At 70.7% G+C, this 56,725-nt stretch carries 50 protein-coding genes, 1 tRNA gene and 1 pseudogene (1 of these 52 only partly in view); 26 read left to right on the top strand and 26 right to left on the bottom strand.

Translation table 11 applies throughout. The annotated features are described in order from the left end of the window. Positions 1-560: the 5' portion of a Fic family protein gene (locus AQJ46_RS33455; RefSeq protein WP_059209117.1), read on the bottom strand. Its footprint begins 265 nt before the window's first position; 560 of the gene's 825 nt are visible here — the first part of the coding sequence; its start codon is at positions 558-560; its stop codon lies off the left edge, out of view. Between the two features lie 110 nt (positions 561-670). Between AQJ46_RS33455 and AQJ46_RS52735 the strand changes: the two are divergent. Further along, positions 671-1,258, top strand: a pseudogene (locus AQJ46_RS52735) (ATP-binding protein); the annotation flags it as partial. 40 nt (positions 1,259-1,298) lie between these two features. Here the strand turns inward: AQJ46_RS52735 and AQJ46_RS33445 are convergent. After that, complete coding sequence (locus tag AQJ46_RS33445) at positions 1,299-2,573, bottom strand: hypothetical protein (RefSeq protein ID WP_059209115.1); 1,275 nt, start codon at positions 2,571-2,573, stop codon at positions 1,299-1,301. A 297-nt stretch (positions 2,574-2,870) separates the two neighbouring features. Here AQJ46_RS33445 and AQJ46_RS33440 point away from each other — a divergent pair, with 297 nt between their 5' ends. The 6 genes from AQJ46_RS33440 to AQJ46_RS57515 all read left to right on the top strand — a co-directional run bounded on the left by AQJ46_RS33440 (position 2,871) and on the right by AQJ46_RS57515 (position 10,930). Further along, complete coding sequence (locus tag AQJ46_RS33440) at positions 2,871-5,282, top strand: bifunctional SulP family inorganic anion transporter/carbonic anhydrase (RefSeq protein ID WP_059209114.1); 2,412 nt, start codon at positions 2,871-2,873, stop codon at positions 5,280-5,282. Positions 5,283-5,583: 301 nt separating this feature from the next. Continuing rightward, entirely contained in the window at positions 5,584-7,542 is a 1,959-nt protein-coding gene (gene acs, locus AQJ46_RS33435) for an acetate--CoA ligase (RefSeq protein ID WP_059209231.1), read from the top strand. A 152-nt stretch (positions 7,543-7,694) separates the two neighbouring features. Further along, a complete protein-coding gene (gene nhaA / locus AQJ46_RS33430) occupies positions 7,695-9,113 on the top strand; it encodes a Na+/H+ antiporter NhaA (protein ID WP_059209113.1) in 1,419 nt (472 codons plus the stop codon). Positions 9,114-9,175: 62 nt separating this feature from the next. Continuing rightward, complete coding sequence (locus AQJ46_RS33425) at positions 9,176-9,679, top strand: phage holin family protein (protein ID WP_059209112.1); 504 nt, start codon at positions 9,176-9,178, stop codon at positions 9,677-9,679. Continuing rightward, the gene (locus tag AQJ46_RS33420; protein ID WP_059209111.1) at positions 9,676-10,617 is read left to right on the top strand and encodes an alpha/beta fold hydrolase; all 942 of its coding nucleotides are present in this window, start codon (positions 9,676-9,678) and stop codon (positions 10,615-10,617) included. Before AQJ46_RS33425 ends, AQJ46_RS33420 begins: the two co-directional genes overlap by 4 nt. A gap of 127 nt (positions 10,618-10,744) precedes the next feature. Continuing rightward, the gene (locus AQJ46_RS57515) at positions 10,745-10,930 is read left to right on the top strand and encodes a hypothetical protein (RefSeq protein WP_079072518.1); all 186 of its coding nucleotides are present in this window, start codon (positions 10,745-10,747) and stop codon (positions 10,928-10,930) included. A gap of 22 nt (positions 10,931-10,952) precedes the next feature. On the opposite strand, the gene AQJ46_RS33415 is transcribed toward AQJ46_RS57515, so the two are convergent. The 3 genes from AQJ46_RS33415 to nth all read right to left on the bottom strand — a co-directional run bounded on the left by AQJ46_RS33415 (position 10,953) and on the right by nth (position 14,018). Then, entirely contained in the window at positions 10,953-12,152 is a 1,200-nt protein-coding gene (locus AQJ46_RS33415) for a MarP family serine protease (RefSeq protein ID WP_057612297.1), read from the bottom strand. A 119-nt stretch (positions 12,153-12,271) separates the two neighbouring features. After that, on the bottom strand, positions 12,272-12,961 hold the full coding sequence (locus AQJ46_RS33410; RefSeq protein ID WP_059209230.1) for an NUDIX hydrolase: 690 nt from the start codon (positions 12,959-12,961) through the stop codon (positions 12,272-12,274). Between the two features lie 136 nt (positions 12,962-13,097). Continuing rightward, positions 13,098-14,018: an endonuclease III gene (gene nth / locus AQJ46_RS33405; protein ID WP_079072517.1), complete on the bottom strand. Its 921-nt coding sequence runs from the start codon at positions 14,016-14,018 to the stop codon at positions 13,098-13,100. 336 nt (positions 14,019-14,354) lie between these two features. Here nth and AQJ46_RS33400 point away from each other — a divergent pair, with 336 nt between their 5' ends. Beyond that, entirely contained in the window at positions 14,355-15,029 is a 675-nt protein-coding gene (locus AQJ46_RS33400; RefSeq protein ID WP_015658871.1) for a Crp/Fnr family transcriptional regulator, read from the top strand. A 506-nt stretch (positions 15,030-15,535) separates the two neighbouring features. Continuing rightward, entirely contained in the window at positions 15,536-16,360 is an 825-nt protein-coding gene (locus AQJ46_RS33395) for a nucleotidyltransferase domain-containing protein (RefSeq protein ID WP_059209110.1), read from the top strand. Here the strand turns inward: AQJ46_RS33395 and AQJ46_RS33390 are convergent. From AQJ46_RS33390 to AQJ46_RS54515, 4 genes are all read right to left on the bottom strand, one after another. Continuing rightward, entirely contained in the window at positions 16,353-17,183 is an 831-nt protein-coding gene (locus tag AQJ46_RS33390; protein WP_059209109.1) for an MBL fold metallo-hydrolase, read from the bottom strand. The genes AQJ46_RS33395 and AQJ46_RS33390 overlap by 8 nt on opposite strands. Then, positions 17,180-18,049 carry an NUDIX hydrolase gene (locus tag AQJ46_RS33385; RefSeq protein WP_059209108.1) on the bottom strand — a complete coding sequence of 290 codons (870 nt, stop codon included), beginning with the start codon at positions 18,047-18,049 and terminating at the stop codon, positions 17,180-17,182. Before AQJ46_RS33385 ends, AQJ46_RS33390 begins: the two co-directional genes overlap by 4 nt. A gap of 184 nt (positions 18,050-18,233) precedes the next feature. After that, complete coding sequence (locus AQJ46_RS33380) at positions 18,234-18,704, bottom strand: RidA family protein (protein ID WP_059209107.1); 471 nt, start codon at positions 18,702-18,704, stop codon at positions 18,234-18,236. Further along, positions 18,701-18,865 (bottom strand): DUF4177 domain-containing protein, encoded by a 165-nt coding sequence (locus AQJ46_RS54515; protein ID WP_007383662.1) that lies wholly within the window; start codon positions 18,863-18,865, stop codon positions 18,701-18,703. Before AQJ46_RS54515 ends, AQJ46_RS33380 begins: the two co-directional genes overlap by 4 nt. Positions 18,866-18,983: 118 nt before the next feature. Here AQJ46_RS54515 and AQJ46_RS33375 point away from each other — a divergent pair, with 118 nt between their 5' ends. Both AQJ46_RS33375 and AQJ46_RS33370 read left to right on the top strand, forming a co-directional pair. After that, positions 18,984-19,961 carry an ArsA-related P-loop ATPase gene (locus AQJ46_RS33375; RefSeq protein WP_059209106.1) on the top strand — a complete coding sequence of 326 codons (978 nt, stop codon included), beginning with the start codon at positions 18,984-18,986 and terminating at the stop codon, positions 19,959-19,961. Next, complete coding sequence (locus tag AQJ46_RS33370; protein WP_059209105.1) at positions 19,958-21,355, top strand: ArsA family ATPase; 1,398 nt, start codon at positions 19,958-19,960, stop codon at positions 21,353-21,355. The genes AQJ46_RS33375 and AQJ46_RS33370 overlap by 4 nt, the downstream gene beginning before the upstream one ends. A gap of 30 nt (positions 21,356-21,385) precedes the next feature. On the opposite strand, the gene wblA is transcribed toward AQJ46_RS33370, so the two are convergent. Beyond that, positions 21,386-21,724, bottom strand: a complete 339-nt coding sequence (gene wblA, locus AQJ46_RS33365; RefSeq protein ID WP_057612304.1) for a transcriptional regulator WblA — start codon at positions 21,722-21,724, stop codon at positions 21,386-21,388. A 506-nt stretch (positions 21,725-22,230) separates the two neighbouring features. On the opposite strand from wblA, the gene AQJ46_RS33360 reads away from it, so the two are divergent. Beyond that, entirely contained in the window at positions 22,231-24,504 is a 2,274-nt protein-coding gene (locus AQJ46_RS33360; RefSeq protein ID WP_059209104.1) for a transglycosylase domain-containing protein, read from the top strand. Between the two features lie 95 nt (positions 24,505-24,599). Here the strand turns inward: AQJ46_RS33360 and AQJ46_RS33355 are convergent, their stop codons facing one another. After that, positions 24,600-25,064 carry a GatB/YqeY domain-containing protein gene (locus tag AQJ46_RS33355; protein WP_059209103.1) on the bottom strand — a complete coding sequence of 155 codons (465 nt, stop codon included), beginning with the start codon at positions 25,062-25,064 and terminating at the stop codon, positions 24,600-24,602. A gap of 225 nt (positions 25,065-25,289) precedes the next feature. Here AQJ46_RS33355 and AQJ46_RS33350 point away from each other — a divergent pair, with 225 nt between their 5' ends. The 4 genes from AQJ46_RS33350 to AQJ46_RS33335 all read left to right on the top strand — a co-directional run bounded on the left by AQJ46_RS33350 (position 25,290) and on the right by AQJ46_RS33335 (position 29,440). Further along, positions 25,290-26,216: a metallophosphoesterase gene (locus AQJ46_RS33350; protein ID WP_059209102.1), complete on the top strand. Its 927-nt coding sequence runs from the start codon at positions 25,290-25,292 to the stop codon at positions 26,214-26,216. A gap of 95 nt (positions 26,217-26,311) precedes the next feature. After that, positions 26,312-27,097 (top strand): Pr6Pr family membrane protein, encoded by a 786-nt coding sequence (locus AQJ46_RS33345; protein WP_059209101.1) that lies wholly within the window; start codon positions 26,312-26,314, stop codon positions 27,095-27,097. Between the two features lie 34 nt (positions 27,098-27,131). Continuing rightward, positions 27,132-27,205 (top strand) — tRNA-Pro (locus AQJ46_RS33340). Between the two features lie 993 nt (positions 27,206-28,198). Next, a complete protein-coding gene (locus tag AQJ46_RS33335) occupies positions 28,199-29,440 on the top strand; it encodes a PP2C family protein-serine/threonine phosphatase (protein ID WP_059209100.1) in 1,242 nt (413 codons plus the stop codon). Positions 29,441-29,633: 193 nt separating this feature from the next. Here AQJ46_RS33335 and trhA read toward each other — a convergent pair whose 3' ends face one another. The 3 genes from trhA to AQJ46_RS33320 form a co-directional block, all read right to left on the bottom strand. After that, complete coding sequence (gene trhA, locus AQJ46_RS33330; RefSeq protein WP_208617021.1) at positions 29,634-30,422, bottom strand: PAQR family membrane homeostasis protein TrhA; 789 nt, start codon at positions 30,420-30,422, stop codon at positions 29,634-29,636. Between the two features lie 60 nt (positions 30,423-30,482). Beyond that, positions 30,483-30,815 carry a helix-turn-helix domain-containing protein gene (locus AQJ46_RS33325; protein WP_059209099.1) on the bottom strand — a complete coding sequence of 111 codons (333 nt, stop codon included), beginning with the start codon at positions 30,813-30,815 and terminating at the stop codon, positions 30,483-30,485. Between the two features lie 610 nt (positions 30,816-31,425). After that, positions 31,426-31,908, bottom strand: a complete 483-nt coding sequence (locus tag AQJ46_RS33320; RefSeq protein WP_059209098.1) for a DUF5994 family protein — start codon at positions 31,906-31,908, stop codon at positions 31,426-31,428. Positions 31,909-32,195: 287 nt separating this feature from the next. Between AQJ46_RS33320 and AQJ46_RS33315 the strand changes: the two genes are divergently transcribed. The 4 genes from AQJ46_RS33315 (at position 32,196) to AQJ46_RS33300 (ending at position 33,961) form a co-directional block, all read left to right on the top strand. Continuing rightward, positions 32,196-32,456, top strand: a complete 261-nt coding sequence (locus AQJ46_RS33315; protein WP_059209097.1) for a hypothetical protein — start codon at positions 32,196-32,198, stop codon at positions 32,454-32,456. Positions 32,457-32,616: 160 nt separating this feature from the next. Continuing rightward, complete coding sequence (locus AQJ46_RS33310) at positions 32,617-32,961, top strand: hypothetical protein (protein ID WP_059209096.1); 345 nt, start codon at positions 32,617-32,619, stop codon at positions 32,959-32,961. A gap of 39 nt (positions 32,962-33,000) precedes the next feature. Continuing rightward, complete coding sequence (locus AQJ46_RS33305; protein WP_059209095.1) at positions 33,001-33,717, top strand: DUF5994 family protein; 717 nt, start codon at positions 33,001-33,003, stop codon at positions 33,715-33,717. A 10-nt stretch (positions 33,718-33,727) separates the two neighbouring features. After that, positions 33,728-33,961: a hypothetical protein gene (locus tag AQJ46_RS33300; RefSeq protein WP_059209094.1), complete on the top strand. Its 234-nt coding sequence runs from the start codon at positions 33,728-33,730 to the stop codon at positions 33,959-33,961. A gap of 9 nt (positions 33,962-33,970) precedes the next feature. Here AQJ46_RS33300 and AQJ46_RS33295 read toward each other — a convergent pair whose 3' ends face one another. Genes AQJ46_RS33295 through AQJ46_RS33285 form a run of 3 tightly spaced genes read right to left on the bottom strand, consistent with a single transcriptional unit; the run spans position 33,971 to position 36,047 of the window. Continuing rightward, complete coding sequence (locus AQJ46_RS33295; protein ID WP_059209093.1) at positions 33,971-34,474, bottom strand: hypothetical protein; 504 nt, start codon at positions 34,472-34,474, stop codon at positions 33,971-33,973. Further along, positions 34,471-35,721 carry a putative T7SS-secreted protein gene (locus tag AQJ46_RS33290; protein WP_059209092.1) on the bottom strand — a complete coding sequence of 417 codons (1,251 nt, stop codon included), beginning with the start codon at positions 35,719-35,721 and terminating at the stop codon, positions 34,471-34,473. The genes AQJ46_RS33295 and AQJ46_RS33290 overlap by 4 nt, the downstream gene beginning before the upstream one ends. After that, positions 35,721-36,047 (bottom strand): hypothetical protein, encoded by a 327-nt coding sequence (locus AQJ46_RS33285; RefSeq protein ID WP_059209091.1) that lies wholly within the window; start codon positions 36,045-36,047, stop codon positions 35,721-35,723. The genes AQJ46_RS33290 and AQJ46_RS33285 overlap by 1 nt, the downstream gene beginning before the upstream one ends. A gap of 120 nt (positions 36,048-36,167) precedes the next feature. Here AQJ46_RS33285 and AQJ46_RS33280 point away from each other — a divergent pair, with 120 nt between their 5' ends. After that, complete coding sequence (locus tag AQJ46_RS33280) at positions 36,168-36,398, top strand: hypothetical protein (RefSeq protein ID WP_225887460.1); 231 nt, start codon at positions 36,168-36,170, stop codon at positions 36,396-36,398. 12 nt (positions 36,399-36,410) lie between these two features. Here AQJ46_RS33280 and mgtA read toward each other — a convergent pair whose 3' ends face one another. Both mgtA and AQJ46_RS33270 read right to left on the bottom strand, forming a co-directional pair. Beyond that, positions 36,411-39,005, bottom strand: a complete 2,595-nt coding sequence (mgtA, locus tag AQJ46_RS33275; RefSeq protein WP_059209228.1) for a magnesium-translocating P-type ATPase — start codon at positions 39,003-39,005, stop codon at positions 36,411-36,413. A gap of 811 nt (positions 39,006-39,816) precedes the next feature. Further along, positions 39,817-40,176: an ArsR/SmtB family transcription factor gene (locus AQJ46_RS33270; RefSeq protein WP_059209090.1), complete on the bottom strand. Its 360-nt coding sequence runs from the start codon at positions 40,174-40,176 to the stop codon at positions 39,817-39,819. A gap of 374 nt (positions 40,177-40,550) precedes the next feature. Here AQJ46_RS33270 and AQJ46_RS33265 point away from each other — a divergent pair, with 374 nt between their 5' ends. Then, positions 40,551-44,567: an nSTAND1 domain-containing NTPase gene (locus AQJ46_RS33265; RefSeq protein WP_059209089.1), complete on the top strand. Its 4,017-nt coding sequence runs from the start codon at positions 40,551-40,553 to the stop codon at positions 44,565-44,567. A 140-nt stretch (positions 44,568-44,707) separates the two neighbouring features. On the opposite strand, the gene AQJ46_RS33260 is transcribed toward AQJ46_RS33265, so the two are convergent. Both AQJ46_RS33260 and AQJ46_RS33255 read right to left on the bottom strand, forming a co-directional pair. Next, positions 44,708-45,925 (bottom strand): amidohydrolase family protein, encoded by a 1,218-nt coding sequence (locus AQJ46_RS33260; RefSeq protein WP_059209088.1) that lies wholly within the window; start codon positions 45,923-45,925, stop codon positions 44,708-44,710. Between the two features lie 126 nt (positions 45,926-46,051). Beyond that, on the bottom strand, positions 46,052-46,798 hold the full coding sequence (locus AQJ46_RS33255; RefSeq protein WP_059209087.1) for a dienelactone hydrolase family protein: 747 nt from the start codon (positions 46,796-46,798) through the stop codon (positions 46,052-46,054). A 107-nt stretch (positions 46,799-46,905) separates the two neighbouring features. Here AQJ46_RS33255 and AQJ46_RS33250 point away from each other — a divergent pair, with 107 nt between their 5' ends. Beyond that, a complete protein-coding gene (locus AQJ46_RS33250; protein WP_059209086.1) occupies positions 46,906-47,496 on the top strand; it encodes a TetR family transcriptional regulator in 591 nt (196 codons plus the stop codon). Positions 47,497-47,499: 3 nt separating this feature from the next. Here AQJ46_RS33250 and AQJ46_RS33245 read toward each other — a convergent pair whose 3' ends face one another. Continuing rightward, positions 47,500-48,210, bottom strand: a complete 711-nt coding sequence (locus tag AQJ46_RS33245; protein WP_059209085.1) for a TIGR03943 family putative permease subunit — start codon at positions 48,208-48,210, stop codon at positions 47,500-47,502. After that, positions 48,207-49,229, bottom strand: a complete 1,023-nt coding sequence (locus AQJ46_RS33240; RefSeq protein WP_057612327.1) for a permease — start codon at positions 49,227-49,229, stop codon at positions 48,207-48,209. Before AQJ46_RS33240 ends, AQJ46_RS33245 begins: the two co-directional genes overlap by 4 nt. 235 nt (positions 49,230-49,464) lie before the next feature. On the opposite strand from AQJ46_RS33240, the gene AQJ46_RS33235 reads away from it, so the two are divergent. Continuing rightward, positions 49,465-51,333, top strand: a complete 1,869-nt coding sequence (locus tag AQJ46_RS33235; RefSeq protein ID WP_059209084.1) for an NAD-binding protein — start codon at positions 49,465-49,467, stop codon at positions 51,331-51,333. 196 nt (positions 51,334-51,529) lie between these two features. Here AQJ46_RS33235 and AQJ46_RS33230 read toward each other — a convergent pair whose 3' ends face one another. After that, on the bottom strand, positions 51,530-53,353 hold the full coding sequence (locus AQJ46_RS33230) for a S9 family peptidase (RefSeq protein ID WP_059209083.1): 1,824 nt from the start codon (positions 53,351-53,353) through the stop codon (positions 51,530-51,532). Positions 53,354-53,504: 151 nt separating this feature from the next. On the opposite strand from AQJ46_RS33230, the gene AQJ46_RS33225 reads away from it, so the two are divergent. Then, on the top strand, positions 53,505-53,879 hold the full coding sequence (locus AQJ46_RS33225) for a nuclear transport factor 2 family protein (protein WP_059209082.1): 375 nt from the start codon (positions 53,505-53,507) through the stop codon (positions 53,877-53,879). A 43-nt stretch (positions 53,880-53,922) separates the two neighbouring features. Further along, positions 53,923-54,735, top strand: coding sequence for an SURF1 family protein (locus AQJ46_RS33220; RefSeq protein ID WP_059209081.1), 813 nt, complete (start codon positions 53,923-53,925; stop codon positions 54,733-54,735). A 54-nt stretch (positions 54,736-54,789) separates the two neighbouring features. On the opposite strand, the gene AQJ46_RS33215 is transcribed toward AQJ46_RS33220, so the two are convergent. Then, the gene (locus AQJ46_RS33215) at positions 54,790-55,818 is read right to left on the bottom strand and encodes a hypothetical protein (protein WP_059209080.1); all 1,029 of its coding nucleotides are present in this window, start codon (positions 55,816-55,818) and stop codon (positions 54,790-54,792) included. Positions 55,819-55,925: 107 nt separating this feature from the next. Beyond that, entirely contained in the window at positions 55,926-56,582 is a 657-nt protein-coding gene (locus AQJ46_RS33210) for a SigE family RNA polymerase sigma factor (RefSeq protein ID WP_167363050.1), read from the bottom strand. Positions 56,583-56,725: the final 143 nt, after the last annotated feature.

Below are 56,725 nucleotides of genomic sequence, written 5' to 3'. Positions count from 1 at the left end.
GGCCTGAGGGCGAGGAGCTCGCCCTGCACGACGGCGGCCGACACCAGGGCGGGGGCAGAGCTGCCCGCGATGATCAGCTCGGACAGGCCCTCCAGCCGGCCGGAGACCTCGGCCGCGCCCGGCAGGGGAAGCTCGATGAGCGGCTCGTCGACGGACTCGCCGGCCTGACGGGGACGCCCGATCTCGTCCTCGTCGGTCGCCGCGGCGACCAGGTGCAGCCGGGCCAGCACCCGCAAGGGCGACTGCCGCCAGATGGACAGCAGTTGGCCGGCCTCGGCGGTCAGCCGCAGCGCCGCACCCATGATCCGCGACTCGCCGTCGACGCCGAAGTCGGAGCGTCGGCGTACCTCTTCGAGGGCCCAGTCCGCACCGGACAGCGCGGCCGAGCCGCGGGCGCCGCGCAGGGCCGCCTCGGAGGTGATCTCATTGCTGCGGCGCCGCATGACACGGTGTCCGTAGACCCGGTCCACGGACTTGCGCACGGACTCCACGGACTCGGCCACACCGGGCAGCGAGCCAAGGGCCGCGAGCGGATCGGCGTTCGCGCCTGTCGTACTCATGAGTACGACCCTACGCAACCCAGCCGCATACCCCTCGATGGAGTGGTCTTCTTCACGCATGCGTGTCACATGCAGCTACCTGATGACTACTCTTCGCGAACATGGTGATCGCCCTGGGTGAGCGGCTGCCGTCGATCAAGGAGTACCTGCGCGGCCGGAACCCGCGGATCGCCTCGGCCGCGGAGATGATCAAGACCTTCACGGACGCCGACCTGGGGGGGCGCCTGCTGCCACTCCAGGACGGGAGCGGTGGAGCTGTGCCTGAACCCCCTCGCCCTCCGGCATGTTCACCCGCTTCGACATCACGTTCCTCGTCGCCGAACCGACCCGGATGGGAGTCTCCGTCTATCGCCAGTACAAGGAATACGCCCGCGACTTCGGGGTCGTCCTGAAGGTCGTCGGCAACAAGGTGCAGGGCCGAGACGATTTCGACTTCCTCCGCGCCGAAGTTCGGGACGACCTGCTGGTGACGGTCGGGCACTCCGACTGGGTGCGTGCCCTGGAGCAGGGCCGGCCACCCCGGTTCGCGCTCCTGGGTGCGCTACACCCGGCAGATGGCGCTCTTCCACCTGAAGAACGCCCAGTCCTGGGGCAATGAGCGCACGGGGGCCGACCTGGCCGCGCAGATCGACCCCTCATTCGTGCTCGGCGAGAGTGCGGTGGCGGACACGACGGTCCGAAGCTGCCGCACCGCCTGAGGCGGCGGCACCGTCCGAAGTGACGGCAACCGGCCGACGCCTACTGCCGCTTGGCAGCCGGCGCCCCCGGCACGCCCTTCGGTGCCGGGGCCGGTCGGCCCGACAGGAAGGCCGGCCAGCCCTGCTTCGGTGCCTCGCCGACGCCCAGGGTGCCCAGCTTCTCCAGGATCTTCGGGTCCTGGGCGTCCAGCCAGTCGGCCAGCTGCCGGAAGGAGACACAGCGCACGTCGGGCTTGTTGCACACCTGCTCGACGGTCTCCTTGACGGCGCGCATGTAGGTACCGCCGTTCCAGGACTCGAAGTGGTTGCCGATGATCAGAGGCGCGCGGTTGCCGTCGTAGGCCCGGTGGAAGCCCTTGAGCAGGCCGTCGCGCATCTGGTCGCCCCAGAACTCGTACTTGCGCGGATTGCCCTGGGTCGCGGTGCCGGACTGGTTGACCATGAAGTTGTAATCCATCGTGAGCTGCTCGTAGGAGTGCCCCGGGAAGGGCACGAGCTGCATCGACAGGTCCCACAGACCCTGCTTCTTCTTCGGCCAGACCTGGTCGTTGACACCGCTGGTGTCATAGCGGAAGCCCAGCTCGCGGGCGGCCTTCATGAAGTTCCTCTGGCCCTCCAGGCAAGGGGTGCGGGCGCCGACGAGCTCCTTGTCGTAGTCGAAGGGCAGCGGGGAGGCCTTCGTCATCCCGGTGTTGGTCTTCCAGGACTTCACGAACTTCTTCGCCTGGGCGATCTCGTCCTTCCACTCCGCGACCGACCACTGGCCGACCCCGCCGCCGCTGCCGCAGAAGTGGCCGTTGAAGTGGGTACCGATCTCGTTGCCCTCCAGCCACGCGAGGCGCAGCTGCTTGACGGTGTCGGCGATGCCCTGCTCGTCGTTGAAGCCGATGTCGGAGCGGCCCGGGGAGTGCTGCGGCGGCTTGTACTCGTCGCGCTTGTCCTCCGGCAGCATGTACACGCCGCTCAGGAAGTACGTCATCGTCGCGTGGTTCGCCCTGGCGACCGCACGGAAGTGGGAGAACAGCTTCTGGCTGTCCTCGCCGGCGCCGTCCCAGGAGAACACCACGAACTGCGGGGGCTTCTCGCCGGGCTTGAGGCGTTCGGCTCTGGGCAGGTGAGGCTGCGCTCCGGTGTACGCGGTGGAGCCGTCGCCGATCAGGCGGAACACCCGCTTGGGCGGAGCCTGTCCGGGCTTCGCCTTCTGCGGGCCGGCGGCTCCTCCCTCGAGTTCGGTGCCGGTCCCGCAACCGGCGAGCGAGGCGGCGCAGACCGCGGCGACCACGGCTCCCGCGGCAATCCTGTGGGTGGCGGCCATGTTCCGCCCACCTTCTTCCTTCTCTCGGGGCCAACGACAGCGCCGCCAAGGTCGCATGGGCTCGAGAAGGAATTAGTACGACAAGCCGATGAAATTGCCACTTCACCCATCTAGGTGAGTTGTTAACCCATTTGCCCGTAATGTCTATGCCTGTCCTTTACTCTGCATTACGATCCATTTACAAAGCGTTGAATCATCCCGCCGCTGCACGCCGTGACCCACGGCCGCGACCCGACCCCCGCCATCGACGGGGGACCACCTGTTCCGCGACCGCGCTGCCCCGGAGGAGACGGGAAAATGTCAGCCTGTGTTCCCACCCGCGCCACCGACCCGAGCGACTCGAACCCGACGAGGTGCGTCCACCCACCTCACAGCCCCCCGCCGACCCCGCCCCGCCGCTTCCGCATCGCGGGCGCCGACGTGTCGGCCTCGATCGCGGTCTTCCTGATCGCCCTGCCCCTGTCCCTGGGCATCGCCCTCGCCACCGGCGCGCCCCTCCAGGCGGGCCTCGTGGCCGCCGCCGTCGGAGGGATCGTCGCCGGCCGGCTCGGCGGATCCCCGCTCCAGGTCAGTGGCCCCGCCGCCGGACTCACCGTGGTCACGGCAGACCTGATCCATCGCTACGGCTGGCGTACCACCTGCGCCATCACCGTCCTTGCCGGAGTGGTCCAACTCGGCCTCGGCTGCCTGCGCGTGGCCCGCACCGCACTCGCCGTCAGCCCGGCGATCGTGCACGGCATGCTGGCCGGCATCGGCGTGACCATCGCCGTCGCCCAGCTGCACATCGTCCTCGGCGGCACCCCGCAGAGCTCCGTCCTCGACAACCTCCGGGGCCTGCCCGCACAGTTGGCGCGCGTGCAGCCCGCCGCGGTGTCGGTGAGCGTGCTGACCCTGGCGCTGCTCTTCCTCTGGCCACGCGTCCCCGGCCGGACAGGACAACTCCTGCGCAGGATCCCGGCCGCGCTCGTGGCCGTCGCCGGAGCCACCGCCGCCGCCTCGTTCGCCGGGCTGACCCTGCCCAAGGTCGATCTGCCGTCCTGGAGCAGCCACGCCCTGGCCGGGCTGCCCGAGGGGCCCCTGCTCGGCCTCGTCGCCGCCGTGCTCACCACCACGCTGGTGTGCAGTGTGCAGTCGCTGCTCGGCGCGGTCGCCGTCGACAAGCTGGTGGCCGGACGTCCCGACCTGATCTCCGGCACCCCCGGATCCGGTCGCGGCGCCCGCGTCGGCCGCTCCGACCTGAACCGCGAACTGCTCGGGCAGGGCGCCGCCAACATCGTCTCCGGCACCCTCGGCGGACTGCCCGTCGCCGGCGTGGCGGTGCGGAGTTCGGCCAATGTCCAAGCCGGTGCCGTCAGCCGGAACTCCACCGTGCTGCATGGCGTTCTCGTAGTGATCGCCGCACTGCTGATGGTCCCGGTCCTGGAGTTCATCCCGCTCGCCTCGCTCGCCGCCCTGGTGATGGCCGTCGGCATCCAGATGGTGTCCCTGCACCACATCCGCACGGTGACCCGACACCGAGAGGTCCCGGTCTACGCCGTCACCACTCTCGGCGTGGTCCTGTTCGGCGTCCTGGAGGGGGTGACGCTGGGCATCGCCGTCGCCGTCGGAGTCGCCCTGCACCGCCTCACCCGCACCCGCATCACGCACCATGAGAGGGATGGAGTCCATCACGTCCATGTGCGAGGGCAGTTGACGTTCCTCGCGGTACCCCGACTGAGCCGGGCCCTGCATCTCATCCCCCACGGAGCGGACGCCGTCGTGGAGCTGGACGGGTCGTTCATGGACCACGCGGCGTACGAATCGCTGCAGGACTGGCAGAAGACGCACACCGGCCAGGGCGGCTCCGTCGAGCTGACCGGGCGCAGACCGGGCACGCGCATCGCCGAGCCGTCCGATTCCGCCCACTGCCGCTGCCGTCCCTGGACGCCCTGGCGCAACCACCAGTGTGAGCGCCCGTACACCGCGTCGGCCGCCGGACATCCCGGTGCGTCCGGCGAGCCCGGTGCGGCCCGGGGACCCGGCGCGGGCCGCGAGTCGAGCGGGCACGAACTGGCCCGTGGCATCAGCGCGTTCCAGCGCAACACCGCGCCGATCGTGCGGGGCGAGCTGGCCCGGCTGGCGCGCGAGGGCCAGCAGCCGGACCAGCTCTTCCTCACCTGCGCCGACTCGCGGCTGGTCACCTCGATGATCACCTCCAGTGGTCCGGGCGACCTCTTCGTGGTGCGCAACGTGGGCAATCTCGTTCCGCTGCCCGGCAAGGAGAGCGGGGACGACTCGGTGGCCGCCGCGATCGAGTACGCGGTGGATGTGCTGAAGGTGCGCTCCATCACGGTGTGCGGGCACTCCGGTTGCGGGGCCATGCAGGCGCTGCTCAACTCCGAGCCCGGCGGCACCCGGACCCCGCTGCAGCGGTGGCTGCGGCACGGACTGCCCAGCCTGGAGCGGATGGCCGAGGGCACCCGGTCCTGGGCGAGACTCGCCGGGCGGGCACCCGCCGACGCGGTCGAGCAGCTCTGTCTGACCAACGTGGTGCAGCAGTTGGAGCATCTGAGCGCCCATGAATCGGTCGCCCGGGCCCTGCGGGAGGGGGAGCTGGAGCTGCACGGGATGTACTTCCACGTGGGCGAGGCGCAGGCGTATCTGCTCACCGGGGCGGACGGGGACGGGCTGTTCGACCATGTGGAGGCGGCGACGGACCTGCCGGCGTGAGCCTCGGGGGTGTGCGGCCCGTCGTGGAGGGGCCGCACACCCGCGGAGGGACACCAGGAGCGCCGGGACAGGCCACAGTGTGCGGTCCGCGACAGTCGACGCGCCGCCGCGGCGGGAGTGTGAAAGGCGTTACAGACCCTGAACTCCGCCTGGTCGGCGTACGTGGGTACGGATGACCCGGGCCGCCGGACTCGACGCCCAACAGGTCTAAACCAATTTCAGGTCGACCCTTGTCATCACGCCCCCGGGGTGATGAGCTGTGGCCTGGGACACAACGGACACCCTGGGAAAGGCAGATGCCGTGAGCAACGAAAGCCTGGCCAACCTGCTCAAGGAAGAGCGCAGGTTCGCACCCCCCGCCGACCTGGCCGCAAACGCCAACGTCACGGCGGAGGCGTATGAGCAGGCCAAGGCTGACCGACTCGGTTTCTGGGCCGAGCAGGCCCGTCGACTGAGCTGGGCCAAGGAGCCGACCGAGACCCTGGACTGGTCGAACCCGCCGTTCGCCAAGTGGTTCAAGGACGGCGAGCTCAATGTGGCGTACAACTGCGTCGACCGGCATGTCGAAGCGGGGAACGGCGACCGGGTCGCCATCCACTTCGAGGGCGAGCCCGGCGACAGCCGCGCGATCACTTACGCCGAGCTCAAGGACGAGGTCTCCAGGGCCGCGAACGCCCTGCTGGAGCTGGGCGTGCGGAAGGGCGACCGGGTCGCCGTCTACATGCCGATGATCCCCGAGACCGCCGTCGCGATGCTCGCGTGCGCCCGGATCGGCGCCGCGCACTCCGTGGTCTTCGGCGGCTTCTCGGCGGACGCGCTCGCCACCCGCATCCAGGACGCCGACGCCAAGGTGGTCATCACCACCGACGGCGGCTACCGGCGCGGCAAGCCGTCCGCGCTCAAGCCCGCCGTCGACGAGGCGGTCGGCAAGGTCGACAACGTCGAGCACGTGCTGGTCGTACGCCGTACCGGCCAGGAGGTCGCCTGGGACGACAGCCGTGACGTGTGGTGGCACGAGATCGTCGAGCGGCAGCCGGCCGAGCACACCCCCGAGCCCTTCAACGCCGAGCAGCCGCTGTTCATCCTCTACACGTCCGGCACGACGGGTAAGCCGAAGGGCATCCTGCACACCTCCGGCGGCTACCTCACCCAGACCGCGTACACCCACCACGCCGTCTTCGACCTCAAGCCGGAGACCGACGTCTACTGGTGCACGGCCGACGTCGGCTGGGTCACCGGGCACTCGTACATCGTCTACGGCCCGCTCGCCAACGGCGCCACCCAGGTCATGTACGAGGGCACCCCGGACACCCCGCACCAGGGCCGCTTCTGGGAGATCGTGCAGAAGTACGGGGTGACGATTCTCTACACGGCGCCCACGGCCATCCGTACGTTCATGAAGTGGGGCGACGACATCCCCGCGAAGTTCGACCTCAGCAGCCTGCGGGTGCTGGGGTCCGTGGGTGAGCCGATCAACCCCGAGGCGTGGATCTGGTACCGCAAGCACATCGGCGCCGACCGGACGCCGATCGTGGACACCTGGTGGCAGACCGAGACCGGCGCGATGATGATCTCCCCGCTGCCTGGTGTGACCGCGACCAAGCCCGGATCCGCGCAGACGCCACTGCCCGGCATCTCCGCGACGGTCGTCGACGACGAGGCCAACGAGGTCCAGAACGGCGGAGGCGGCTATCTCGTCCTGACCGAGCCGTGGCCGTCGATGCTGCGCACCATCTGGGGCGACGACCAGCGCTTCCTCGACACGTACTGGTCCCGCTTCGAGGGCAGGTACTTCGCCGGTGACGGCGCGAAGAAGGACGACGACGGCGACATCTGGCTGCTCGGCCGTGTCGACGACGTCATGCTGGTCTCCGGCCACAACATCTCGACCACCGAGGTCGAGTCGGCGCTCGTCTCCCATCCGTCGGTCGCCGAGGCGGCCGTCGTCGGTGCCGCGGACGAGACGACCGGCCAGGCCATCGTCGCGTTCGTGATCCTGCGCGGCACGGCGAACGCCGAGGACGAGAACCTCGTCGCCGACCTGCGCAACCACGTCGGCGCCACCCTCGGCCCGATCGCCAAGCCCAAGCGGGTCCTGCCGGTGGCCGAGCTGCCCAAGACCCGTTCCGGCAAGATCATGCGCCGTCTGCTGCGGGACGTGGCCGAGAACCGCCAGCTCGGTGACGTGACCACGCTGACGGACTCGACGGTCATGGACCTCATCCAGGCCAAGCTGCCGGCAGCGCCCAGCGAGGACTGACCGACTCGTTCATAAAAGGGGGGCGCCCGGCGCGAGAACGCGCCGAGCGCCCCTTTTAGCTAAAGTAAACAAACCAGCGTGACCCTCAAGGTGTGCCGGGAAGTCTGGTCGGCGAACAGCTCAGCCCTGCCCACCGACCGGAGGTCTCCCCCATGTCCGCGCCCCCTCGTAAGGTCCTCGGACGCCTCTCCCTCCCCGAGCGGACCTTCGTCGCGGACGCACTGCGCACCGAGACGGTCGGCGGTGTGCTGTTGCTCATCGCCGCCGTCACCGCTCTGATCTGGGCGAACGTCCCCGCGCTGCACAGCAGTTACGAGAGCGTCAGCCACTACCATCTGGGCCCCGCGGCCCTCGGACTCGACCTGTCGGTCGAACACTGGGCCGCCGACGGACTCCTCGCGATCTTCTTCTTCGTGGCCGGCATCGAGCTCAAGCGCGAACTGGTCGCCGGTGACCTGAAGGACCCCAAGGCGGCCGCGCTGCCCGTGGTCGCCGCCCTGTGCGGCATGGCCGTACCGGCGCTCGTCTACGCGCTCACCAACCTCACCGGCGGCGGCTCCCTGGCCGGCTGGGCCGTACCCACCGCCACCGACATCGCCTTCGCGCTCGCCGTGCTCGCCGTCATCGGCACCTGGCTGCCCAGCGCGCTGCGCGCCTTCCTGCTGACCCTCGCCGTCGTCGACGACCTCTTCGCGATCCTGATCATCGCGGTCTTCTTCACCGCCGACATCGACTTCGCCGCGCTCGGCGGGGCGGCCGCCGGCCTCGCCGTCTTCTGGATCCTGCTGCGCAAGGGCGTGCGCGGGTGGTACGTCTACGTCCCGCTCGCGCTGGTGATCTGGGCGCTGATGTACAACAGCGGGGTCCATGCCACCATCGCGGGCGTCGCGATGGGCCTGATGCTGCGCTGCAGCACGCGGGAGGGCGAGAAACACTCCCCTGGCGAGCACATCGAGCATCTCGTACGGCCGCTCTCGGCGGGCCTGGCCGTCCCCCTGTTCGCCCTCTTCAGCGCGGGTGTCTCCGTCTCCGGCGGCGCTCTCGGCGACGTCTTCAGGCAGCCGGAGACGCTCGGCGTGGTGCTCGGGCTGGTCGTCGGCAAGGCGCTCGGTATCTTCGGCGGGACGTGGCTCACGGCTCGCTTCACCCGGGCCTCGCTCAGCGACGACCTCGCATGGGCCGACGTGTTCGCGGTGGCGACCCTGGCCGGCATCGGCTTCACCGTGTCGCTGCTCATCGGGGAGCTCGCCTTCGACGGTGACGCCACACTGACCGACGAGGTCAAGGCCGCCGTACTCCTCGGCTCGCTCATCGCGGCCACCCTCGCGACCGTGCTGCTGAAGCTGCGCAACGCCGAGTACCGCAGGCTGTACGAGGCCGAGGAGCGCGACGAGGACCACTCCGGCATCCCGGACATCTACGAGGAGGACGACCCGGCGTACCACCTGCGCATGGCGGCCATCCACGAGCGAAAGGCCGCCGAGCACCGCCGGATCGCCGAGCTCAAGACCGCCGAGCGGCTTGCCGAAGTAGCGGGCGGGGCAGGCGAGGAGGACGACCGTCGGGCATGATCTGACGGGACGGTACAAAAGACACGCCACACACAAGAGTCCCAGTGAATAGGGAGACCGCGATGAGCGCACCCGACGGCAGCCCGGTCGGCGCCGAACGCAGCATCGGCCAGCTGTTCGCCTCGGCGACGACCGAGATGTCTGCGCTGGTGCACGACGAGATCGCGCTGGCGAAGGCGCAGCTCAAGCAGGACGTCAAACGGGGCGCGGCGAGCGGCGGCGCGTTCAGCGTGGCCGGCGCCGTCCTGCTGTTCTCCCTGCCGATGCTGAACTTCGCGCTGGCGTACGGCATCCGGACCTGGAGCGATTGGAACCTCGCGGTCTGTTTCCTGCTGTCCTTCGCGGCCAACGTCCTCGTCGCGCTCGTCCTCGCGCTGATCGGCGTCGTCTTCGCGAAGAAGGCGCAGAAGAGCAAGGGCCCGCAGAAGGTCGCCGCGTCCATGAAGGAGACGGCGGGCGTGCTCCAGAACGCCAAGCCCCACCCGCGACCCGACGACACCAAGGTCCTGGAGGAGCGGGTCCGAAACACGAAGGCCATCGAGGCTGTGGCACGCTCGTCGTCATGACCGACCCCGCCACCCCTTCGGCGCAGCAGCCCGCCTCTCTCGTGCGGCCCGACGGTCCCTGGACGCACCGGGACGTGGCCGCCAACGGCGCGCGCTTCCACATCGCCGAACTGGGCGACGGACCGCTCGTGATGTTCCTGCACGGCTTCCCGCAGTTCTGGTGGACCTGGCGCCACCAGCTGGAGGCACTCGCCGACGCCGGCTTCCGGGCCGTGGCCATGGATCTGCGCGGCGTCGGCGGCAGCGACCGCACCCCGCGCGGCTACGACCCCGCCAACCTGGCCCTCGACGTCACCGGCGTGATTCGCTCGCTCGGCGAGCCGGACGCCGCCCTGGTCGGCCATGACCTGGGCGGCTATCTGGCGTGGACGGCGGCCGCGATGCGTCCCAAGCTCGTACGACGGCTCGCGGTCGCCTCGATGCCGCATCCCCGGCGCTGGCGCTCGGCGATGCTGTCGGACGTCAAGCAGACGCGCGCAGGCTCCTACATCTGGGGGTTCCAGCGGCCCTGGGTCCCGGAGCGGCAGCTGACCGCCGACGACGGCGCGCTGGTCGCCGAGCTGATCCGGGACTGGTCCGGCCCGCGCCAGCCGGACGACATGGCGGTGGAGACGTACCGCAGGGCGATCTGCATCCCGTCGACGGCGCACTGTTCGATCGAGCCGTACCGCTGGATGGTGCGTTCGATGGCCCGTCCCGACGGGATCCAGTTCAACCGGCGCATGAAGCGGCCCGTCCGCGTGCCGACTCTCCACCTGCACGGCTCGCTCGACCCGGTGATGCGCACACGCAGCGCCGCCGGATCCGGGGAGTACGTCGAAGCGCCGTACCGCTGGCGGCTGTTCGACGGTCTGGGGCACTTCCCGCACGAAGAGGATCCGGTCGCCTTCTCGACGGAACTGATCAACTGGCTGAAGGATCCCGAACCCGATCGGTGACCGTTTCGTCGCATCCCGCACCTGGACCTGAACACCTGTCCTACGAACGGCCACTTGCCCGGCGCATAGGCCAATTGGGGGGCGTGGGGGCGGTTATCGACCTTGGGGCGGGGGCACACGTCCGGGTATGGGCTGGACGCACGACTACAGTGACGCAGCACGCAATCGACGCTCCGGCGGCGGCCTGAGCTCCCACCATCAGGGCGGTGCCCCGCAACTGCCGGGCGGCACGGACCTGAGGGTGGGCATTCCGCGCATCCTGCGCCGCCGGGCCCGCTGGGTCTCGGTACGCCTGCGTCACCCCCGAGGCTGACGCGCCCTCGTCCTGACACCCCTCACAGCGCGCAGCTGTCGCTGTCCACCTGCTGGTTCGCGGTGCGCCCCTTGACGATGTCCTCCTGGATCTCGTCGGCGGTGAGCGCGTACCCGGTGTCGGCGTCGTCGAGCGACTTGGCGAAGACCACGCCGTACACCCTGCCCTCCGGGGTCAGCAGCGGGCCGCCGGAGTTGCCCTGGCGGACGGTCGCGTAGAGGGAGTACACATCGCGGCTGACGGTGCCGCGGTGGTAGATGTCCGGTCCGTGGGCGTCGATGCGCCCGCGCACCCGGGCGGAGCGGACGTCGTACGAGCCGTTCTCCGGGAAGCCCGCGACGATCGCGCTGTCCCCGCTGGCCGCGTCCTCGGACGTGAACTGCAGCGCGGGCGCGTCCAGATCGGGGACGTCCAGTACGGCGATGTCGCGCTCCCAGTCGTAGAGGACGACCGTGGCGTCGTACTTCCGGCCCTCGCCGCCTATCTGGACCGTGGGCTCGTCGACGCCGCCGACGACATGGGCGTTGGTCATGACGCGGCGGTCGCCGAACACGAAGCCGGAGCCCTCCAGGACCTTGCCGCAGCTCTGCGCGGTACCCATGACCTTGACGATGGAGCGCTGGGCACGGGTGGCGACGGCGCTGTTCGCGAGCTTGGGGTCGGGCGGCTGGACCTCCTTGATGGGCTCGTTGGAGAACGGGCTGAAGACCTGCGGGAAGCCGTTCTGCGCGAGGACCGAGGTGAAGTCCTTGAACCAGGTGTCGGCAGCGCCCGGCAGCGCCTCCTGCACGCCCAGGAGCACCTTGGAGCTACGGACCTCCTTGCCGACCGTCGGCATGGTGGTCTGGGCGAGGGCCGAGCCGATGAGCCAGGCGACCAGGAGCATCGCGAGGACGTTGACGAGGGCGCCGCCGGTCGCGTCCAGGGCGCGGGCCGGGGACCAGGTGATGTACCGGCGCAGCTTGTTGCCGAGGTGGGTGGTCAGTGCCTGGCCGATGGAGGCGCAGACGATGACGACGACCACGGCGACGACGGCGGCGACGGTGCCGACCTCCGAGTGGTCGGTCAGCGCGTCCCAGATGACCGGGAGGGTGTAGACGGCGACGAGACCGCCGCCCAGGAATCCGATCACCGACAGGATGCCGACGACGAAGCCCTGGCGATAGCCGACGATCGCGAACCACACGGCGGCGACCAGCAACAGGATGTCCAGCACGTTCACCGGTTCGAGCCTCGCCTCATCACTTCGCGTTCACCACAGGTCGGCCGGGGGTCCGGCCCGCCGCGAAGCGGCAATCGGATACAGCGCCCCCGAAAAGACACAACACGGAGTTCACCCTGTCATGCGCGCCAGTCGAGCGGGACCTGCTTCTCGCGGTCCCAGGGGCGCTCCCAGCTCGCGAAGTGCAGGAGTCGGTCGATGATTCCGGCGGTGAAGCCCCAGACAAGGGCCGATTCGACCAGGAATGCCGGACCTCGGTGGCCGCTGGGGTGCACGGTGGTCGCACGGTTGTCGGGGTCCGTGAGATCCGCCACGGGAACGGTGAAGACGCGGGCGGTTTCATTCGGATCGACGACCCCGACCGGGGTCGGCTCGCGCCACCAGCCCAGCACCGGGGTCACCACGAAGCCGCTGACCGGGATGTACAGCTTGGGCAGCACGCCGAACAGCTGGACGCCGGAGGGGTCGAGGCCGGTCTCCTCCTCGGCCTCGCGCAGGGCGGCCCGCAGCGGCCCGTCACCATGGGGATCGCCGTCCTCCGGGTCGAGCGCGCCGCCGGGGAACGACGGCTGCCCGGCGTGCGACCTGAGCGAGCTCGCCCGCTCCATCAGCAGCAGCTCGGGGCCGCGCTCGCCCTCGCCGAACAGGATCAGCACGGCCGACTGCCGGCCCGCGCCGTTCGCCGGCGGAAGGAAGCGGCTCAGCTGCCGCGGCTCGACCGTCTCCACGGCGTGCACCACCGGGTCCAGCCAGCTCGGCAGGCCGTCCTTGCTGAGCGTCACGCCCTTCGTATGGCTCGCCCGTGTCATCGCCACCCCCGTCGTCCTGCATCGCTCAACGCCTGACGGGCCCTAGATCGTTCCGGCCGCACCGCACGGGCAGCACCGGCCTCCCGATCCGGCCCGCCGACCCGCTCCGGTTCTCCCGGCCGCACCGTCCGCATCCTCACTCGGTGGCCCCCAGCGGCGGTGCGGCCTTGCCGCCGGCGTCCAGATAGGCCTGCGGCGGATTCAGCCGCTGTCCGGGGAAGCCGCCCTTCTCGTACTTGAGGAGCTTCTTCGCCTTCTCCGGGTCCGTCTCGCCCTCGCCGTAGGCCGGGCAGAGCGGGGTGATGGGGCAGGCGCCGCAGGCGGGCTTGCGGGCGTGGCAGATGCGGCGGCCGTGCCAGATGACGTGGTGCGACAGGTCCGTCCAGTCGCTCTTGGGGAAGAGCGCGGTGACTGCGGCCTCGATCTTGTCGGGGTCGGTCTCGTCGGTCCACTGCCAGCGCCTGACCAGCCGCATGAAGTGCGTGTCGACGGTGACGCCGGGCCGCCCGAAGGCGTTGCCGAGGACGACGAAGGCGGTCTTGCGGCCCACACCGGGCAGCGTGACGAGGTCCTCGAGCCGCCCCGGGACCTCACCGCCGAAGTTCTCCACGAGGGCCTTGGACAGCCCTATCACCGACTTGGTCTTGGCCCGGAAGAACCCGGTCGGCCGGAGGATCTCCTCGACCTCCTCGGGGTTGGCCGCGGCCAGGTCCTCGGGGGTCGGGTACGTGGCGAACAGCGCGGGGGTCGTCTGATTGACCCTCAGGTCGGTGGTCTGCGCGGACAGGACCGTCGCCACGATCAGCTGGAAGGGGTTCTCGAAGTCCAACTCGGGGTGGGCGTACGGAAACACCTCCGCGAGCTCGCGGTTGATGCGCCGGGCGCGGCGGACGAGGGCGGTCCGCGACTCGTTCCGCGGGGACTTCGCGGCGACCGTCTTCGTGGCCGAGGCCTTCTTCACCGGGGCCGCCGCCTTCTTGGGAGCGACAGTTGCCTTTTTCACGGCGGCGGCCTTCCTCACGGGAGCCGCCTTCTTCGCCGAAGTCCTCTTCTCCACCGGAGCCTTCCCTGCCGCTTTTGCCGTTTTCTTTCCGCCCCCAGTGTCCTGTTCGCCCACAGCGGAATCTCGACGTGCAATCACCCGTCCAGCCCCCTTGGCCTGTGCTCTCACCGGCGTTTTGGACACCCGGCCAGCCTAGGGCCCGGCACTGACATCCGCCCCGGACCTCGAAGACCGGCCCCCAATTGGACCCCTGCCGCTTACCCCGGGACATGTGTGCGGCATCCTTGTGACAGATCACACTGTTTGGACCGTCCGGCAAAATGGGCACCGGGTTCCCCTGGTACCAAGGGGGAACAAGATCCCCTGAGCAGGTCGACAAGGAGAGAACTCGTGGACGACGTCCTCCGGCGCAACCCGCTCTTCGCGGCACTCGACGACGAGCAGTCCGCGGAGCTCCGCGCCTCCATGAGTGAGGTGACCCTCGCGCGCGGCGACTCGCTGTTCCACGAGGGCGACCCGGGAGACCGGCTCTACGTCGTCACCGAGGGCAAGGTCAAGCTCCACCGCACCTCCCCCGACGGCCGCGAGAACATGCTGGCCGTGGTCGGCCCCGGCGAACTCATCGGCGAGCTGTCGCTGTTCGACCCGGGCCCGCGCACCGCGACCGCCACCGCGCTGACCGAGGTCAAGCTGCTGGGCCTCGGCCACGGCGACCTCCAGCCCTGGCTGAACGCCCGCCCCGAGGTGGCCACCGCGCTGCTGCGCGCCGTCGCCCGCCGTCTGCGCCGCACCAACGACGCGATGTCCGACCTGGTCTTCTCGGACGTCCCCGGCCGCGTGGCCCGCGCCCTGCTCGACCTCTCCCGCCGCTTCGGCGTGCAGTCCGAGGAGGGCATCCACGTCGTCCACGACCTCACGCAGGAGGAGCTCGCCCAACTGGTCGGTGCCTCGCGCGAGACGGTCAACAAGGCCCTCGCCGACTTCGCCCAGCGCGGCTGGCTGCGCCTGGAGGCCCGCGCGGTGATCCTCCTGGACGTCGAGAGGCTCGCCAAGCGCTCGCGCTGAGGCGCGGATCGTCGTACGACGTCGAAGGGCCCTGCCGCGCGGCAGGGCCCTTCTCGTACCGCCAGGGGTGGGCATCCACGAGGGCAGGGCGCCGGGTCGGTCCGGCGGCGCGGGCGGTGGACTTCGCAGGGGGAGGGCGACCTCCGCGACAAGCCGTCGGCCCGTCATGGACGTCCGCTTCGACCGTCCTCCAGAGGAGCACGCTCGGCGAGGACGTGGTCGCGGTGGCGCTGCCGACGTCCGGGGTGGGCTCCCAGGGCCTGGCCATGGGCTCGGTCGCCTGAACAGGACCCAGCACCGGGACCGGCCCACCGCCGGCCGCGCGGTGTCGGACCCGACCTGACGGCCGCCGTGTCCGGCGACGTGATCGCCACCGGCTGCCGCTCCCACGGCGCCTCACGCCGCCTGCGCGTCCTGCACCGGCGCTGACCACGTTCGGCCCCACACGGTCCGTCCAGGGCCATAAATGAGCTGTCCCCGGGACCGCCCCCGGGCACAGTGATCCCATGGCCGCCGAAACCGTTCCCCCCATCGCCCGCAAGGGCCTCGACGCCCAGGGCTACATCGAGCGCGAGGGTTCCCTCGGGCGGATCCCGCAGCCCTTCCGTCCGGTCGTCGCCGCCGCCCGCGACCGGGTGCTGGACCTGTTCGGGCCGAGGCTGCACAGCGCGTACCTCTACGGCTCGATCCCGCGCGGCACCGCGCGTGCGGGCCGCAGCGACCTCGACCTCCTGCTCGCCCTGCGGGACGAACCGACCGACGCGGACCGGGAGGGCGTACGGGAGCTCGGGGAGGCGCTCGACAAGGAGTTCCCGCAGATCGACGGCGTCGGAACGCTGCTGTACAGCCGGGATCTCCTGCTGAGCGAGCTGGAGCGGCACGACCTGGGCTGGTTCGTGGCCTGTCTGTGCACCCCGCTGCTCGGCGACGACCTGGCGGAGTACCTCCCCCGCTACCGCCCCGACGCCCTCCTGGCCCGTGAGACGAACGGCGACCTCGCCCTCCTGCTCCCCCGCTGGCGCGAACGGATCGAGGCGGCGGACTCGGACGAGAGCCGGACCCGCCTCGTCCGTTTCATGTCCCGCCACCTGGTCCGCACCGCGTTCACCCTGGTCATGCCCCGCTGGAACGGCTGGACGAGCGACCTGACAGAGATGGCGGAGGTCTTCGGCGCGTACTACCCGGAGCGCGCCGAACAGCTACGGCCGGCAGCCGTCCTGGGGCACACCCCGACCGCCGACACGGCCGTACTGCGCACCTACGTCGACGATCTGGGCCCGTGGCTGGCGGACGAGTACACGCGCGTGCACGGCACGAAGACCCCTAGATGAGCCCGTGCTCCTCCAGATACTCCAGCTGGGCCCGCACCGACAGCTCGGCTGCGGGCCAGAGCGCCCGGTTCACATCCGCGTACACATGTTCTACGACGGCGCCGGGCGTGCGGTATCCGTTCTCCACGGCCGTCTCGACCTGGGCGAGCCGATGGGCCCGGTGGGCGAGATAGAACTCGACGACGCCCTGGGCATCCTCCAGGACGGGCCCGTGGCCCGGCAGGACGGTGTGGACGCCGTCGTCGACCGCCAGGGACCTCAGCCGCCGCAGCGAGTCCAGATAGTCGCCCAGGCGGCCGTCGGGATGGGCCACGACGGTCGTGCCGCGCCCCAGCACGGTGTCACCGGTCAGGACGGCCTGATCGGCCGGGAGATGGAAGCACAGCGAGTCGGCGGTGTGCCCGGGAGTGGGCACCACCCTGAGCTCGAGCCCACCGACGCGCACCACGTTCCCGGAGCCGAGCCCTTCGTCCCCCAGCCGCAGCGCCGGGTCGAGGGCGCGCACCTTGGTGCCGGTCAGCCCGGCGAAGCGGGCGGCGCCTTCGGCGTGGTCGGGGTGGCCGTGGGTGAGCAGGGTGAGGGCCACGCGCTTGCCTGCGGCCTCGGCCGTGTCGACGACCGCGCGGAGGTGCCCCTCGTCGAGCGGACCGGGGTCGACGACGACCGCCAGCTCGGAATCCGGCTCCGACAGGATCCAGGTGTTGGTCCCGTCCAGGGTCATCGCGGAGGCGTTGGGCGCGAGGACGTTGACGGCCCGCGGGGTGGCGGGGCCCGAGAGGACCCCGCCCCGCGGTCGGCCGGGGAGGGCTGCGGCGTCGGTCATGCGGTGGCTCCACCGGTCGGGATGTGTTTGGTGAACTCGTCGTGCCCCGGCCAGGAGAGCACGATCTCGCCGTCCACCAGCCGGGCCTGCGCGAGCACAGGGGTCAGGTCACGGTCGGGCGCGGCGGCCAGCGCGTCGGCGGCGGTGCCGTACGAGGTGAGCTGCCGCAGCGTGGCGATGGTGGGCGGCATCATGAGCAGCTCGCCCTTGTCGTAGCCGTCCGCCGCGTCCTGGGGCCGGATCCACACCGTGCGGTCGGCCTCCGTGGAGGCGTTGCGGGTGCGCTGCCCGTCGGGCAGGGCTGCGACGAAGAACCAGGTGTCGTAGCGGCGGGGTTCGAACTCGGGGGTGATCCAGCGGGTCCAGGCCCCGAGCAGATCCGACCGCAGGACCAGCCCCCGGCGCTCCAGGAACTCGGCGAAGGAGAGATCCCGGGCCACGAGAGCGGCACGGTCCGCCTCCCATTCGGCGCCCGTGGTGTCACCGACCACCGACTCGGGCGTCGGCCCGGCGAGCAGGACGCCCGCCTCCTCGTACGTCTCCCGCACGGCCGCGCAGACGATCGCCTGGGCCGTCGTCTCGTCCACCCCGAGCCGAGCCGCCCACCACGCGCGCGTGGGGCCCGCCCAGTGGATGTGGTGCTCGTCGTCACGGGGGTCGACTCCGCCGCCGGGATAGGCGTAGGCGCCTCCCGCGAAGGCCATGGAGGCCCGTCTGCGCAACATGTGCACAACCGTTCCGGTCGGCCCGTCCTTCAGCAGCATCACCGTTGCGGCGCGTCTGGGCACGGCCGGCTGAAGCGAGCCGTCCGCGAGCGCGCGGATGCGGTCCGGCCATTCCGCTGGGTACCACTGCCCGTTTGCCATGGGCGGAGGCTAACTCCTGGGGAGCGGATGTTCGAGGGCCGGGCGCCCTGCGGAGGTGCAAGGTCAGGTGCGGGGCAGTGGGGGCCGGCCGCGCCCGCGCGGCGGGAGGCGCACATGACCCTCGCCAACCGCGGGCGCCAAGCGCACCCCCACCGACCCCGCAGCGGCGCCGCAGGCATCCGCATCAAGCGGAAACCAGCTCCACCTGCACCTCGACCTCGACCGGCGCGTCCAGCGGCAGCACAGCGACACCCACCGCACTGCGCGCGTGCACGCCCTTGTCGCCCAGCACCTCGCCCAGCAGCTCACTCGCGCCGTTGATCACACCCGGCTGACCCGTGAAGTCCGAGGCCGACGCCACGAACCCCACGACCTTCACCACGCGCGCGATCCGGTCAAGGTCACCCGTGACCGACTTCACCGCCGCCAGCGCGTTCAGCGCGCAGGTCCGGGCCAGCGCCTTGGCCTCCTCGGCCGTGACCTCCGCGCCCACCTTTCCGGTGACCGGAAGCTTGCCCTCGACCATGGGCAGCTGCCCCGAGGTGTACACGTACACACCGGACTGAACGGCCGGCTGGTACGCGGCCAGCGGCGGCACGACCGACGGCAGCGTCAGCCCCAGCTCCGCGAGCCGCGCCTCGACCGCCCCGCTCACGCCGCCTTCTCCCGCTTCAGGTACGCCACCAACTGCTCGGGGTTGTTCGGCCCGGGCACGACCTGCACGAGCTCCCACCCGTCCTCGCCCCAGGTGTCCAGAATCTGCTTCGTGGCATGGACGAGCAGCGGCACGGTCGCGTATTCCCACTTCTTGGTCATGCGGGCGACTTTAGCCGCTGCTCACCCCCGGCTTTCAGCCGCTGCTCACCCACAGCCGGTGCCGCGTTATCCACAGCCTCCTGCTTAGCTTCGCCGCCGACTGGTTACGCTCGAATACGTGAGCAGGCTCCAGGTCGTCAGCGGCAAGGGCGGGACCGGAAAGACCACGGTCGCCGCAGCCCTCGCGCTGGCCCTCGCCACCGAGGGGAAGCGGACGCTTCTCGTCGAGGTAGAGGGCCGCCAGGGAATCGCGCAGCTCTTCGAAACCGAGGCGCTGCCCTATGAGGAGCGGAAGATCGCCGTCGCTCCGGGGGGCGGGGAGGTGTACGCACTGGCCATCGACCCCGAACTGGCCCTTCTGGACTACCTCCAGATGTTCTACAAACTCGGCGGGGCGGGGCGCGCCCTGAAGAAGCTCGGCGCCATCGACTTCGCGACCACCATCGCGCCCGGCCTCAGAGACGTCCTCCTGACGGGCAAGGCGTGCGAAGCGGTCCGCCGCAAGGACAAGTCCGGCCGCTTCGCCTACGACTACGTCGTGATGGACGCACCCCCCACCGGCCGTATCACCCGCTTCCTGAACGTCAACGACGAGGTCGCCGGGCTCGCCAAGATCGGCCCGATACACAATCAGGCGCAGGCCGTGATGCGGGTGCTGAAGTCCAAGGAGACGGCCGTCCACCTGGTGACACTCCTGGAGGAGATGCCGGTCCAGGAGACCGCGGACGGCATCGCGGAGTTGAGAGCCGCCCACCTTCCCGTGGGCCGGATCGTCGTGAACATGGTGCGCCCGGAGGTGTTGGACGGCGCCGACCTGGAACTCGTACGGACCACACAGCGTTCAGCCGTGGCGAAGGCGCTGTCCTCTGCCGGACTCGGCGGCGCCCGCCGTGGGGGCAACGCCGAGAAGCTGGTCGACCCACTGATCCGGCAGGCCGAGGAGTACGCCGAGCGGTACGACCTGGAGCACGAACAGCGCTCGGCCCTCGGCGAACTGGGTCTGCCGCTGCACGAACTGCCCTTGCTGACCGAGGGCATGGACCTGGCGGGTCTGTACGAACTGGCCACCGAGCTGCGGAAGCAGGGGATGTCATGAGCCCGGACGCCGACGCGCACGACCGGCACCGCCGTCTTTCTCCCGCCCCCGTGCTCGATCTCGATCCGCTGATCGACGATCCGGGCACCCGCATCGTGGTCTGCTGCGGCTCGGGAGGCGTCGGAAAGACCACGACCGCGGCGGCTCTCGGCCTGCGGGCCGCCGAGCGGGGCCGCAAAGTCGTCGTGCTCACCATCGACCCGGCCCGCCGGCTCGCCCAGTCGATGGGCATCGACTCGCTGGACAACGTCCCACGCCGGGTGAAGGGTCTCGACGACTCCGCGAGCGGCGAGTTGCACGCGATGATGCTCGACATGAAGCGCACCTTCGACGAGATCGTCGAGGCGCACGCGGACGCCGAGCGGGCGGCCACGATCCTGAACAACCCCTTCTACCAGTCGCTCTCGGCGGGCTTCGCCGGCACGCAGGAGTACATGGCGATGGAGAAGCTCGGGCAGCTGCGGGCCCGGGACGAGTGGGACCTGATCGTCGTCGACACACCCCCCTCCCGCTCCGCCCTCGACTTCCTGGACGCGCCCAAGCGGCTCGGTTCCTTCCTCGACGGAAGGCTCATCCGGCTGCTCACCGCCCCGGCCAAGCTCGGCGGACGGGCGGGGATGAAGTTCCTGAACGTCGGGATGTCGATGATGACCGGCACCCTCGGCAAACTGCTGGGCGGTCAACTCCTCAAGGACGTCCAGACGTTCGTGGCCGCGATGGACACCACGTTCGGCGGGTTCCGCACGCGCGCGGACGCGACGTACAAGCTGCTCCAGGCCCCCGGGACGGCGTTCCTGGTGGTCGCGGCCCCGGAGCGGGACGCGCTGCGCGAGGCCGCGTACTTCGTGGAGCGGCTGGCCGCGGAGGACATGCCGCTCGCCGGTCTGGTGCTCAACCGGGTCCACGGCAGCGGCGCCGACCGGCTCTCGGCCGAGCGGGCGCTCGCCGCCGCGGAAAATCTCGAGGCCGTGGAAAATCTTGAAGAGCCCCGCATTGTCGATCAGGAGGGCGGGAAAGCTGGACTTCGTAACTCTCCCGACACGTACGGAAGTTCAGAATCTCCCGCTTCCGAGGCACCGGCTCCTGACGAAGGCTCCCCCGCCGACCCGAAGAACCCAAGCTCGGAGCGCACGGAGAAGGGGCGGTCCGCCGACCCCGCTGACCGGTCCGTCGACCAGCTCACCGCAGGCCTGCTGAGACTGCATGCCGACCGTATGCAACTGCTCTCCCGAGAGCAGCGCACGCGTGACCGCTTCACGGCGCTCCACCCCGAGGTGGCGGTGGCCGAAGTGGCCGCGCTGCCCGGCGATGTGCACGACCTCGCAGGGCTGCGGAACATCGGAAACCGGCTCGCGGCCGGACGGCCCGAGCTGCCCGAGGCTGCCGTGGACTGATCGGAGGACTGACCCCGAGGGGTGTCCTCCTCAGCTCACCGCCGCGTAGTTCTCGTAGAGTTCGTCGTCCTCGAGGGGCAGGATGCCGATGCCCCTCTCGTACTCCGTGCGCGCGGTCTCCAGCAGCCTGCGCCACGAAGTGACGGTCGGCCGCCGGCGCAGCAGTGCGCGGCGCTCGCGCTCCGTCATGCCTCCCCACACGCCGAACTCGACGCGGTTGTCCAGCGCATCGGCAAGGCACTCCGTGCGCACCGGACATCCGGTGCACACCGCCTTCGCCCGGTTCTGCGCTGCTCCTTGAACGAACAGTTCATCCGGATCGGTAGTGCGGCAGGCCGCCTGCGCACTCCAGTCGACTACCCAGCCCATACCGGCGCCGTCCTCTCCCGAATCGAGGCTCCCCCACGGCGGCAGCGGCATATTCACCGCCGCCAGTTGAGGACGTTACGGAAGGGAGGCACAGCGCAACACCCCCTTCGGGCCCAATCTTGAATGGCCCGAACGGACTATGCGTAAGCGGCAGATCACCCGGGGGAGTGAGCCCGCGACATACATGACTATCCCGGCAAACCAGGACACTTGTCTTGCGTCACAACGGGCACCTGATGACACACGAGGCGGATTCGGACACGCCCCCATCAAAAAAGTTGGGGAACCTCCGGAACGATTCGGGGTCGCCGGACGTATTGATACGTGGCCCTACTGCTGTGACAGTTGAGAGCAGCTTAGGCCAAGGCCTGTGCGCGTGTCCGGCGAATGAGAAGGTAGGCGCTCCTGTCGCCATGCCCGCTCGACGCGGTCGTGCCCGCTTCCGTCGCCATGCCGTGACATGGGCTCCCTCTGAACGCTCATGAGTACGGATTAGGCTGCCCTCTATGTCGAAGAAGCGCTCGGGCGGCGGTCTGTCGCCCACGCAGCAGGCCGCCAAGTTCCTCGGTGTCAGTGTTCTCGCGGGAGCGGTGATGGCCGGCATCGCGCTGCCCGCCGCCGGCGCGCTGGGGCTCGCGGCCAAGGGGTCGGTGGAGAGTTTCGACGAACTCCCGACGAACCTGAAGACCCCACCGCTGAGCCAGCGCACCACGATCCTCGACAGCGAGGGCGGCACCATCGCCACGGTGTACTCGCGCGACCGCACGGTGGTCGACCTCAAGAGCATCTCGCCGTACATGCAGAAGGCGATCGTCGCCATCGAGGACTCGCGCTTCTACCAGCACGGCGCGGTCGACCTGAAGGGCGTCCTGCGCGCGCTCAACAAGAACGCCCAGAGCGGCGGTGTCTCCCAGGGCGCCTCCACGCTGACGCAGCAGCTCGTGAAGAACGTCGCGGTGGAGGAGGCCGGTGACGACCCGACGAAGGTCGCCGAGGCCACGCAGCAGACCATCGGCCGCAAGATCCGCGAGCTGAAGTACGCGATCCAGCTCGAAGAGGAACTCGGCAAGAAGAAGATCCTCGAGAACTACCTCAACATCACCTTCTTCGGCCAGCAGGCCTACGGCGTCGAGGCCGCCTCCCAGCGCTACTTCTCCACGCACGCCAAGGACCTCAACCTCGAGCAGTCGGCCCTGCTCGCGGGCATCGTCCAGTCCCCGAGCCGCTACGACCCCGTCAACGACGAGGCCGAGGCGACCAAGCGGCGCAACACCGTGCTCCAGCGCATGGCCGAGGTCGGTGACGTCTCCCAGGCGGACGCCGACAAGGCCAAGGAGCAGCCGCTGGGCCTCAAGGTCAGCAAGCCCAAGAACGGCTGCATCACGGCGGTCAAGGGCGCGGGCTTCTTCTGCGACTACGTCCGTGAGGTCTTCCTGACCGATCCGGTCTTCGGCAAGACCAAGGAGGCCCGGGCCAAGGTCTGGAACCAGGGCGGTCTGACGATCAAGACCACGATGGACCCGCAGGCCCAGAAGTCGGCGCAGAAGTCCATCAAGGAGCACGTCTACCAGGACGACGACGTGGCCACCGCCGCGACCATCGTCCAGCCCGGCACCGGCAAGATCCTGGCGATGGGCCAGTCGCGGCCGTACGGCATCAACAACAAGAAGAACGAGACGACGCTCAACCTCTCGGTCAACGCGGCCATGGGCGGCGGGGCCGGATACCAGCCCGGTTCGACGTTCAAGCCGATCGTGGCCGCGGCCGCCATCGAGGGCGGTATGCCGGCGACGAAGATGTACCCGTCGCCGTACAAGATGGACTACCCGGCCCCGGTCCAGGAGTGCAACGGCAACACCTGGAACGAGAAGGGCGTCCCGGTCACCAACGAGAACACCTCCGAGCACGGCCCGTACGACATGAAGACCGCGACCGCGAAGTCGGTCAACACCTACTACGTGTCGTTGATCAGCGACATCGGCATCTGCCCGGTGACGGAGATGGCCGCGAAGATGGGCGTGGCGCGCGCCGACGGCGGCAAGATGCAGCAGGCTCCGTCGATCGCCCTGGGCACCCAGGAGATGTCGCCGCTGACCATGGCGAACGCCTACGCGACCTTCGCCTCGCGCGGTATGTACTGCACGCCGGTCGCCATCGAGTCGATCACCCAGCGGGTCGGCGAGAAGTCGAAGTCGCTCCAGGTGCCGAAGTCGACCTGCTCGCGGGCGATGTCGGAGAACACCGCGGACACCATCAACACGCTCCTCAAGGGCGTTGTCGAGGACGGCACGGGTTCGGAGGCGGGCCTCGGCGCAGGCCGTCCCAGCGCCGGCAAGACGGGTACGACCGACGAGCGCTACGCGGCCTGGTTCGTGGGCTACACGCCGAACATGTCCGGCGCGGTCTGGGTGGGCGACCCCGCCCACAAGCGCCAGATGAAGAACATCACCATCGGCGGCGTCTGGAACGAGAAGGTGTTCGGTGGCAAGGTCCCCGGTCCGATCTGGCGCGACATGATGAGCGGCGCGCTGGAGGGCAAGGACGCCCCCAACTTCAACCTCGTCTACATCCCGGACCCGCCGAAGAAGAAGGACGACGGCGACGGCAACGACGACGGTGACAACCGCGGCAATGACAACGGCGGCAACGACAACGGTGGGAACAACGGCGGAGACGACGGCAACACCACCTTCCCGACGCCGACCTTCTCCATCCCGGAGAACTTCATCCAGGGCACGAGCAACGGGAACGGCAACGGGGGTGGGGGCGGGCGCGGCTGACGCCCGGAGGGGTACACACAGATGAGAGCCCGGTCCCGCTGAATGCGCGGGACCGGGCTCTCGTACGACTGCCGGGTGACTGCCAGGTGCTGGTCTCAGCCGGCCAGGAGCTTCTTCACGACCGCGGCGACGCGGCCGCCCTCGGCCAGGCCGGCCACCTTCGGGTTCACGATCTTCATGACGGCGCCCATGGCCCGGGGCCCCTCGGCGCCCGCTGCCCTGGCCTCCTGGACCGCCTGGGCGACGATGTCGTTCAGCTCGTCGTCGCCGAGCTGCTTGGGCAGGTACCCGGCGAGGACCTCGCCCTCCGCCTTCTCCCGCTCGGCGGACTCGGCGCGACCACCCTGGGCGAAGGCGTCCGCGGCCTCGCGGCGCTTCTTCGCCTCCTTGGTGATCACCTTCAGCACCTCGTCGTCGGAGAGCTCGCGCTTCGTCTTGCCCGCGACCTCCTCCTTGGTGATCGCGGCGAGCGTCAGCCGGAGCGTCGAGGAGCGGAGCTCGTCGCGCTCCTTCACGGCGGCGGTGAGGTCTTCCTGCAGCTTCGACTTGAGCGTGGTCATGCGTTTGATTGTCGCAGGTGCGGGGTGGGGGGTGCCCGCGCATTTACGGGACGGCGGGCGCCCCGGGCTCTGTGGGAAGGCGGGCGGGGGCTTTGTGGGGAGGCGGGTGTCGGGCCTTACGGGGGAGCGGCGGGCGCCGGGCTTGACGGGCACGGCGGGCACCCTGCTTCAGGGGACGGCGGGCGCCCGGTCAAGGATGCCTTGGTGATCTGACACGATGGAGGCATGCGCGCGCGATACGGAGTTCCCCTGGGGATCGCGGCGGTTGGCGCCGCCGGTCTCGTCTACTCGGCTGGTTTCGAAGCCCGTTCCTTCCGGCTGCGACGAGTGACGGTCCCCGTCCTCCCGTCCGGCATGCGCCCGTTGCGGGTGCTCCAGGTCTCCGACATCCACATGGTCGGCGGCCAGCGCAAGAAGCAGCGCTGGCTGCGCTCGCTGGCGGGCCTGCGCCCGGACTTCGTGATCAACACGGGCGACAACCTGTCGGATCCCGAGGCCGTGCCCGAGGTCCTGGACGCGCTGGGCCCGCTGATGGAGTTCCCGGGCGCGTACGTCTTCGGCTCCAACGACTACTACGGCCCCAAATTCCGTAACCCCGTCCGCTACCTGTACGAGAAGACCCAGGGCCGCCACGGCCTGAACGGCAACGCACCCGCCGTGGGGGTCATCCACAACCCGTGGGAGGACCTGCGGGACGGTTTCGAGGCGGCCGGCTGGCAGAACCTCACGAACACGCGCGGCATGCTGAAGATCGAGGGCGTGTCGGTGGAGCTGACGGGGCTGGACGACCCGCACATCAAGCGGGACCGCTACGCGGAGGTGGCCGGCGGCCCGTCGGGCGCGGCCGACTTCTCCATGGGCGTCGTACACGCCCCGTATCTCCGCGCCCTGGACGCCTTCACGGCGGACGACTACCCGCTGATCCTCGCCGGCCACACCCACGGCGGCCAGGTCTGCCTCCCCTTCTACGGCGCCTTCGTCACCAACTGCGACCTGGACACGGACCGCGTGAAGGGCCTGTCCACGCACGAGGCGGAGGGCCGCAGGTCGTACCTGCACGTGTCGGCGGGATGCGGGGCGAGCCGTTATACGCCGGTGCGGTTCGCGTGCCCGCCCGAGGTGACGCTGCTGACGCTGGTGGGCCGGGAGTAGGGGCCGGCCGCCGTACGACGGGTGCCGTGCCGGGAGATTAACCCGCACGGCTCGCCCGTATCGCCCCTTTTGCCGGTTCTGCCTAACGTGAGGGCATGACCGCGCCGATACCGAGGGACATGCCGGATCTCCCCGCTGTCCCGGGCATGCCCGTATTCCTGCGCTCCCCTGTCCCCGCCACGGCGGTGGTGGCTCCCGTACGCCACCCCGTGGCCGCCGTCTACCGCGTACTGGTGGCCCTGACGGCCGCGGCGGCCGTGACCATCGAGCTGCTCCTGAGCAGCTCGATCCGCACGCTGAGCCACTTCTCGGTCCAGAGCACGATCCTGCTGGTGATGGTGCTCCTGCTGTCGGCCCGCAGGGCGTGGACCGCCCGCCGCCCCCTGCCGTCATCCGTGACCGGCGCGGCCCTCCTGTACGTCACGATCACAGGCCTCGTGTACCACCTGCTGCTGGCGAACGCGGCGAGCCCCTTCCCCCTCACCGGCGCGGCGGCGAACCCGACGGGCTGGCACGCGGTGACCACCCACCTCCTGAACACGGTGATCCCCGCGGCGGCACTTGCGGACTGGCTCCTGCTGACGGCCCCCGGCCACCTGCACCTGCGCCAGGCGGCGTCGTGGCTGCTGTACCCCCTGGCGTACCTGCTGTTCTCCTTCACCCGAGGCGAACTGATCCCTCCGGGCACGGGCGGCCGCTACCTCTACCCCTTCCTGGACGTGGACCTCCACGGCTACAAGAACGTCCTCGGCAACGCCCTCCTCCTCGGCCTCTCCTTCTACGCCCTCGCGATCCTCCTGATCGCCCTCGACCACGCCCGCCCGAACCCCATCCGCCACCGCGGCAAAACCGGATTTCGTCTCAAGCCACCGGTGGGCTAAAGTAAACGACGTCGCCGCGACGAGCAGCGACGATCGGGGTGTAGCGCAGCTTGGCAGCGCGCTTCGTTCGGGACGAAGAGGTCGTGGGTTCAAATCCCGCCACCCCGACAGTGAAACACCAGGTCAGGGGCCTGATCCGTGAGAGCGGATCGGGCCCCTGAGTGGTTTCCAGGGCCCCTTGGGAGAGATCTGGAGAAAGTCTTGGAATTCCGTCTCCCAGACCGCCCTTACCGACGGACTCTCACGGGCTCCTGCCAGAGAGTGTTGAGCACTGCAACCGGAGATGTGGGGCACATTGCCAACCGGGCGTCGAGAGTCGAGAGTTGGCTCCCACTCCGTGGTCAGGTTCGCCATGAGCTCTTCCTGTGCTCCCCTCCCCCGCGCTGGGACACCGGGCCAGCGGAATCCCCTCACGGTTGGTCGTCCCAGGAACGGCCGTGGTGAGGCCGTGACGTGTGCACTGCTCCCCGAGAACCGCGAGAACCGCGAGACACCGGATGCCCGAGATGTGCACCAGGCATAGCATTAAAGCGGGTCGGCACACTCTCACGTGCGACCGGCCCGGAAGGGCGACCCCGGTGTGTATACGCCGGGGTCGTTGCAGCACGGCGTGATCGTTCCGTCGATGTCCGGAGTGGCGGGGCCACGGCGTCCTCGGCCCGACATGGCGCAGGATCGGCATTCTGGAAGCGGTCTGCGCGAACACCGCGTCCGGTGGCCCAGACCCGGCCCGCTGACCTGTCGGCTTCCCCCTGTCTCCGTAGGCCCAAGCTCCTTGGGGTGAAGGGAATGCGGGGGCGACATGCTGCCCATGGCGCAATCGGCTCGTTGGGCCGGTCGGCGATGCGAGCCTGTGCCGGTCGACTGCGTCGTCCCAGCTGATCGCGGTTGCCTGCTGGTGGATCCGAGAGGGGCAGGGTGTGCGTTGCCACGGGCATCGCGTCGGGATACGCCGTCGGGTGCCGGCTCCGTTCCGGCCGCCACCGCCGCGCATCGGCTGTGGTGCAACGAGGCCGGGGCACCGGGCCGCCCGGCGAACACCGCGTGGACGCAGCCACCTCGCTGAGTTCCCCATGTCAGAGGACGAAGGAAGCAGAAGCTATGACGGACCGTGGGCGCAGGCCGGACAGGGTCGGGGTGGACCGGTCCGAGGGGTTCGGCGAACGGCTGCTCGGGGTGCTGCTGGACCGCGCACACGAGATGCCGCCGGAGCTGATCGCCCCGCTCGTCGCGGAAGAGGTGGCCAGGGTCGGGGGGCGGGAGGTCTCCATCCTCCTGCAGGACTACGAACAGGTGCTGCTGGTGCCGTTGCCGGGCCGGCGGCTGAAGGTCGGGGGCCCCGAGTCGGTCGAGGACTCCCCCGCCGGCGAGGCCTTCCTGAGCCGCAGAACCGTGGAGGTGCCGAAGGACGGCAGTGTGCGGATGTACCTGCCGCTGCTGGACGGAAGCGACCAGATCGGGGTGATGGCCGTCACCCTGGACCGCGTCGATGACGACGACCGGCGACTGCTGCGCAGACTCGCCGGCCTGGTCGCGGACATGATCGTCACCAAGGACGCCTATACCGACCAGTTCTTCCAGGCCCGCCGCAGCGCCCCGATGAGCGTGGCCGCGGAGATCCAGTGGTCGTTGCTGCCCCCGCTGTCGATGACGATTCCGCAGGTCGAGGTGGCCGGGATCCTGGAGCCCGCATACGACGTGGCCGGCGACAGCTTCGACTACGCCCTCAACGGCGACATCCTGCACATGGCCATGATCGACGCGATGGGCCACGGGCTGGACGCGGCGACCATGGCGACGGTGGCCATCGGCGCCTATCGCCACACGCGGCGGGCCCACACCGATCTGTCCCAGGTGTACGCGTTCATGGACAAGGCCATCAACGAGCAGTTCGGCCCCGACCACTTCGTCACCGCGCAGATGATGATTCTGGACATCACCACCGGCCGACTGCAGTGGGTCAACGCAGGCCACCCGGCTCCCTTTCTGATCCGGGACCGTGCCGTGGTGGACCGGCTGGAGAGCCCCACCACGTTGCCGGTCGGCTTCGGCGGTGAGGAGCCGGTGGTCACCGAGCGGATGCTGCGACCCGGCGACCGGTTGCTGTGCTTCACCGACGGCCTCATCGAGGAGCACCACACCGGCGGGGAACAGTTCGGGGAGGAACAGCTCGTCGAATGGACCAACCGGATCCTCCGCGACCGCACGGAGGTACGGGCGGTGGTGCGAGCGCTCTCCCACGCCCTGAAACACGAACGCGGCGGCACCACGACCGACGACGCGACCATCTTCCTCGTCGAGTGGCGAGGCGGCGACGCCGATCACCTCGCCACCGTCGACTGAGCGCGACCATGCACCGGCCCTCGCTGAAGCCTGCCGCCGACGCGAAACGGCGGGAACCCGATGTGAGGACGGTCAAGCGGACAGGCGCGCGGCGATCTCCTGGGTGCGGAAAAGGCGGTGGCGGCGGATGCGAGGCACCCTGGTCAGACCCGTGGCACCTGACACGGAGACTTGGACCTTCCTCCGCAAGCGGTCATGTGGCTGCCAGGAGGATGGCCGTGTAGTGCGCGGTGAAGGCCGCGATGGTCAGGGCGTGGAAGACCTCGTGGAAGCCGAACCAGGCCGGTGACGGGTCGGGGCGCTTGAGTCCGTAGACGACGGCGCCCGCGGTGTAGAGCAGACCGCCGACGATGACGAGTACGACGACCGCGGTGCCGCCGGTGCGTGCGAAGTCGGGCAGGTTGAAGACGGCGACCCAGCCCAGCGCGATGTAGCACGGGGTGTACAACCACCGGGGAGCCCCGATCCACAGGACGCGGAAGGCGATGCCGGCCAGGGCCCCCGTCCACACCACGGCCAGCAACACCCGCTGCTGACCCGCGGACAGCAGCAGTACCGCCAGCGGGGTGTAGGTGCCGGCGATGATCAGGAAGATGTTCGCGTGGTCCAGCCGCCGCAGGACCGCCTCCCCGCGCGGACCCCAGGTTCCGCGGTGGTAGACCCCGCTGGTGCCGAACAGCAGACAGGCCGACAGCGCGTACACCGCGCAGGCCGCCACTGCCGCCGCCGAGCGCGAGACGGCGATGAGGACGATGCCGCCGATGAGAGCCAGGGGGAACACGCCGGCGTGCAGCCAGCCCCGCATCCTCGGCTTCAGCACAGCCGCCACACGCTCCGCCCCGCCTTCCAGGCCGGCGGCAGTCGGCAGGCAGGTTGGGCCGGCAGGCGCATCGACCGCGGGCCGCAGGACGTCGGGAGTGGTGCCGGGGCGAGGTTGGGGATCGCGCCCGTGTGCCGGCGGCTGTGTGTCTTCGGCGGTCATGCGCTCGTTTTCTGAAATCGACGGATCAGTGCGGCCTGCCAACTCGCTGCGGACTGCGGGTCAGATGCCGACTGTGTGCCTGGAGGCCGCGCGGCGGTACTCGGCGTTGATGCGCTGGGCTTCTTCGAGCTGGTCTTCGAGGATGATGATGCGGCAGGCAGCCTCGATGGGGGTGCCGTGGTCGACGAGTTGCCGGGCGCGGGCGGCGATCCGCAGCTGGTAGCGGGAGTAGCGGCGATGTCCGCCCTCGGAGCGGAGCGGGGTGATGAGGCGGGCTTCGCCGAGGGCGCGGAGGAAGCTGGGGGTGGTGCCGAGCATCTCGGCAGCTCGGCCCATGGTGTAGGCGGGGTAATCGTCGTCGTCGAGACGGCCGAAGGAATCGTCTGCTGTCATCTCACCTCTCTGTGGAACGCGTGGAGGGGTCCTGGTGCCGTACGGCACCAGGACCCCGGAGGAACTGCTACACCATCTGCCGGCCCTGGTACTGCGCCGGCCTTCTGTTTCCGCAGACCCGATCGAGATGCTGTCGGGGCTGCTGGGATCGCGGTTGCCTGACCGGAGACCACCTCACTATCGATGTCCTGCGGTACCCGGGCTCAGCACTTCCGCCCGGGCGATCCTGATGGCGCTCGGCTCCTCCGTTCTTCCCTCTGAACCAATCACTTGCCAAACGGGGTACTGCGAATGGTGGCCCCTGATCACTGCGGGCCACCCGGTCCGGTCGTCAGCCCCGTCGCCGTCCTGCAACAGCCCTGGCTTCGGAACTCCACCACCGCACCGTCCTGCGCACTGCAACTACGTACTGCTGCCAGGCAGTTCGTGTCTGCCGGGCCCTTCTGTCTCTCTGGGCTACGAGAGAAACCATAACCATGGCGGCACCCAATGTCTACTTCAGCCACGATAGATTTTAGCGCGCTTGACGGTGAGAAAATCCGCCTCGAACGGCGATCGTCGCCAACCGCTCACCACAAGCTGAGATCAGCACTGCGGTGCGACCCGCCACCTACTCACCCGATCGCCCATGGGTGCCGGTGTCGATGAGGATCTGAGCGGCAGGCGAGGTGTTGTCGAGCCGGACGGCTCTGGCCATGGCGGCATGTGCGGCATCGGGTGTCGTGTGCGGTGGGACCACGAGAAGGGAGAAGTGGTCCTGGTCGCCCCGGGTGATCAGGACGGTGTTGTCACCGACCGGGAAGGAGTCGATATGGACCACCCGGTCGTCGATGACCAGGCGCGTGGGAAGTTCGTCCCATGCGGTGGTGTCCAGGCCGACGCGAGTGATGGGGCCGAGGTGTCCGGTCAGCACATGGATGAGGTCGGGCAGCTCCGCGCCGATGTCGCGGGAACGCGGCCACCACGCGCCGTCGAGACTCCCTTCCCGGGATGGCGTGGTCTCCAGCCGCAGAAGAACTGTCCCGGGTTTCGCGGCCCGGTGGATCGCGTCCGGCAGGAGACCGGGCACGCGCGAGTGGTCGGATTCGGTCATGGTGTGTCCGCCTGTCTGCGGGATTCGGTGTCGCCACCGAACGCGGGACCTCGTCCTCTCGGTCGTCCTCTCACCGTAAGTCGTACGGCGCGCACCGGCCAGGCCCGCCGACCGTGCCGGGCTCGTGGTCTCTCGGTAAAAGGCCTGCTCACAAGCACGGCCCGGCACCCGGGACCGCCGAGCGGCGTAGAGTGAAACGAGCCCGGAGTACTGCGCACACCGGCCGCCCACGTCGGGACAGATCCGCGTCAGGCTGCCCATGGTCCACAGAGCTGCAAGGGGTCGCCATGAAGTCACCGGAACTGCCGTCGGCCGGGCACGCGGAGGTTCGTATCGTCGCCGCGGATCCTGAGGCGGCTCGTCATGTCGCGGAGATTCTCCGCGGTTGCTTCGCCACCACCGAAGCGCGCAGCTACCCCGCGGGCGCTGACGGCGGAACACGTCTCCAGCTGACCGTGGACACCACGCGCATCGCGGAGCCGGTGCGTTCCTGGCTGTTGACCAGCCAGTCCTCCCGGGACGATCACACGCAGCCGGACGACAGGTGAGGAGATGTCCCTGACACCGCACGAGCAGCAGCACTACCGTGAGGCGAACTCCGACAGTGAGGCCTGCCATGACCGTTTCACGGACCATCGTCTCCAGAAGCCTGAAACCGGCTGTCCAGAGGACTAGAGACGCCTTCAGGCGGAACGGAAGCGGCCCCCGATGATGTACGACCAGTCACGCGCCCAGCAGCCTGCGAGCCAGCCGCGCGGCGGCGAACGCCGTACTGCGGGCCCGGAGCCGCTGCTCCCGTCGACCGAGCGGGACGCGATCGCCGTACGCCTCGGGCACGCCCTCAACACGTTCGCCGACACCCCGCGCGAGGCGCTGGAAGAGGCCGAGAGTGCGTTCGACGAAGCCACCGCCCAGCTGGCGAACGCCCTCGCGGAACGGCGGCGAGTCCTGCGCGCCGGCTGGCAGGACCAGGACCCCGACACGCAGTCCGACGAACTCCGGCACGCGCTGAGGCAGTACCGGGAGATCACCCAGCGGCTGCTCCACCTCTAGGCAGTCACTGCTCCGCGTCGCGGTGGGGCGCGGAGTAGTGTGGAGGGTACCGAGGGCATTTCGCACACCGGCTTTCACGCCGGGTCGTTCTCGGCGAGAGATGAAACCCGGGCCGCCGCAGAGGCGGCCCGGAGACGGGTCCGCATCATGACGGCGACCTTGTACCCCACCCTGCCGCACCCCGAGCCCGTCGCCGCCCCGGCCGCGCGTCTCGCCCTGAAGACCGACGGCGCATCGCGTGGGCTCCTGGACGGTGCCTGGTGGCCCCGCTCCCGGGATCTGCTGAGCGAACTGCCCCTTCTGACCGACGTGTTGGATCCCTTGTGGGGGCGCATCACGCGCATCGCCGTCAATCCGAGGTACTGGCCGGTCATCCCCCGCAAGGTTCCCGTGAACGGCCACGTCGTCAAGGTCGGCTGGTTCACCCCGGAAATCGACCCGCACAAGCTGTTGCTGCTCTCCTACGGCACCGGCCGCTGGGACCTGCTGATCATCCCGCCGGAGACCGGGGCGGAGTCGGCGGCCCGGCTGATGGCCGCCGCGTCCGACCACGACGGCCCGCCCCTGACCGCGAGCGCGCTCATCGCCGCGGAGGAGGCCCGGCACGGCGTCGCCGCGACCGAGGAGCCACTGGAGCCGGACGAGGCATGGGAGTACGAAGGCGGCGCCCCCGCCGTGTTCACGGCCGTCCCGCGACAGCCCGGTCGAGCCGGTCGGACGGCCGATCAGTCCAGCCGCTTGATCGTCGGTATGTGAGGCGGCCGCCATGAACACCTTCCTGACAGTCGCCGCCTTCATCGTCCTCATCGCGGCCGCGGCATACGTGATCCACCGGCTCAACATCGAGCACGCCGACAGAATCGCCGTGCACCGGTACAGCACCCCCCGGCCCCGCCGCAGCGGACGCGTCAGCCCGCAGCCCCCGGTGGGACCTCGGTCCGAGTCGCCGACCGCCGGCGAACGACGCAGGCACCGCAGCCGTACCCCTCACCACAGGTGACCGGCCGCGCTAGCCGAAGACCGACGTCGCCGGAGTCGTCCAGAACGTCACCGTCGGCCCGTAGGCGCCGTCCTCCTCGTCGCTCACCTCGACCGTGATCTCGCGGTCGGGATAGCGCGTGGAGAGGATGCCCTGCCAGGACTCCCCCAGGGCCAGGGCGAGTTGGGGGAGTTCTTCGCCCAGGTGGTCGTCGGCTGTGAGGGGGGTGTTGCCGAACAGGGCCCAGAGTTCGACGTGGTTGGCCACCGCCTCGATGCGTTCCCGGTCGCCGTCCAGGGTCGTGAACCAGTTGTCGATGTTGTCCTGGCCGAAGCGGTCCTTGAGGAACACACCGCCCCGGTACTCGACCGTCTCGGGGCAGAACAGCCAGGCCGCGGCCAGGACGAAGCGCAGGCCGCCCTCGAAGTCGAGGTAGTTGGCCGGGGTGAGCTCCTCGTCCTTCCATTCCGCACGCCACCGGGCGAAGAACGCCGGCAGCTTCCGGTCGGACCACGACGGCCTGCTGCTGCTCACGGGATCTCCCAGGGGAACGCGGCGCGCACGTCGTTCGATGGGCGCACGAAGACCTCGCCGGTCTTCGGGTTGGTGTTACGCACGTACTCTACGACGTGCGGTGTGTCCACCCCGCCGTGCGGACGGCCCTCCAGGTCCACGCGCTTGACCGCGCGGCCCTCGGAGTCGTACGTCGTGTAGTTGGTGACTTTTCCGGTCTGCGGGTCCGTCTTGTAGAGGGTTCCGTCCTTGGGACCGTTCTCCACCGGCAGGTTGTTCCCCGCGCGACCGCCGGTGCCCTTGTACTGCTGGCCGTTCTTGATCAGGTCGGACGCCGGCTGCTGGGTGGAACCGCCGGTTCCCGACCCCTCGCTGTTCATCCGGAGGGGTTCGACCTTGGAGTCGTTCGTGGCGTGCTGGGCCAGGTCCACCGCGCCGGCGCCCGCGAGGCCGACGCCCGTGGCGATCCCGGCGGCGGAGACGACGTTGAGCGGTACGCCGGCGACCGCTCCGACGCCCGTGGCGTCCAGGGCCACGCCGAGCCCTTCACCTCCGGCGCTGACCCCGGCCAGGAGCATGCCGCCGAGCATCGCCGCGCTGTCGCCCGGGTGCTGGACCATGGCGTTTCCGAAGGAGGCGAGGTCGTTGACGACGGTCTTGCCGCCGTCCAGCAGGTCCTCACCCACATCGCCGAAGAAGTCGCCGACCTTGGACCAGAATCCCGGGCGCTCGGGGGCGGCCTCCGTGGCCTTCTTCACCAGCGCGGCAGCGGTGTGCCCCGCGCTGTCCACGTTTCCGCGAGCCGTCTCGAGAGTCCCGCGGGCGGCGGTGCGGTCGGCCTCGCCGGGATCGTTGAAGGGGATCTCGGTGGTGTCCCCCTTGCCGCGCGCTTCGTTGACCTGCTGATCGTGGGCGTTCTTGGCGGTCGCGGTGGCCGACTGACCGCGCGCGTACTGCGTGATGGCCTCGCCCGCACGCTGCTGGCCCGCGCGCAGGGCGGCGATGTAGTCGTACAGGGCGTTCGCGGCGGCGTGGAAGTTGTTGCCCGCCTCGACCCACCGGGCCGGCTGACCGTGGAAACGGTCACGGAAGGCGTCGGCGGCGTCGCCGCTCCAGCCGTTCTCGGTGTCGATCTTCGCGAGTCCTTCGCCGGCCTCGACGAGGACGTCACCGTAGGCGAGCAGGGACTGCGCGGTCGGGGTCAGGGCGTCCGGTGCGCCCGGGACGAGCTCGCGGGGGTCCGACGTCTCTCCGAGCCCCGCCGCCATCAGGACGCCCCCGGGTCGGTTCCGGACGAGGACTTCAGAATGCCCTCGGCCGAGAGCTGGATGTGCTTCTCGGCCGCCTCGTAGCTCTGGACGCAGTGGTTCAGCCGGTCGGAGACCTCCGACCCGTCGGTGGCCAGGTGGGAGACGCCGATGTTCCACCGGTCGCAGAAGTCGACGACCGCCGAGGCCAGCGAGTCGTGTCCGAAGGCGTCCTTGGGAGCGTCGATGTCGCTCACCTTCTTGGTGGCCATCGCGTCCAGGGTGGTGCTGATCCCGGAGGCGGCCTTGCGGAGCGCGTCGAGGTCCACGGAGAACCCGTCCGTCATGCTCAACACCCTCTCCTTGCTCAGTGCTTGGAGCGTAGCAACGGGCACCGTGACCCAAAGAGGGCACGGATCGGATGATTGCGCAAGCTTTAAACTGTCGACGTGGAAGCAGCGGAGACAGTGGAGACGGCCGACGTGACCGGGTGGGAAGTAGCCGTTCTCGATGGCGGTCCGGCCGACGGCATGCGGGTCAAGGTTGCCGATCGGCCGCGGGTGGTGCAGGTGACGTACCCCTGCAAGGCCGACGGCGCGCCGCCCGGAGTGCGGGTGGAGGGGGTCTACGTCTACCGGCTCGATCACGGAGTGACGGACGAACCCCTGCGGTACGGGTTCGACATCGCCTGCCCCTGAGGCCCGTCAGTCTCACGGTTGCGCAACTGCGGATGCCGAGACGCGCTCGTGGCGTGTCCTCGCCGCCGTCAGGGCCACGGCGTACAGGGCCAGGACGGCAGCGAGCAGTCCGTAGTACACGCCGGGCAGGGGACTCAGGCCCAGGCCCGCGCCCACCGGGGACGCGGGGAGCAGCAGACCGACTCCGGCCAGCCCGGCGGCCGACCAGGTCACCGGGCCCGGCTGCCTGCCACCCCTGCCGAAGGACAGCAGCACCATCACCACGGCCTGCGTCAGCAGGTTCTCCGTGAACCAGCCCGAGTGGAACAGCGCCTCGTCGTCACCCGGGCCCCGCAGTGCGAACGCCAGGACGCCGAAGGTCGCCAGGTCCGCCACCGCGTTCAGCGCGCCGAATCCGATGATGAACCGGAGCAGCGCCCGGGGGTCCAGGACGCTCGGCCGGCGCAGGGCGGACGGGGCGGGACGGTCGTGGGCGAAGGCCAGTTGGGCCGCGTCGAAGCACAGGTTCTGGACGAGGACCTGGGCCGGGAGCATCGGCAGGAAGGGCAGGAGGAGGCCCGCGGAGAGCATCGCGATCACGTTGCCGAGGTTGGAGGAGAGCGTGATGCGCAGATACGTGGCGATGTTGCCGCCCGCGTGACGGCCGGCGGCGACCGCGTGGCCGATCGCGGTGAGGTCCTTCCCGGCGAGGACCAGGTCCGCGTTCTCCCTGCTCACCCCGGCCGCGTCGCGTGGGGCGATGCCCACGTCGGCGGTGCGCAGGGCGGGCAGGTCGTTGACGCCGTCGCCGAGGAAGCCGACGGTGTGGCCGCCGGCCTGGAGGGCTCGGGTGATCCGGGTCTTGTGCTCGGGGGTGCAGCGGGCGAAGACGGTCGTACGGCGGGCCAGTTCGGTGAGTTCCGGGTCGGTGAGCGTGTCGAGGCGGTCGGCGGTGAGGACACCGGCCACCGGGACCCCCAGATCGCGGCAGGCCCGGACCGCGGTGCCCGGGTGGTCCCCGGTGAGGACCTTGACGGTGACGCCCCGTGCGGCGAGGTGGGCGAGGGCCTCGGCGGCGGTGGGGGCGAGGGCGTCCCGGAGGGTGACCAGGCCGCGGAAGGTGAGGCCGCGTTCCTGGGGGCGGGCCCCGGCCTGGCGGGCGGTGATGGCGACCGCGAGGACGCGCAGCCCGTCCGCGGCGTGCGTGTCGGCGAGGTCGCGCAGGCGGGACCGCTCGTCGTCGGACAGGGCACAGCGTTGCAGTACGGCTTCCACGGCGCCCTTGGTGATCTGGGTGTGCGTGCCGAGCCGGCCGGGGGTGCGGACGACCACGGTGGCCAGGCGGCGGGCCGGGTCGAGGGGGCGGGCCGTGACGCCGTCGTACGACATGAGGGCGTCCTCGTCGGCGGCCGCGAGCAGGGCCTCGTCCAGGGCGTCGGGGGCCGGGAGGTCGGCGAGCTGGAGCGACCACCAGGCGGCGGCCACCGCCCAGCGCAGTACCTCGGGGTCGTCGCGGCCCTCGGCGTCCAGCGCGCGGTGGACGACCGGGCGGTCCTGGGTGAGGGTGCCGGTCTTGTCCACGCACAGGACGTCCATGGCGCCGATGTCGTGCAGGGCGGGGAGCCGTCGCACGATGACGCCGTGGGTACGGGCGAGGAGCGCGGCGCCACGGGCCAGGCAGGTGGTGACGAGGACCGGCAGCATCTCCGGGGTGAGCCCGACCGCCACGGCGACGGCGAAGGGGAGCGTCTCCAGGCCGCGGCCGCGGAGGGCGGCGTTGGCCATGAGCACCAGGGGCGGGGTCAGCAGGGCGAAGCGGATCAGGATCCAGGAGACGCCCTGGACGGAGCGTTCGAAGGTGGTCGCCGGGGGTTTTCCGGTACGGCGGTGGGCGGCGGCGAAACGGGTGTCGCCGCCGGTCGCGGTGACCACGGCGGTGGCGCTGCCGGACGCGACGCTGCCGCCCTGGAAGCAGAGCCGGGGGTCCTGGAAGACGCCGTCGTCCCCCGGGTCCTCGACCGCGTACTTCTCCACCGGCGCGGACTCTCCGGTGAGTGCGGCCTGGTGGACCGTGAGTCCGGTCGACCGCAGCAGTCGTACGTCCGCGGGGATCAGGTCGCCGGGGCCGAGCCGTACGACGTCGCCGGGGACGAGTTCCTCGACCGGGATCTCACGGGTGACCGGGGCCGTGTCTTCGTACACCCGGCGCTGGACCGTGACGGTGGTCGCCACCAGGCGGCGGAGTCCTGCCGTGGAGCGGGCGGCCCGGTGTTCGCCGGAGGCGCGCAGGACGCAGCTCACGACGACCAGCAGGAGGATCACCGAGGCGGTGCCCCAGGCGAAGACGGCGGCCGACACCAGTCCCAGACAGAGCAGCACCGCGGTGAACGGGTCACGCACACTGCGGGCGAACAGGCGGGGCCAGGAGGGATCCCGGGCGTCCGGAATCGCGTTCTCCCCGAACCGCACCAGCCGCCCCTCCGCCTGCGCCTCGGTCAGTCCTCGCGGGCCGGTGTCGAGCCGGCGGAACACTTCGAGGAGGCTCGCGGCGGGGGCGGCGGTGCCGGGACCGGGGTCGGCCGTGCCGCCGCCCTCGTCCGCGCCGCCGACGGAAGGGAGAGCGCGCAGGAGGGGAGGGGCGAGCGAGGTGGGAGCGGCAGGAGCGCCGGGGGCGACCGGAAGGACGGGGGGCACGGGCGCGGGGGGCGAAGGGGTCGGAGCAGCGGGGTCACCTGACGGCCCGGCCCGAAGGACCGGCGCGGGGGACGGAGGATCGGCAACAGCAGAGTCGCCCGACGACCCGCCACCAAGAACACGCGCGGGGGACGAAGAATCGGCAGTGGGACGACCAGCCGTCAGCCCGCCCCCAAGAACTGGCGCAGGCGTAAGCGGAGCCGGAGCGAAGGCCCCGGGTGTCGGCCTGACCGGAACCGCAGTCGCAGCCGGACCAGTCGGCCCAGTCGTCGCCCGATCCGGACCAGTCGGCCCAGTCGTCGCCCGATCCGGAGCAGCAGACGCAGACATCGGCCCGTCCACCGCACCGGGCACAGACGCCCGCCCGGCGGAACCGTCGGACCCGGACGACAGCCGTACGTCACCCGCAGACGCCCGCCCAGCAGAAGCAACGGCCCCCGGCGACAGCCGCCCCTCACCCACAGACGCCCGCCCGGCGGAACCAGCGGCCCCAGCCGACGACTGGCCGTCAACAACGCAGGCCGCCCTACCCGCCCCACCGCGCCCAGACATCGCAGCGGAATCAACAGACCCGGACCTCGAGCAACCCGGAACCACAGACGCAGTCGCAGACGCACGCGCAGTCGCAGAAGAACCGTCGGCTCCGGATATCGGCCCACCCGGAACGGCACCCCCAGCCACCGCCCCATCCGACGCGGCAGGCGCGGCAGACGGTGCTCCGTCCTCCCCCCGCGCCTCCGGCGCCTCAGACACCGGCCTCGCGCAGTCGGTCCGAGGGTGCGGAGGACGTTTCGCGGGCCGTGAGCTGGCCGACCATGACGCGGACCACGGTCACGATGTCGGGGTCGTCGACGTAGTAGACCTGTCGGCGGCCCTCACGGCGGGAGCGGACGAGCCCGGCGAGTTTCAGTTTCGCCAGGTGCTGGCTGACCGCGGGCAGCGCGCCGCCGACCCGGTCGGCGAGGTGGGTGACGTCGCTCTCGCCCTGGGACAGCGCCCACATGATGTGCAGCCGGGCGGCGGAGGCGAGGAGTCCGAAGGCGGCGGCCGCCTCGGCGAGCACCTCCGACGACGGGTCCTGGAAACCGCCGACGATCTTCGCCACAGCCCTCTCGTCCTCCCGGGTCACACCGCATCGATCACACCGAACCGCCCGACCAAGTGTAGGGGCGGCGCAGTGATCGTCCCGCTTCGTCCGGTACCGGTCCCTCCCCTCGTGGGGACCGGTACCGGAGGAAGCGAGTGACCGTGGACGGAAATTGACCGAGCAGGTGCGGCGCGCCGGGTGGAACGCGGAGCGCCGGACCGGTGGCCTGTCCTGGCGTCGCCCGACGGCTGGGCCGCAGGGTCAGGATCCTGCCAGCCAGGGGGCCCGCAGAGGAGGTTCCGGTGCCGGAAACAGTGCGTTACCGCAGGTCAGCCGTATAAAGTGACTTTTCCGGTCCGGATTCAACCGCGAGGGAAGTAAGGGGTGGAACCTTGAGTTCCGACTCAGGGGCACGCACGGCCTTCGCGGAACGTCTCGCCCTGCTGTACCGAGAGGCTGGAAATCCGCCCCTCAAGCGGGTGTCCGAAGGCGTCGGCCGGCTCCAGCGCGTCGACGAGCGGGGACGCCCCGTCCGGGTGTCCGCGCAGCGGATCAGCGACTGGCGGCGGGCCCGGAACGTGCCCGCTCAGTTCACCGCCCTCGCGGCCGTGCTGCACATCCTCATTCCCGAAGCACGGCGCATCAGTCCCACCCCCGTCTCGGCCGGACTGTACGACCTCGGCCAGTGGCAGCGCCTGTGGGAGCGCGCACTGGCTCCGGACGAGGACGAGGGGCCCCAGCCGGAGGCCCCCGCCGGCGTCTGCCCGTACCGGGGCCTGGCCTCCTATCGGCAGGAGGACGCCCGCTGGTTCTTCGGCCGGGAGCGGAGCACGAAGGCACTCGTCGAGCTTCTGCGCTCGGCGTCCGAGACCGGCACGGGCGGTCTGGTGATGCTCGTGGGCGCCTCGGGCGCGGGCAAGTCCTCGCTGCTCGACGCCGGTCTGGTGACGGCCCTGGAGGAGGGCGCGCTCGACGGTGACGGCGAGGCCGGCGACCGCCCGATCCTGCAGCTCGTGCCGGGTGCCGATCCGCTCGCGGAACTGACACGTCGTATACCCGGGCTGAAAGCCGTTGTGGCCGGCACAGACGGCACAGACGGCACAGACGGCACAGAAGCCCATGGACCCGACCACCCTCCTGAATTCGCGCCCGCCGTCCGGGAAGCGGTCGCCTCGTGGGCTCAGCGCGAGGCCGCCACCGCCCGGCCGGTGGTGATCGTGGACCAGTTCGAGGAGGCGTTCACGCTCTGCTCGGACGAGGCGGCCAGGCGTACGTTCGTCCAGGTGCTGCACGCCGCCTGCACGCCCGCCGGCCCGGACACGGCCGCGCCCGCCCTCGTTCTCCTCGGCATCCGCGCCGACTTCTACGAGCGCTGCCTCGACCACCCCGAGCTGGCCGACGCGCTCCAGCACCGGCACATGGTGCTCGGGCCGCTGACCGGCGGGGAGCTGCGCGAGGCCGTGACCGGTCCGGCCCGGGCCGTGGGCCTGGAGCTGGAACCGGGGCTCGCGGAGCTGATCATCCGCGAGGTGAGCGCCGACGGTCCGCGCGGCGGGGGCACCTCCCACGCCTTTCGGGCCGTGGGGGAGCACGGCGCGGGCGTGCTGCCGCTGCTCTCGCACGCCCTGCTCGCGACCTGGCAGCGCCGCAAGGCGGGCCGGCTGACCCTGGCCGGCTATCGCGCTGCCGGTGGTATCCAGGGCGCGGTCGCGGCGACCGCGGAGCGGGCCTGGTCCGCTCTGGACCCGGCGGCGCGTACGGCGGCCCGGCTGCTGCTGCTCCGCCTGGTACGTCTGGGCGAGGACACCCAGGCCACCCGCAGGCGCGGCATCCGGCGCCAGCTCGCCGCGGAGTCGACGGACCCCGGCAAGACGGAGGAGTCCCTCGAAGCGCTGGTACGCGCCCGGCTGGTGACGCTGGACGCGGAGACCGTGGAGATCACCCACGAGGCCCTGCTGACGGCCTGGCCGCGGCTGCGCGAGTGGATCGACGAGGACCGCAGCGACCATCTGCTGCGCCAGCGCATCGAGGAGGACGGCCGCTCCTGGGAGGGCTCGAACCGCGACTCGTCGCTGCTGTACCGGGGGTCGCGGCTCGAACAGGCGCGCACGTGGGCGAAGTCCGCCGGGGACACCTACCTGACCCGCAGTGCGGTGGAGTTCCTGGCCGCCTCGGTCCGGCTGCGCCGGCGTACGGTCCTGATCGCGCGGGGCGCGGTGTCGGCCCTGGTGGTCCTCGCGATGGTGGCCGTCGGTTCGGCGGTGGTCGCCTGGCAGCAGCGCAACGACGCCCTGTTCGAGCAGGTCGTCGCGGAGGCGGACCGCGTCCAGTACACGGATCCGTCGCTGTCCGCCCGCATCGACCTGGTCGCCCACAACCTCAGGCCCGACGACGAGGGCACCAACACACGGCTGATCTCCATCGTCAACGCGCCGCTGGCCACCCCGCTCACCGGCCACACCGGGGCCGTCTACCTCACCTCGTTCAGCCCGGACGGAAAGCTCCTCGCCACCGCCGGCTACGACCGGACCGTGCGTTTGTGGGACGTCGGCGACCGCACCCGCCCCAAGGCGCTGGGCAAGCCCCTCGCCGGTGGCACGAGTTGGGTGAGCAGCGCGGTGTTCAGCCCCGACGGCAGGACGCTCGCCGGTGCCGGGGACGACGGGACGATCCGGCTGTGGGACGTCAGCGACCCGCGCGCGCCGAAGTCGCTCGGCGCTCCCCTGACCGGGCACCGCGGCACGATCTACCTGATCGCCTTCAGCCCGGACGGGCGCACCCTGGCCTCCGCCGGTGAGGACAGGACCGTGCGGCTGTGGAACATGCGGGACAGGAAACAGCCTCCCGCCGAGCTCACCGGGGCCGGGGCCGCCGTGCGGTCCGTGGCGTGGAGCCCGGACGGGCACATGCTGGCGGCCGGGGGCGACGACCAGACCATCCGGCTGTGGAACACCACCGATCCGCGCAGGCCACGGCCGTACGACCGGGTCCTGGCCGGTCACACGGGCCTGGTGCACTCGGTCGCCTTCAGCCCGGACGGGACCGTGCTCGCGAGCGGCAGCGCGGACGACAGCGTCCGGCTGTGGGACGTGCGCAGCCCGCTCGATCCACAGCCTGTGGGCTCGCCGCTGACCGGCCACACCGGTCCCATCTGGTCCGTGGCCTTCAGCCCGGACGGGAGCATGCTCGCCGCCGCCAGCGCGGACAGCACGGCGAGCCTGTGGAACGTGACCGATCCGGCGTACCCCTCGCAGATCGGCGAGCCACTCGCCGGGGCGAGCGGCGAGATGTACGCGCTGGGCTTCAGCCCCGACAGCCGTACGCTCGCGACCGGCAGCGGCGACAGCAAGGTGCGCCTGTGGTCGATCCCGGCGGGAGACCTGGTGGGCGGCAGCGGGGCGTTCCGGCGGGACGGCGAGGTGCTCGCCACGGCCGGTCGGGACGGGCGGATCCGGCTGTGGAACGTGACGGACCCGGCCCGGCCCGTGGCTCTGGGCAAGCCGTTCACCCCCGTGGCGCGCGACCCCGACTCCCAGGTGCTCTTCTCCCCCGACGGCCGCACCCTCGCGGTGCTCACCACCGGCCGGGTCCACCTGTGGAACGTCACCGACCCGGCCCACCCCGTCCCCTACGGTCCGGCGCTCGTCCTGCGCTCCCGGTTCATGGGTCCGGACGCACTGGCGTTCAGCCCGGACGGACGCACCCTGGCCACCGCCTACGACAGCCGCAACCTCCAGCTGTGGGACGTCACCGACCCGGCCCACCCGGTGTCCCACGGCCCGATGGCCGGCCACAAGGGGTACATCGACGGCCTTGCCTTCAGCCCGGACGGCCGGACCCTGGCCAGTGGCAGCGCGGACGGCACGATCCGGCTGTGGAAGGTGACGGACCCGGTCCGTCCGACCCTGCTCGGCAGGCCGCTCACCGGGCACACCGGGCCCGTCAACGTGCTCGTCTTCAGCCCGGACGGGCACACCCTGGCCAGCGGCGGCGACGACGCCGCGGTCCGGCTGTGGGACGTGACCGACCCCACGCACGCCGAGCGGACGGGCGCGGCGCTCACCGGGCACACCGAGGCGGTCGTGTCGCTGACGTACAGCCGTGACGGCTCCACGCTGGCCAGCGGTGGCAATGACAACACGGTCCGGCTCTGGGACGTGGCCGATCCGTCCGCGGCCGGCCCCATCGGGCAGTCGATGAGCCCCAGCGCCAAGACCGGCAGCTTCCTCTCCTTCAGCCCCGACAGCCGCATGCTCGGGGTCTCCAGCGGCGCGGACACCATCCGGCTGTGGGACCTGGACGTCGACGACGCGATCAGCCGTATCTGCGCGACGACTTCGAACGTTCTGACCCGCCGGGCCTGGGAGGAGTACCTGCCGCGGCTCTCGTACGATCCTCCGTGCGACTGAAGCGCATCAGGTGATCCCGATCACAACTTCTCCCCGCAGCCGAGCAGTCCGCTCCCGCTGTTCCTGCGGCCTTGTTAGTGTTGGCCACAGCCCGACCGCTGGTGCATCCCCCGTCGCCAGCGGTCGGGTCTTTTCATAGGTCACTTGTCGAAGCCGAGCTCCAGCATCCGGATCGCGTTCCCCCGCAGCAGCTTGTAGGTCACGTCCTCGGACAGCCCGGCCACGTGTTCCCACGCGACCTGCTTGGTGTGCGGCCAGGTCGAGTCGACGTGCGGGTAGTCGGTCTCGAAGGTCGCGTTGTCCACGCCGACGGTCTCGATGGCCTCGATGCCGTGCTTGTCGCGGAAGAAGCAGCAGAAGATCTGCCGGTAGTAGTACGTCGACGGCGGCTCCGGGATCAGGTCCTTGACCCCGCCCCAGGCCCGGTGCTCCTCCCAGACGTCGTCGGCGCGTTCCAGGGCGTACGGGATCCAGCCCATCTGGCCCTCGCTGTACGCCAGTTTGAGCCGCGGGAACTTCACCAGGACGCCGGAGAAGAGGAAGTCCATCATCGAGGCCATGGCGTTGTTGAAGGAGAGGGATGCCTGCACGGCCGGCGGGGCGTCGGGGGACGCGGCCGGCATCTGGGAGCTGCTGCCGATGTGCATGTTGACGACCGTCCCGGTCTCCTCGCAGGCCGCGAAGAACGGGTCCCAGTAGCCGGAGTGGATCGACGGCAGCCCCAGGTGGGTCGGGATCTCGCTGAAGGTGACGGCCCGTACGCCCCGTGCGGCGTTGCGGTGGATCTCCGCGACCGCGAGGTCGACGTCCCAGAGGGGGATCAGGCACAACGGGATCAGCCGGCCCCCGCTGTCCCCGCACCACTCCTCGACCATCCAGTCGTTGTAGGCGCGCACACAGGCGAGCCCGACCTCCTTGTCCTTGGCCTCGGCGAAGGTCTGTCCGCAGAAGCGGGGGAAGGTGGGGAAGCACAGGGAGGCCTCGACATGGTTCATCTCCATGTCCTCCACCCGGGCCTTCGGATCCCAGCAGCCCCGCCGCATCTGCTCGCGGGTGATCCCGTCGAGGGTCATCTCGTCCCGTGAGAATCCGACGGCCGCGATGATCCGCTTGTACGGGAAGAGGTCGCCCTCGTACTCCCACCAGTCCGTCATCTGGCCTTCGGGATCGGTGGTGAACCGGTACTTCCCGCCGACGTACGCGAGGTCCCCGATGCCGGCGGTGAGCGGCTTCGGCCCCCTGTCCCGGTACTTCGCCGGAAGCCAGGTCTCGAAGAGGTGCGCGGGCTCGATCACGTGATCGTCCACGCTGATGACTTTGGGGATGTCCCGGGTTCCGCTCTCGGTGGTGACGGCCATTGCCTGCCCCCTAGCCGGTATCTGATGGGTCGTCAGATTGCAGGCTAGGGGGAGGTTCCCGCAGGGGCAAGGGCCAGGCGGGTCGGCCTGACACCGCCGCACCCGCGGCCGTGGCCCGGGTATGGGTCAGCTGGAGAGCCTGCGGGCGAACAGGTCCAGCAGCGCACTCCAGTGACGGTCCGTCGGCTCCGCGCCGTACATCACCGTGTCGGCCTGGGTGAAGCCGTGGCGGGCCCCTTCGTAGACCTCGCTGCGGTGCTCGACGCCCGCCTCGGTGAGGGCCTTCTCCAGGCGGGCGATCTGGTCGGCGGGGTTGGTGGAGTCCTGGTCGGCGTGGCCGAAGTAGAGCTCGGCGGTGATGTGTCCGGCGAGGAGATGCGGGCTGTCGGGGGCGTCCGTGGCGAGGCGGGCCCCGTGGAACCCGGCAGCGGCGGCGATCCGCTCGGGGTGGGTGCCCGCGGTGCGCAGGGCGAGGCCGGCGCCCATGCAGTAGCCGGTCACACCGACCGGACCTCCGGTGGTCAGGGGCGATGCGGCCAGCCAGTCGAGGTAGACGGCGGCGTCCCGCATGGCGCCCTCGGGGGTGAGGGTGCGCGCGGCGGGACCGAGGTTCTGGATGATCTCCGGCCGCTCGGCGGGGTTGATGAACTCGGGGAGTTCGACGACCGGGGCGGGGCCGTACCGGTAGAAGACGTTGGGGACGAGGACCGTGTATCCGGCCCCGGCCAGCCGGTCCGCCATCGACTTCAGGTGAGGTCGCAGGCCGAAGGCGTCCATGTAGAGGAGGACGGCAGGGTGGGGGCGACCGTCGTCGGGCAGGGCGAGGTAGGCGTCGGCGGTGCCGTCCTGGGTGGTGATCTCGATCATCGTCATCCGGGTTCTCTCCTACGACGGTCCAGTCAGTGTGAAACTGAGTGTCACATTAGTGACTGAGATCTACAGTTGCCAGTGCGGTCCGGCGCGGGCGATACGATCGGCGGGTGACCGGAGCCGCGCGTACCACCACGAGAGACATCGCCCGGGCCGCCGTACGGGCCGAACTCGCCCAGGTGGCCTTCGAGTTGTTCCGCCGCGAGGGGTTCGACAAGGTCACGCTCGACGACCTGGCGGCAGCGGCCGGGGTCTCCCGCAGCACCTTCCTCCGGTACTTCGGCACCAAGGAGGACGCCGTGCTCGGCGCCTTCGAGGGCCAGGACCGGAAGGTCGCCGACGCGCTGCGGGCCCGGCCGGCCGACGAGGACGACTGGACGGCGCTGCGGCGCGCCCTGGACGCGGTCATCGGGCGCTACCACGAGGACCCGGCCGGCGCCCTGGCCACCACCCGGCTCGTCTACGACACACCGTCCCTGTGCGCCCGCCACCTGGAGAAACAGCACAGCTGGCGGCCCGCCCTGGCCGAGGCCCTGGCCGACCGCGCCGGCGCCGGCGGGCCGCCGGCCATCGCCCTGGCCGTTCGCGCGGGCGCCGCGCTGGGCTGCCTGAACATCGCCCTGGAGTACTGGACGGCCTCCGACGGGCGCCTCGACCTCGTCACGCTGCTGGACGAGGCGTTCGCCTCACTGATGGGCTGAGCGTCAGTTGTTCCAGGTCTCGTCGTACGGGTCGCGCGGCGTCGGGACCGGCTTCGCCTGCGTGATCTCGAGGTAGGGGATCGGGCCGCCGTTCACCGTGTCCTTGGTCCGCTTGGCCGTGTAGGTGCCGGTGACCTGGAGCCAGCCGTCCGGCTTGAGGACCGGTGGGATCTGTCCGGTCAGCCCGACCTTGACCGGCTGGGCGTCCGCCGCACAGCAGTTGAGGGCCATGCGGACCAGGTAGGGCGCGCCGGAGTGGTCCAGGGCGACGAACCCGGTGATGACGATCTGCCGTCCCTCGAGTCCCCGGCCGTGCTCGTAGACGGCGCGGCCCGCGTAGTCGGCGAGGCCGAGCCGCAGGGGTCCGCTCTGCGGGAGCTTCGCGTAGCCGTACGACTGCTGCAGAGCCGTACCCGTGCGCATCGCGCTGTAGGAGCCGAGGGCGGGCGGGGCGACGAGAATCAGGGCGAACAGGGGCAGGACCAGCAGCCAGGAGACCCGGGGTTCGCGGTGGGCGTGTTCCTGCTCCTTGGCTCTGGCCCGCCACTCGTACCAGGCCGTCGCCAGCGCCGTCGCGATGAGGACGACACCGGCCGCGAGGACCAGCGGGCGCAGGCCCGCCTTGACGTAGCGGAGGTAGAGGTCGGTGAGGCCCGCGTGCAGGAGGGCCGCGCCGAGGACGAACAGGACCGCCGACTGTGCCTGCCGGTTCACAGCATCACCAGCCCGGTCAGGACCGAGACCACGATCGCCAGCGCGAGGGTGGCGGGCGCGAACCGCAGGGCGAAGGCGCGGCCGAAGGTGCCCGTCTGCATGGCGAACAGCTTGAGGTCGATCATCGGGCCGACGACCAGGAAGGTCAGCCGCGCGGTGAGCGAGAACTGGGTGAGCGAGGCCGCCACGAACGCGTCCGCCTCCGAGCAGATCGACAGCACCACGGCGAGGGCGGCGAGGGCCAGCACGGCGATCACCGGGTTCTCCGCCGCCGTACGCAGCCACGTCTGCGGGACCACGGCCTTCAGGGTCGCCGCCGCCATCGCGCCGACGACCAGGAAGCCGCCCGCGTGCATCACGTCGTGCCGCACCGATCCCCAGAACGCGGCGCCCTTGCCCTGACCCTCGTACGCGTGCCGGGCCGGAGACTTCAGCAGGTCGGTGCGGCCGAGGCGCAGCCAGAGCCAGCCCATCGCACAGGCCACCAGCAGGCTCGCGACGAGCCGGGCCACGACCATCTCCGGGTTGCGCGGGAAGGCGACGGCGGTCGCCGTCAGCACGATCGGGTTGATCGCCGGTGCCGAGAGCAGGAAGGCGAGCGCCGCGGCCGGGGTGACACCCCTGCGCACCAGCGCTCCGGCCACCGGCACGGACGCGCACTCGCAGCCCGGCAGCACCACGCCCGCCATCCCGGCCACCGGCACCGCGAGGGTGGGGTTCTTCGGCAGGGCGCGGGCAAAGAACGACGGCGGCACGAACACCGCGATCGCCGCCGACAGCAGCACCCCGAGCACCAGGAAGGGCAGCGCCTGGACGAGCACGGCGACGAACACCGTCATCCAGCTCTGCATGACCGGCGCGCCCAGCGCCCCGCGGATCGGGCCCTGGCACAGCACCACCAGGAGCATCAGCAAGGTCAGCAGGAGAGGGGAGTTGAGGCGCCGCGCCTCCGGGTCCGGTGCCGGGCGCGGGTCCTCGCCGGTGTCCCGCGTGCGCGGAGGTGCTTTGGTGACGGCCACGGCCGGGATCCCTCCGGTGGTGAGGTGCTGGTTCCCCTGCTGGTGCGTACGGCGGTGAAGGTCCGTTTGCTCAGCGTGCGCGTAGGTTTGGGGATTTCTTGGGGAAGCTTGGCCACCACATGACATCACCCGGGACCCCGGCCGTGGCACCTCCCGTCACGGTGGGGCACTCTTCTCCCTTGTGGGGAGCGTTCCGAACCAGAGTCCAGGGCTGCCGGGCGACGCGGCCGCGCACATGGTGGTGTGCGGGGACGACGGGCTCGCGCACCGGCTGGCGGCCGAGCTCAGAGGGGTCTACGGCGAGCAGGTCACGCTCGTCGTGCCGGCCTCCGAGCGGTCCGTGCGGCCACCGGTGGTCGTGCGGGCCCGAGCCGCGTCCGCACTGCTCGACCGGGTGGTGACGGCGGCCGCCGGCCTGACCGGCAACGGGGGCGGAGGCGGCAACAGCGGTACCGCCCCCGCTGCCGAACCCCCGGGCGGCGTACGGCTGATGGAGGCCGCCGAACCGAACGAGGCGGCGCTCGCCGAGGCGGGCGTGGAACGGGCGCACGCGCTCGCGCTCGTGTACGACGACGACGAGACCAACATCCGTGCCGCCCTCACCGCCCGCCGCCTCAACCCCCGGCTGCGGCTCGTGCTGCGGCTCTACAACCGGCGCCTCGGCCAGCACATCGAGGAACTCCTCGACCAGGCCGCCGCGTTGGCCTCCGGCGAGGGGGCGGGCGGCCCGGCCGACGGTTCCGGGTTCGACGCCTCCACGACCGTGCTCTCCGACGCCGACACGGCCGCGCCCGCGCTGGCCGCCACCGCCCTGACCGGCACCAGCAAGGTGCTCCAGACCGGCGGCCTGCTGCTACGGGCGGTCGAACGGCCGCCGTCCGGGGCCGGGACGAGCGCCGACCCGGGTCTTGCCACGCTCGCCCTGCTCTCACCGACCGACAGTGCCGGGCCCGGCGGCGACCAGGGGCCGACGCTCCTGCCGGACGCGGCGGCGGTACGGGACGGCGGTGGGCGCGCGACCGTCGTGCTGGAGCAGGTGTCGTACGCCGGGCCCTCCTTGCCCGACGGGCGGGGTGTGATGCCGTGGTTCGCCTCGCTGTTCTCGCGACGGCTGCGCTGGTCGCTGGCGGGGATGGTGGGATGCGTGCTCGCGCTCGCCGTCGCGCTCTGGCTGGTGACCGGGATCCACCCCCTGCGTGCCTTCTACCTGACGCTGCTCGATCTGTTCGCGATCGACGACCCCGCGATCGGGGAGTCCGTCGGGCGACAGATCCTGCAACTGCTGTCCGGGCTCGCCGGGTTGCTGCTCCTTCCGGTGCTCCTCGCGGCGGTCCTGGAAGCGCTCGGCACCTTCCGCACCGCGTCCTCCCTGCGCAAACCGCCTCGTGGCCTTGGCGGACATGTCGTGCTGCTCGGGCTCGGCAAGATCGGCACCCGGGTGCTGACGCGGCTGCGGGAACTGAACATCCCCGTGGTCTGCGTCGAGTCCGACCCCGAGGCCCGCGGACTCGCCACGGCCCGACGGCTGCGGGTGCCGGTGGTGCTCGGCGATGTCACCCAGGAAGGAGTCCTGGAGGCCGCCAAGATCCACCGTGCCCATGCGCTGCTCGCGGTGACCAGCGCGGACACGACGAATCTCGAGGCCGTGCTGTACGCCCGGGCCGTGCGGCCCGATCTGCGAGTGGTACTGCGGCTGTACGACGACGACTTCGCGACGGCGGTGTACCGGACCCTGCGGGCCGCCCACCCCCGGGCATCCACCCGAAGCCGGAGTGTCTCCCATCTGGCGGCTCCCGCCTTCGCCGGGGCGATGATGGGGCGGCAGATCCTGGGGGCGTTTCCGGTCGAGCGGCGGGTGCTGCTGTTCGCGGCGGTGGATGTGGGCGGGCATCCACAACTGGAGGGGCGGACGGTCGGCGAGGCGTTTCGGGCGGGGTCCTGGCGGGTGCTGGCGCGGGAGGAGTCCGGGGACGCTCCGGGACTGGCGTGGGACCTGCCGGACACGTATGTGCTGCAGGCGGCGGATCGGGTGGTGCTGGCGGCGACTCGGCGGGGGCTCGCGGAGTTGCTGGGGCGCAGGGGACGGGAGCGGGCGGGGACATAGCCGTTCGTTGCGGGGTGCGGGGTGGTGGGGGCTGGGCGCGCCCCGCGGCGGAGCCGCTGATGTCACAGCCCCGCGCCCCTGGCTGGGTACAGCTCTGCCGACTTCAAGTGCACCGACCCAGGGGCGCGGGGCTGTGTCGATGTGCGGCTCCGCCGCGCGGGCGCGACCAGCCCCCACCACCCCGCAGACGAAGTTCCTACCCCCGCGACCCCAAATGCCTTGCCGCGAAGTCCAGTTCCAGCTTCACCTGCTTGATCCGCTCGTCCACCACCAGCGACCCGTGACCCGCGTCGTACCGGTACACCTCGTGCACCGCCCCCCTCGACTCCAGCCGCTTCACATAGTTGTCGACCTGACGGATCGGGCACCGCGGGTCGTTGACGCCCGCCGAGATGTACACCGGAGCCTTGACCTGGTCCACGTACGTCAAGGGAGACGACGCCTCGAAGCGCTCCGGCACCTCCTCCGGCGTACCGCCCAGCAACGTACGGTCCATCGCCTTCAGCGCCTCCATCTCGTCGTGGAACGCCGTGACATAGTCCGCGACCGGCACCGCCGCGATCCCCAGGGCCCACGCCTCCGGCTGGGTGCCCAGGCCGAGGAGCGTGAGGTAGCCGCCCCAGGAACCCCCGGTGAGAATCAGCCGCTCGGGGTCGGCGAGGCCCGAGCCGATCGCCCACTCCCTGACCGCCGCGATGTCCTCCAGCTCGATCAGACCGACCCGGTGCTTGAGCGCGTCGGTCCACGCGCGCCCGTACCCCGTGGAGCCGCGGTAGTTGACCCGCACGACGGCGTACCCGTGGTCCACCCACGCCGCCGGGCCCGCCGCGAACGAGTCGCTGTCGTGCCAGGTCGGACCGCCGTGGATGTCGAAGACCGTCGGCAGCGGCCCTGTCGTGCCGGCGGGCTTCTGGACCAGGGCGTGGATCCGGCCGCCCGGGCCGTCCACCCACACGTCCTCCACCGGCACCGAACCAGGGGACTTCAGACCCGGCGGGTCCAGAACCACCTCACCCGTCGTCGAGCGCACCGCCGACGGCTCGGCGGCCGAGGACCACAGATACTCCACGCTGCCGTCGGGGCGGGCCGTCGCCCCGGAGACCGAACCGGGCGGGGTCGGGACCTTCTCGAGCTTGCCGCTCGCCAGGTCGTACCGGAAGAGCTCGCTGCGCGCCTCGAAGCTGTGCGCGATGAGCAGGCCCGTGCCGTCCGGATACCACTCGGCGCCCACGTCACCGGGGAGGTCCAGGTCGAGGTCGGTCTCCTCGCACGTGGCCACGTCCCACACCAGCGGCTCCCAGCGGCCGCGCCGCTGATGGCCGATGAGCAGCCGGGTGTCGCCGTCGACCGGGGCGAAGCCCAGGACCTCCAGGCCCAGTTCCTCGGTGCCGCCCTTGGTGTCGTCGAGCTCGGCGACCGCCGTGCCGTCGGCGCGCAGCACGCGCAGTGCCGAGTGCATCGCGTCGCCGTGCTCGGTGTGCTCGACCGCGATCAGCGAGCCGTCGTGGGAGAGGTCGCCGACGCCCGCCGACTCGCGGTGCCGGTAGATCTCCACCGGGTCCTCGCCGGTGCGCACGAGGTGGATGGAGGTGCCCTCGTCGTCGGTCGAACAGCCCACGACCGCCGTACGGCCGTCCCGGCCCAGGGCCACGCCCGCCGGGTAGGAGGCCTCGAGACCGGGCGCGGCGAGCTCGTCCGCGCCGCCCTCGAAGGGCTGGCGGCGCCAGACGCCGAACTCGTCACCGTCCTTGTCGTCGAACCACCAGATCCAGGCGCCGTCCGGGGAGAGCACGCCGTCCGTGGTGCCGTTCGGCCGGTCCGTCACCTGGCGCTGTCCGCCCGTCGCTCTGTCCCAGGCGTACAGCTCGTACGTCCCCGTGGCGTTGGAGACGAACAAGGAGCGGTCGGGGGCGTCCTCCGCCCAGTCGGGCAGGGAGACCCGGGGCGCCCGGAAGCGCTTCTCCCAGTCCGGCATGTCGTACTTCCGCTCGGCCGCGGCGGACCCGTTGCTCTCAGTCATGACCCCATACTGCCTGCCTTCACAGACAATCCGCAGACGAGGTCCCCAGCCTGTGGAAAACTTCTACCAGCCACTTACCCGAACCCCGTCCGACCAGGTCGGAAAGGCCGGCCAGGGCCCGTTGTCAGTGGCGGGGTGCAGACTCGTCCCCATGACCGATCTGCGCAAGACCGTCGAGAGTTTCTGGGCCCTCGCCGAGGCCCGCGACTGGACCGGGTTCGCGGACACGCTGGCCGAGGACGTCCTCTACACCCTGCCGCAGACCCGCGAGCGCATCAGCGGACGGGAGCGGTTCGTCGAGTTCAACCGTGAGTATCCGGGCGACTGGCATCTGCGGGTCGAGCGGATCGTCGCCGAACCGGGCCAGGTCGTCACCTGGGTCCACTTCACGGTGGGTCTGGAGGAGATGTACGGCATCACGTTCTTCACCGGGGACGAGAGCGGCCGTATATCCGTCATCACCGACTTCTGGCCGGAGCCGTACGAGCCCCCGGCGGGCCGGGAGCACCTGACGGAGGGGTTCTGACCCCGCGCCCCGGCGCCCCGGGGCGGCCCCGTACCGTGGGAGTGTGTACCGGTTTCTGCTGACGCCCCGCTGGTTTGGCATCAACGTCTTCGTGCTGCTCGCCATCCCGTTCTGCATCTTCATGGGGTCGTGGCAGCTGAGCCGGTTCGAGGACCGGATGACGGCGAGCCGGGACGCCGAGCAGCAGGTGACCACCGACGCGCGGGAGGCCGCGCGACCGCTGGCCGAGCTGCTGCCGGTGGATCAGGTGACCTCCGGCAAGCAGGTCACCGCGAGCGGGCGCTACGACAGGCAGTTGCTCGTCCCCGACCGGCAACTGGACGACCGCGAGGGCTACTACGTCCTGACGCTGCTGCGCACGGACACCGGCAAGGCCCTGCCCGTGGTCCGGGGCTGGCTGCCGGGCACCCCCGATCCGGCGAAGGCCCCGGCCGCGCCGAAGGGCGAGGTCACCGTCACCGGTGCGCTGCAGGCGTCGGAGACCCCCGGCGACAACGGCGTCAGTGCCCAGGGCGGTCTTCCGGCCGGGCAGACCGCGGCGATCAGCGCGGCCTCGCTGATCAACCTCGTGCCGTACGGCGTGTACGACGCGTGGGTCACCCTCAACACCGGTGACTCCGGGATGAAGGCCGTACCGGCGACCGCGCCCGCCGACAGCGGGCTGGACCTCAAGGCCTTCCAGAACCTCGGCTACACCGGTGAGTGGTTCGTCTTCGCCGGCTTCGTGGTCTTCATGTGGTTCCGCCTGATGCGCCGCGAGGTGGAGTTCATCCGGGACGCGGAGCTGGGGATCCTCCCGGACGACGACCAGCAGGAGCGGGACCGGGAGCAGCCCCAGGCGAAGGCCAGCGCCTGAACCCGAGCGTCCCCCGACGCCCGTTCACCCACCGCTCGAAGTCCGCTCAGGTCGTCACGACGACGTGAGCAGACCCGTCCAGTACACGACTCCCGCGCACGCGTTGGACACCGTCGTCGACACCGACGGTCCGCCGCCCTCCGCCGTGTTCGTCACCAGGACGCTCCCGTCGGCCGTGCCGCCCTCCGTGAGGAGCTGGGTGGAGGTGCCGGTGTCGCCGCCGGTGGAGGAGCCCTCGCTGCTGGAGGCGTCCGGGGAGGTCGTGGGGTCGGGGCTGGGGTCGGTCGAGGGTTCCGTGGTGGGGCACGTCTCGGAGGGCACCCAGGCGAACTTCACGTCGTAGGAGGAACCCGGCTGCAGCAGCAGCTGGGAGACCTCCTGGGACGGGTCGGGCAGCCCGGCCGACGCCACGTCGCCGGAGACATGCCGCAAAGCGCTGATCTTGCTCGCGTCGGCCGCGCCCTGAGCGGTCGGCGTCACGATGCCGGGCCCGGAGACCGTACAGGCGGCGGTGGAGCCGTTGGTGATGTGGAACGTGCCGTAGACCGTCCCGGAGGCGTCGGGCACCGCGGTGCTCGCCGGCGGGGTGCCGAGCTGTGCGGCCGTACAGACCGGGGCGCTCGCGGCGGCCGTGGTGGAGGGGTCGGTGCCGCTGCTCGCTCCGGTGCTCGCGCCCGCGGACTTGCCCTTGTCGGGGTCCTTGGACTCACCCGTGCCCTTGTCCTCGGGCTTGCCCGCGGAACCGCCTGAGGTGGACTCGCCGCCCTCCTCCTCCTTGCCCTGGCCGGCGCCGCCCTGCATCTGGGAGGCGTGCCCGGCGTTGGAGGTGTTGGCGCTGGTACCGGTGGAGGAGACGTGCACGACGGCGGGGATCGCGGTGCCGAAGAAGAGGGCGGCGGCCGCCATGCCGACCACGGCCTGTCGCTTGCGGGCCCGCCGGGCGGGTACCGCCTTGCGCAGATGGTCCAGGGTGCCGTCACGCGGCTCCATCTCCTGGACCGCCTGGTGCAGCATCCGTCGCAGTGCCAGCTCGTCCGAGTCGAACTCCCCCGTGGAGATCGGATCGTCGGGGCCGTGGTTCACAGTTCCGTTCCCAGCGTGCGATTGCTTGTGCTCTTGCTGAGCCGCCCAGGTCGGCTCGTGGCGGCCGTCCCGCGTCGGCTCATGGCGCCGCTCCTCAGGATCCGTGCTCACACCGGCTCCTCCATCGCGATCCGAAGGGCGGCGATCCCGCGGGAGCCGTACGCCTTCACGGAGCCCAGGGAGATGCCGAGGGTGTCGGCGACCTGGGCCTCGGTCATGTCCGCGAAGTAGCGCAGGACCAGGACCTCGCGCTGGCGGCGCTGCAGGCCCTTCATCGCCTTGATGAGCGAGTCGCGCTCCAGCTGGTCGTACGCCCCCTCCTCGGCGCTCGCCATGTCGGGCATCGGCTTGGACAGCAACTTGAGTCCGAGGATGCGCCGGCGCAGGGCCGAGCGGGAGAGGTTGACGACCGTCTGCCGCAGGTACGCGAGGGTCTTCTCCGGGTCGCGGACGCGTTTACGTGCCGAGTGGACGCGGATGAAGGCCTCCTGGACGACGTCCTCGCAGGAGGCGGTGTCGTCGAGCAGGAGCGCGGCGAGACCCAGCAGCGAGCGGTAGTGCGCCCGGTAGGTCTCGGTGAGGTGGTCGACGGTGGTACCGGCTGCCGCCGCTTCCTCGGCGCCGTCACGCTGGCTGGGTATGCGGGCGGGCCGCGCTGCGGGCATCGGCGCGATCACCGGCATGCCACCGGGCGCCCCGGGCCTGCGGGGCCGGAGGACAGCCGCGCCGCTCGGCGCGGCAGGGAAGTCGAGTACCTGAGCCACGACAGTTGGACACACTCACCCCGGTGAGGGTTGTACGCAACCGTCCATCTTCTCTCAGGCAGCACAACTGACCGTGCGTCGAACGCGCTCATGCCCTACCCGCTCTTCCCCTGTGTCCTGAATGGCCGAGGCGTCCCCACGCC

It is taken from the genome of Streptomyces canus, assembly GCF_001514145.1.
Lineage (GTDB): Bacteria > Actinomycetota > Actinomycetes > Streptomycetales > Streptomycetaceae > Streptomyces > Streptomyces canus.
The sequence above is the reverse complement of the archived record's forward strand: the minus strand, read 5'-3'. Positions and strand labels throughout refer to the sequence as shown.

What these genes read in the sequence shown, in the direction of transcription:
- AQJ46_RS33345 (WP_059209101.1), top strand. Translation starts at nt 26,312, where the DNA reads ATGACCGCGCCGATACCGAGGGACATGCCGGATCTCCCCGCTGTCCCG.
- AQJ46_RS33420 (WP_059209111.1), top strand. Translation starts at nt 9,676, where the DNA reads ATGACCGACCCCGCCACCCCTTCGGCGCAGCAGCCCGCCTCTCTCGTG.
- AQJ46_RS33320 (WP_059209098.1), bottom strand. Translation starts at nt 31,908, where the DNA reads ATGACCGAATCCGACCACTCGCGCGTGCCCGGTCTCCTGCCGGACGCG.
- AQJ46_RS33440 (WP_059209114.1), top strand. Translation starts at nt 2,871, where the DNA reads ATGTCAGCCTGTGTTCCCACCCGCGCCACCGACCCGAGCGACTCGAAC.
- AQJ46_RS33285 (WP_059209091.1), bottom strand. Translation starts at nt 36,047, where the DNA reads ATGACGGACGGGTTCTCCGTGGACCTCGACGCGCTCCGCAAGGCCGCC.
- nhaA (WP_059209113.1), top strand. Translation starts at nt 7,695, where the DNA reads ATGTCCGCGCCCCCTCGTAAGGTCCTCGGACGCCTCTCCCTCCCCGAG.
- AQJ46_RS33325 (WP_059209099.1), bottom strand. Translation starts at nt 30,815, where the DNA reads ATGACAGCAGACGATTCCTTCGGCCGTCTCGACGACGACGATTACCCC.
- wblA (WP_057612304.1), bottom strand. Translation starts at nt 21,724, where the DNA reads ATGGGCTGGGTAGTCGACTGGAGTGCGCAGGCGGCCTGCCGCACTACC.
- AQJ46_RS33235 (WP_059209084.1), top strand. Translation starts at nt 49,465, where the DNA reads ATGGTGGTGTGCGGGGACGACGGGCTCGCGCACCGGCTGGCGGCCGAG.
- AQJ46_RS33310 (WP_059209096.1), top strand. Translation starts at nt 32,617, where the DNA reads ATGATGTACGACCAGTCACGCGCCCAGCAGCCTGCGAGCCAGCCGCGC.
- AQJ46_RS33260 (WP_059209088.1), bottom strand. Translation starts at nt 45,925, where the DNA reads ATGGCCGTCACCACCGAGAGCGGAACCCGGGACATCCCCAAAGTCATC.
- AQJ46_RS33335 (WP_059209100.1), top strand. Translation starts at nt 28,199, where the DNA reads ATGACGGACCGTGGGCGCAGGCCGGACAGGGTCGGGGTGGACCGGTCC.
- AQJ46_RS57515 (WP_079072518.1), top strand. Translation starts at nt 10,745, where the DNA reads ATGGGCTGGACGCACGACTACAGTGACGCAGCACGCAATCGACGCTCC.
- AQJ46_RS33230 (WP_059209083.1), bottom strand. Translation starts at nt 53,353, where the DNA reads ATGACTGAGAGCAACGGGTCCGCCGCGGCCGAGCGGAAGTACGACATG.
- AQJ46_RS33390 (WP_059209109.1), bottom strand. Translation starts at nt 17,183, where the DNA reads ATGACCGACGCCGCAGCCCTCCCCGGCCGACCGCGGGGCGGGGTCCTC.
- AQJ46_RS33410 (WP_059209230.1), bottom strand. Translation starts at nt 12,961, where the DNA reads ATGACACGGGCGAGCCATACGAAGGGCGTGACGCTCAGCAAGGACGGC.
- AQJ46_RS33395 (WP_059209110.1), top strand. Translation starts at nt 15,536, where the DNA reads ATGGCCGCCGAAACCGTTCCCCCCATCGCCCGCAAGGGCCTCGACGCC.
- AQJ46_RS33370 (WP_059209105.1), top strand. Translation starts at nt 19,958, where the DNA reads ATGAGCCCGGACGCCGACGCGCACGACCGGCACCGCCGTCTTTCTCCC.
- AQJ46_RS54515 (WP_007383662.1), bottom strand. Translation starts at nt 18,865, where the DNA reads ATGACCAAGAAGTGGGAATACGCGACCGTGCCGCTGCTCGTCCATGCC.
- AQJ46_RS33385 (WP_059209108.1), bottom strand. Translation starts at nt 18,049, where the DNA reads ATGGCAAACGGGCAGTGGTACCCAGCGGAATGGCCGGACCGCATCCGC.
- AQJ46_RS33290 (WP_059209092.1), bottom strand. Translation starts at nt 35,721, where the DNA reads ATGGCGGCGGGGCTCGGAGAGACGTCGGACCCCCGCGAGCTCGTCCCG.
- AQJ46_RS33350 (WP_059209102.1), top strand. Translation starts at nt 25,290, where the DNA reads ATGCGCGCGCGATACGGAGTTCCCCTGGGGATCGCGGCGGTTGGCGCC.
- AQJ46_RS33255 (WP_059209087.1), bottom strand. Translation starts at nt 46,798, where the DNA reads ATGACGATGATCGAGATCACCACCCAGGACGGCACCGCCGACGCCTAC.
- AQJ46_RS33225 (WP_059209082.1), top strand. Translation starts at nt 53,505, where the DNA reads ATGACCGATCTGCGCAAGACCGTCGAGAGTTTCTGGGCCCTCGCCGAG.
- trhA (WP_208617021.1), bottom strand. Translation starts at nt 30,422, where the DNA reads ATGACCGCCGAAGACACACAGCCGCCGGCACACGGGCGCGATCCCCAA.
- AQJ46_RS33355 (WP_059209103.1), bottom strand. Translation starts at nt 25,064, where the DNA reads ATGACCACGCTCAAGTCGAAGCTGCAGGAAGACCTCACCGCCGCCGTG.
- AQJ46_RS33300 (WP_059209094.1), top strand. Translation starts at nt 33,728, where the DNA reads ATGAACACCTTCCTGACAGTCGCCGCCTTCATCGTCCTCATCGCGGCC.
- AQJ46_RS33360 (WP_059209104.1), top strand. Translation starts at nt 22,231, where the DNA reads ATGTCGAAGAAGCGCTCGGGCGGCGGTCTGTCGCCCACGCAGCAGGCC.
- AQJ46_RS33315 (WP_059209097.1), top strand. Translation starts at nt 32,196, where the DNA reads ATGAAGTCACCGGAACTGCCGTCGGCCGGGCACGCGGAGGTTCGTATC.
- AQJ46_RS33425 (WP_059209112.1), top strand. Translation starts at nt 9,176, where the DNA reads ATGAGCGCACCCGACGGCAGCCCGGTCGGCGCCGAACGCAGCATCGGC.
- AQJ46_RS33445 (WP_059209115.1), bottom strand. Translation starts at nt 2,573, where the DNA reads ATGGCCGCCACCCACAGGATTGCCGCGGGAGCCGTGGTCGCCGCGGTC.